The organism is Streptomyces sp. NPDC058145 (assembly GCF_042884245.1).
In the GTDB taxonomy this organism is placed as follows: Bacteria; Actinomycetota; Actinomycetes; order Streptomycetales; family Streptomycetaceae; genus Streptomyces.
The window spans coordinates 1-45083 of record NZ_JBHVUH010000029.1; the positions used below are offsets into that span (position 1 = coordinate 1).

Sequence of the window (45083 nt, forward strand, 5' to 3'; positions counted from 1 at the left end):
ACACCGCGCACGCCGACGTCAATGCGGCCATCAACATCAAACACGCGGGCGGGCAGCCCGTGTCAGCCTGTGGAGACCTCGCCGCCAGGCGGTCTATGAAGCAGGAACCTGTAAGCCGGGCGACCGGCCGAACCCCCTCATAGGGGAATCCCCCTCGTTCACGAGGGGGAGGACGTCAATGCTGCCCGTGTTCTCACCAGGTAGGGATGAATCCTCCGTCGATGATCATGTCGCTGCCGGTGATGTTGCGCGCCTGGTCGCCGACGAGAAACAGCACCAGGTCGGCGACTTCCGCTGGTGTGGAGAAGCGGCCGGTGGTGGTGGAGCCGGCCGCCTGCGCGACCACGTCGTCCGGGGTGATGCCGGTGGCTGCGGAGACCGTGGCTGCGACCCCGTCCTGGGCCAGCCACAAGTCGGTTTGCACCGGTCCGGGGCTGACAGTGTTGACGCGGATGCCCTTGGGCCCGACTTCCTTCGACAGCGCCTTGGAGAAAGCGACGACGGCGGCCTTGCTGGCGCTGTAGTCGATCACCATCGGGTCGGGCAGGGTGGCGTTGACGGAGGCGACCGTGACGATCGAACCCTGCCCGGCCTGGAGCATGAGCGGCAAGGCCGCTCGGGTGACTCGTACGGCGCTGAGCAGGTTCAGATTCAGGATGTGCTGCCAGTCGGCGTCGGTCACCGACAGGAAGCCGCTGGTCCGGGCAGGGGCGGCGCCGACGTTGTTGACCAGGACGTCGACGCGTCCCTTGGCCTCGCGGATGAGCCGCTCGGCGTCCTGGGGATCGCTGAGGTCGACGGGGATCCAGGTGACCGCGCCATCTTTGACAAGTGCCTCCAGTTCGGGTGTGGAGGTTCGGGATCCGGCAATCACCGTCGCCCCGGCCTGCGCCAGGGCCGCGACGATGGCCAGTCCGATGCCTTTACTGGCGCCGCTCACCACGGCGGTGCGGCCGTGTAGTGGGCTGTTCATTGGTGCTCCTGGTTCTCCCGGTGCCGATACGCACCGATGTTCGGTACCGCTTCCGGCGGTTTCACTGCCCTCAGCTTCCGGTGACTACCGTGAACTGCGCATCAGTCGACCGACTGCGAGCTCCGACTGGGCAGGCCGCTCGGGCGGGTGCAGGCGGGGTCATCACTCCTTTGGGCCCGCTTCGGCCATATCGGTGAGGGCGCGACGCAGGGTGGCTCATGATCGCGGAACCGATCGTGCCGGCTGTTCTCCTGCGGGCACGCCGGATGGGCACGGCGAAGGCACGTGTGCGCATGACTTCCGCCCACAGGAAGACAGACCCCAGCGACTCCACTGACCCCCGGAGGCAATCGCACAAGTGGTCGAGACGTGCCCGCCACATCCGCTCACCGTGCGAGCAGGAATCAGCCCCTCCTCATCTTCACGACCAAACGGAAACAGAGGAGCGAATGGCATCGCACTGCGACCTCGGAGAGGCCCAGGCGCGTGTCTTTACCTGATAAAGGTTGGCCTGAAACTTTTCGCAGGACAACAGTTGAGCATTGGACTGTCGAAGATCGGGCAGTCGTACGCCTGGACACCCGCCCCAGCCGGTGGGGTGTCCGCCTCCTGGGTGCGGACCAGTCTGCGGTCAGGGTCAGCTCTTGTGCTCTATTGGGGGGATCGATGCAGAGATTCGGCGCGCGAAGACGTACGAGGGTTCCCGACCCGGCCACCGGCGCCACCCATTCAGAAGGCCGCCCGACCGACGGGCTGCCGGCCTTCGAACTGTCCCTGCCCGAATACCGGACCCTCGTCCGCGTGATCGAACATGCCCAGGCCTGCCTCGTCCTGCGCAGCGGCAGTGACGCCGAGACCATCCGCAACGCCAGCGGTGCCGAGTTGACGCCCCTGCTCCACCAGCGGGCAGCCGACAGCCATGCCCGGGGGGTTGACGGTTTACCGATGCTGGCCTGCGAGATCCGGCACCTGGAGGCGGCGGTCCTGAACCTGGAGTCCTACGGCGGACACGAAACCGTGCTCTGCGAGGGCTACGCCCTGCTCGAACGATGCGAAACCCTCAAAGAGGACGCCCAGACAGCGCGCATGACCGAAGGGGTGCTCAGCCTCGGCCGGCACACGCCCCCGGCGGCCAGTCCCTGATTGATCGCCACCGCTGTGCCGGGACTGCTTTTTCCTCGTCTCGGATCCCGTGGCCCTCGGCACCGCTCCGGCCCTAGGTGACCCGACAAGAATGATCACCCGATTACCACATTAGAGGGCTCGTCGATCAACTTTGATCCTTGTTGAGCAGGCTTCTCCCCCGGTGCGTCGGTGCGCATACGGTGCGTTCACGGGCGGGCCCGGAAACGGAGCCGGCCGCAGCGGTCAATCAAGGGGAGGGCGCCGATGGCGACTGTGGAAGTGGCATTGAAGGAAATGGTGACCGGGATCGAGGGGGCACTGGGGGCGGCTGTCGTCGACTACACCAGTGGCATGGCCCTTGGCACCCTGGGTGGGGGCAAGGACCTGGACCTGACGGTTGCCGCGGCCGGGAATACGGACGTGATCCGCGCCAAGGTGCGCACCATGGAGCTTCTCGGACTCCAGAGCCAGATCGAGGACATCCTGATCACGCTGGGAGGGCAGTACCACCTCATCCGGCTGGTGACTGGCCGGGACGGGAACGGCCTGTTCCTCTACCTCGTGATCGACAGGACCCGCTCGAACCTGGCCATGGCGCGCCATCAGCTCAAGCGGATCGAAGGGCAACTCGAGGTCTAGATCCTCCTCGAGACCGGGCTGACACATGCTCATGAATTGAAGAATTCTTCAAGCCATCACATGGAGAGGACGACAATTCATGAACGGCGGCCGCCCGGAGCGAGAAAGATGATTAGGCAGGACTCATGGCGCGGCTGCGTCCTCGGGGGCGAGCCGCGCCATGAGAGGCCCCTAGACAGGCAGGAAGAACGCTATGCGGGTTCCTCTTTACCAAGCCAAAGCAGAGTTCTTCCGTATGCTCGGGCATCCCACCCGCATCAGGGTCCTGGAACTGCTGCAGCACGGCCCGGTCCCCGTACGGGACTTGCTCGCGGACATCGAGATCGAGCCCTCCAGCCTCTCCCAGCAGCTGGCCATCCTGCGCCGCGCGGGCATCGTCGTGTCCATACGAGAGGGCTCCACCGTCACGTACGCGCTCGCCGGTGGCGATGTGGCCGAACTCCTGCGTGCGGCTCGCCGCATCCTCACCGAGCTTCTGGCCGGACGGAACCAGCTCCTGGCCGAGCTGCAGCAGACCGACACCTCCCCGCCGCGAGCAACAGCGGCAACCAGCACCTCAGTTGAAACCGGCGCCCGCTGAACATGGCTGGGCTTGCTTCCTTGGTGTGGTGGCCGCCCTGCGAGCGTCGTCAGGAGTTCAGAGCGTCGATGAGTGCCTTGGTGACGTCCTCGGTGGAGGCGGTGCCACCGACGTCTCGGGTGAGGATGCCCGCGGCCGTGGTCGCCTCGATCGCCTTGTGGAGGCGGGCCGCCTGGTCGGACAGGCCGAAGTGCTCCAGCATCAGGGCCGCGCTGCCGACCGCGCCGATCGGGTTGGCCAGGCCCTGGCCCGCGATGTCCGGGGCGGAGCCGTGGACAGGCTCGAACATGCTGGGGAAGCGGCGCTCGGGACTGAGGTTCGCGCTGGCGGCCAGGCCCAGGCTGCCGGCGAGCGCGCTGCCGAGGTCGGAGAGGATGTCGGCGTTGAGGTTGGAAGCGACGACGACCGAGAGGTCCTCGGGCTTCAGTACGAACTTCGCGGACATGGCGTCGACCAGGACGCTTTCGGTCCGCACGTCCGGGTAGTCGGCGGCGACCCGCTTGAAGACGTCGTCCCACAGCACCATGCCGTACTGCTGGGCGTTGCTCTTGGTGACGGAGGAGACCTTCTTGTGTGCCCTGGTGCGAGCCAGGTCGAAGGCGAAACGCATGATGCGTTCACAGCCGACCTCGGTGAACAGGGCCGTCTGGAGCGCGACTTCACCGCCCGGTCCGCGACCGCCGAGGTTGCGGCCACCGAGGCCCGCGTACTCGCCCTCGCTGTTCTCCCGGACGACGACCCAGTCCAGCTCGGTGTCATCGGCCTTGCGCAGTGGGCTGGCGACGCCCGGGAGGAAGTGCACGGGGCGGACGTTGGCCCACTGGTCGAAGTTCTGGCAGATCAGAGATCACAGAACGATGGCAGGAGGAGACTGGCGAGCCCTTCCTCCAACAGCACCTCGATGACGCCCGACAACTAGCGGTCGTCCTACGGCTCTGCGCCGAAAAGGACGTCGACCTCCTCTTTCTCTGACGTCCAGCAGCCGGGCACCGGACCTCACTGATGGGGATTCCTGGAAACGACCGGTGTTACTCCTCTTGATCCAGTTCTCAACGGCTGGGGAGACATGGCAGGTAGGACGCCGACGACGAGCCGGTGTCGCCAGGTTGATCAGGTACGGCCTGTAGATCCGGCCCCGCTCAAGGCTGCGTGGCCTTTCCGGGCGACCTTACGCCTCGTCCGCGGGAACGGCCGGCTGTCCGGCGTAGCGGTGGCGCATGGCGTCGCTGGCCGCGGGACCTGCAGTGAAGACGTAGGCAGTGCTGTCGTCGAGTCGGTGTCCGGTCCTGGCGTCGACGACGACGGGCTCGACCTCGTCACCGCTGTCCGCGTCGACGAGGATCATGCTGCGCTCAGCCGGTGCGAGGCGGGAGTTGCCCCACGCGGCCAGGGCGACGATCACCGGGCGCAGGGAACGTCCGAGTTCGGTCAGGACGTACTCATGCCGCACAGGGTTGGTCTGGTAGGGCCTGCGCTCCAGCAGGCCGTCCGCCACGAGGGTCTTCAGCCGGGTGGTGAGCATGCTGGAGGAGATGCCCAGGCTCTCCTGGAACTGGTCGAAGCGGGTGTAGCCGTCGAAGGCGTCGTGGAGGAGCAACAGCGTCCACCACTCGCCGACGTGCTGCACCGTCGTGGACAGCGGGCACTCCCGGTCCTCCAGCCTGATCCGGCTTGCCAAGGTGGCCATCCCCTCAGTTACTGCTAAAGTCGAAGCTACTGGCTTCTATTTTAGCAGTCGAGACGGGAGCGGTGCCTCGCACCCCCGCACCCGGAAACGGAACACACCGTGACCACATCCATCAGCGAATCCCTCGAAGGCCGGCGCGCTCTGGTCACCGGCGGCACCAAGGGCACCGGAGCCGCCATCGCCCGGCGCCTCGCCCAGGCCGGTGCGACCGTGCTGGTCACGGCCCGCAGCCGCCCCCACGACATCGAGGAGAAGACCTTCATCACCGCCGACCTGTCCTCCGCCGAAGGCGCCGCCCACGTGGCCGCCGAAGTGGAAGCCCGCACGGGAGGCGTCGACATCCTGGTCAACACTCTCGGTGGCTCCGAGGCGCCGGCCGGAGGGTTCGCGGCGCTGGGCGAGGACGACTGGGCCAGGGAGCTGAACACGAACCTGCTGGCCGCCGTCCGCCTGGACCGCGCTCTCCTGCCGCACATGATCACCCTGGGCAAGGGCGCGGTCGTGCACGTCACCTCGATCCAGCGCCGCATGCCGCTGTGGAACGGAACCCTGGCCTACGCCGCGGCCAAAGCAGCCCTGACCACCTACAGCAAGGGCCTGGCCAACGAAGTCGCCCCGCACGGCGTCCGCGTCAACACCGTCTCACCCGGCTTCGTCCAGACCACGGCCGCCGACGGCCTCGTCACCCGGATCGCCCACGATGCCGGCATCACCGAGGAAGCGGCGCTGGGCCGGCTCATGGACTCTCTGGGAGGCATCCCGCTCGGCCGCCCCAACCGGCCCGAGGAAGTCGCCGAACTCGTCGCCTTCCTCGTCTCCGACCGCGCCTCGGCCATCGTCGGCGCCGAACACGTCATCGACGGCGGCACCACCCCCACCGTCTGAACCCGCCACCACCCCAAGGAGCGTCATGCACGACAACCAGCCCCGGACCATCACCCCGGACGCCCTGCCCGAGGTGATCACCCGCTACCTCACAGCGCACCACTCCCACGACACCGCCACTGCGATTGCCGTGTTTACCGACGACGCCACAGTGATCGACGACGGCAACACCTACCAGGGCACCGCCGCGATCGAGCGGTGGCTGGACCGGACCGCCACCGAATTCAACTACACCATCCACCTCACCGGCGCCCAGCAGACCGACCCGGCCCACTACATCGCCACACACCACCTAGAAGGCAACTTCCCCGGCGGCACCGTCGATCTGCGCTACCAGTTCACCCTGAACAACGACCTCATCGAACACCTCGCCATCGAACCCTGAACCCGCTCCCACACCACCTGCTGCCGCGCGTACGAGGGAACCCACTCACCCCGGACCACGCCCCGTCCCAACCCTCACGCCCCCCAACCAAGAAACCAGTTCGGGACCCACCCGCAGATCAACCAGTCCACACCTGGGGAATCAAGGCAAGCAAATCCGGGGCCATCCTCAGCACAGGGTGAGGAGAATCAAAGATCCCCATCATCAAACCCCTGCGGTTACGGGACAGCCCTTGGGGCAGAGTCAATTTATCCGCCGGCGCCTTCTCGTCCGCGCACCCGGTGATCCACCGGTCGGCGAGGGTCCGCCCGCACTGTGTGAGCAGTTGTGCGGAAAGGGCGCTGTCGCTCGCGCAGTCCTGGTCGGTCAGGTCGGTCAGGGCCTGCACGGAACGGAAGTGGCGGGCGGCGCGGACAGCGTGCAGCGGCCGGCCACGGCGTGCACCTCCGTGCCGTGTCGGCGGGCCCGCCGGGCGAGTGCGACCGGCAGCTTGCCCGACAGGGACATGAACTTGTCGATGCCGAAGATGAGCATGATGCCCGCGGCCGGGACCGAGCCGGCCGTCGACAGCGTCGCGGTGAGCGCGATGAAGCCCCCGCCCGCGACGCCTGTGCCGGGCGCCGCCTTCCTCGACGATCCGCCCGGCCCGCCCGCGAGCACCCAGCCGGACGCCGAGGGTCAGCCCGGGGGCGTGCTCGTCCGGGCCGGCGCGGGTTCCAGGCGGACCACGATGCTCTTGGACGTCGGCTGGTTGCTGATGTCGGCCACGCTGTCCAGGGGCACGAGGACCTGGGTCTCCGGATAGTAGGCGGCGGCGCAGCCCCGGCTGGTCGGGTACGGGACCACCTCGAAGTCCTGGGCGCGGCGTTCGGCGTCGTCGGTCCACACACCGACCAGGTCGACGTGCTGTCCTTCGGCAAGGCCGAGTTCGCGGAGGTCGGCCGGGTTGACGAGCACCACGCGGCGGCTGCCGTGGATGCCCCGGTAGCGGTCGTTGGGCGTGTAGGGAATGGTGTTCCACTGGTCGTGCGAGCGCAGCGTCTGCAGCAGCAGGTGCCCTTCGGGAAGGCGCGGCATCTCCCAGGCGTTGCGGGTGAACATCGCCTTGCCCGTGGCGGTGGGGAACACGCCCTCGTTGACCGGGTTCGGCAGCTGGATGCCGCCGGGGCGGGCCACTCGCCTGTTGAAGTCGTGGAGCCCCGGCACGATGCGGGAGATCCGGTCGCGGATGGTGCCGTAGTCGGCCTCGAACTGCTCCCAGGGGATGTCGGCCCTGCCGTCGAGGGTGCGGCGGGCCAGTCGGCACAGGATGGCGACTTCGCTGAGCAGCAGCTTGGAGGCCGGCCTCAGCCGCCCGTGGGAGGTGTGTACCTCGCTCATCGAGTTCTCCACGGTGACGAACTGCTCTCCGCCTGCCTGGATGTCCCGTTCGGTGCGGCCGAGGGTGGGCAGGATGAGCGCGGTCCGCCCGCAGACGGTGTGGGACCTGTTGAGTTTGGTGGAGATGTGGGCGGTCAGGCGGCAGTTGCGCATGGCGGCCTCGGTGACCTCGCTGTCGGGTGCGGCCCGGACGAAGTTGCCGGCCAGTGCGAGGAAGAACTTGATACGGCCCTCACGCATCGCCCGGATCGAGTTCACCGAGTCCAGTCCGTGGGCGCGCGGCGGGTCGAAGCCGAACTCCCGCTGCAGCGCGTCCAGGAAGATGTCGGGCATCTGCTCCCAGATTCCCATGGAGCGGTCGCCCTGCACATTGCTGTGTCCGCGCACCGGGCAGGCTCCGGTGCCCGCCCTGCCGAGGTTTCCGCGCAGCATCAGGAAGTTCACGATCTCCCGGATGGTGGGGACACCGTGCTTGTGCTGTGTGACCCCCATGGCCCAGCAGACGACGACTCGTTCGCTGCGCAGGACGTCGTCGTGGACCTTCTCGATCTCCTTCCGGGTCAGCCCTGTCGCGGTGAGCATGTCGTCCCAGGACAGCGCACGCGCGTGCGCGGAGAACTCCTCGAAGCCGCTGGTGCTGGAGCGGATGAAGTCGTGGTGCAGCACCTGCCCGGGCCGGGTGTCCTCCGCCTCCAGCAGCAGGCGGTTCAGCGCCTGGAACAGTGCCAGGTCACCGCCGGCGCGGATGTGCAGGAACCGGTCGGCGATCTGCACACCACGCCCGATCACGCCGCGCGCCTTCTGCGGGTTCTTGAATCTCAGCAGGCCGGCTTCGGGCAGTGTGTTCACCGCGATGACGCGGGCACCGTTCAGCTTGGCCTGTTCCAGCGCGGACAGCTGTCGCGGGTGGTTGGTTCCCGGGTTCTGCCCCACCAGGAAGATCAGGTCGGCGTGGTGGAGGTCGTGCAGACTGACCGTTCCCTTGCCCGTGCCCAGCGTCTCGTGCAGGGCGAATCCGCTGGACTCGTGGCACATGTTGCTGCAGTCGGGCAGGTTGTTGGTGCCCAGCGCCCTGGCGAAGAGCTGCAGTACGAACGCGGCCTCGTTGCCGGCCCGGCCCGAGGTGTAAAAGACGGCCTCGTCCGGTGTGTCCAGGGAGGTCAGCTCGGCGGAGAGCAGTCCGAAGGCGTCGTTCCAGCTGATCGGCTCGTAGTGGTCGGACTCCGGCCGCTTCACCATCGGTTCGGTGAGCCGTCCTTGCTGGTTCAACCACATGTCGGACCGGCGGCTCAGCTCGGAGACGCTGTGCTCGCGGAAGAAGTCAGCGGTGACGCGGCGCGTCGTGGCCTCGTCATTGATGTGCTTGGCACCGTTCTCGCAGTACTCGTTGCGATGGCGGTGGCCCGGAGAGGGGTCCGCCCAGGCGCAGCCGGGACAGTCGATGCCGCCCACCTGGTTCATGGTCAGCAGGTCCACCCCCGTCTTCAGCGGGGACGTCTGCTGCAGGGAGTACTCGAGGGCGTGCACCACCGCGGGCACACCCGCGGCCCATGTCTTGGGCGGTGTCACGGTGAGCTCGTCCTGCGGCTCTTCGCCCGGGGGCTTGTTCATCGGGTCGCCTCTCGCTCGTCGTCGCCCCGCACGCGGTCAGCCGACCGGCCAGCAGGGCACCTGGCTCCTCGGCGGTTCCGGTTCCGCGGGCCGTACGTGTCCGTGGCGGATCGTCCCTCGCCAGGAGCCGCCCGCCTCCCCCAACCCCTCGATGTACTCCTTGAAGTGCCCGAGCTCCGATCGCACGACACGCCTGGTCAGCCCGGGTACGACGGTGAGCGCGCCGGCCACGCCGCGCGGCTCGACCTCCAGCCGTAGCCTGACCGACGTACTTCCTCCCGCGGTGGGCCGGAACGAGACCTCGCCGCGGTGGGAGGGACGCCGTTCCAGGCTCCGCCAGGCCACACGGGTGTCGGGCTCCTGCTCGACGATCTCCGCCTCGAACTCGCGACACACCGGTCCTACGCCGATGACCCACGTGGTGACGTTGGGCTTCACCTGCTCCACCCGCTTCACCACGGTCATGAACCGGGGAAAGCTCTTGAACTGCGTCCACTGGTCGTACGCGGTACGCACCGGCACCGCGATCTCGATCGTTTCGTTGACGGTATTCATGGCTCACCCATCTCCCGCCCCCGCTGTCCCCCAGTCTCGCCGCCCGGCAGACGGGCTGCCACACGGCCGGTGAGCCGTGTGCGCCCTTGAGCAGCCGACCGAGCGGTCCGGGTCGGGTGGGTGCGGGCAGCGGCGACGAGGCAGCTGCCGCGGCGGCACGATCCGAAGACCGCGAGGCGCGGTGCTCTGGGACTCCGCGTGGGTCGACGCCGTACACGACGGAAGCCCGAGGCTCTCGTCCGCGGCCCGGACGCTCCGAGGCGACGGATCACCAGCCCGGCTTGCGCGCCTTCTGCGTAGATCGCAAGTAGGTCTCGTACCCCGCCTCCTTCAGCACCACTTCGACTCTCGTCATGACTTCCGCGGTGCTCTTCCCGGCCGCGAGCAGTTCCCGCATCGCGCTGACGAACATGGTGATGTCCTGCTGCTTCAGAGCGCGTTCGCAGTCGACGCTGCCCTTCTGCGCGCTGAGGCCGAGGGCCTGCCAGGCGGCCTGCGCCCCACGGTCGGGCACACGGAAGTAGGCGCCGTTCACCCAGCCGGCGATTCTGCCGTAGTCGGCGCAGATGGGCTGGAGACGGGCCAGATAGGGCAGCCGGACGTTCTTGGTGTCCACTGCCGAGCGAAGGACGGCGCGCAGGTAGTCGTCGTCGGCCTTGGCGTGTTCCAGCAGATAGCGGCCGCCCAGCCGGTGCCAGGCGTGGACCTGCCGTGCCCGGGTGTCGGCGGACACCGTCACGACCGTGGCGTGGGACCACTGCCGGGCGGTCCGTTGGGTGGTGGCGGCGTCGGGGACCATGGTGTGGAATCTCGCCAGGGAGACCGGCTCCACCACGGCGACCGCCACCGCCGCCACCACCACCATGGCCGTCACCAGGCGCAGGCCGAGACGGCGGCCATCAGCGGCTCCACCGCCGGACCGTGTGAGTTCCTCGCCTGCCGCGTCTGTCGGCCGAGTCTGCCGCGGGCGCACGCGTCGCACGAGTGATACGGCCGCAGCCGCCAGAAGCGCGATGATCGCGGCGAGCGTGAGGACGCCGTTGACCAGGCGCGGCAGCGTCCACGACATGGTGTCCCAGACCGGACGCCAGGAGCAGCTGCTCTCCAGGGTGTTCAGCGGCCCGACGCAGCCGTCCGAGGAGACGAGCAGCATCATCCCCCCGAGTCCCAGCAGGGCGGCCGACTCCGCCGCGATCAGGGCGGCGACCAGCCGGCGTCCTCGGCCCGACCGCGCCGCCGCGACTGCAGCGGCCACCCCTGCCGGCACCACCAGGGCGACGAACAGCGACGCCAGATAGTGCGCTTCGTGGACACCGATCAGCTGCTGCGGACCGGACGGGGGTGCGGGCAGGAGGGCTTGCGCAACCACGACGGCGAGCCAGCATCCTCCCCCGCCCAGCGCCCCGGGCCGCAGAGCCCGGCGCAGGGGCGGTAACGGTTCCCCCGCCGGGGCCTTCTGGCCGCCTCCGCCGGGCAGGGCGTTGGTCACCCAGCGAGGAGCGCCCGGGGCGCGGCCGAGCGCCCAGGCAGCCAGCGGTACCACCCACAGGGCCGCGATGGCGGCGGGAATCAGCGGCGAGGCGACGAATCCACCCAGAATCGGCCAGGCGGCCGCCAAAGCCGATACGACGACCGAACCGTCCGCCGCCGTAGCGTCGGGGGCACCCGCACCGCCGGAACCGGGGAACGCGTTCAGGACGCCCTGCCGCATGCCACTGCTGTTGTACGACGCGCCGGCCGCCCAGCTCGCCCCGTCCATGGTCCACCAGGCGAACCACGCGGACAGCACCAGCATGGCGGAGCCCAGGCCGATCAGCAGTGGCGGACGGAGGGAGCGCCCACGCCAGGTACCGGCCCACAGACGAGCGCACTGGGTGACCCACCAGGCGAACGCGACCCCGGCGCACACGATGAGGAGCGGAACGGCGGGCCGCTGTGGAAGCCACTGGGCACCACTGATCCCATAACCGGTGAACAGCCCGCCGGCACCGAACCCGGCACCGAGCCACAGGCCCGCCCGCGCTCCTGAAGGGATCCGGTCGCCGGTCAGGACCGCGTAGGCAACTGATCGCCACAGGGCGGTGCCGATCACCCCGGCGACCAGGGCGGCCGGGGCCAGCGAGACCAATTGGACCCGCCAAAGGCTGTATTGGTTGTAGGTCGACAGATAGGTCAGCAGATGGATGTTGACCATCGCCGCTGCGGCCCCCGTCAGGAACATCGGCAGCGCGTGGGCCCCGAACAGCGGCGCCGGATCCGCCAGGGCGCCGCGCCGCTCCTCCCAGCGCGGATGCGTGCCCCACAGCTCCCGCAGCGAGCCGAGCGCGCTCCGGAGCCGGCCGTCCGCCGGGGTCCGTGGCGTGACGTCCCACTTATGCGGGTCCGCACCCCAGCGCACCGCTGCCAGATCCGCATAGACCTCCCGGCTGCGCAGCACGTCCGACCGCGCGAGGTAGACGAGCGCGGCCGTGAGAGCGGGCAGCAGCAGGCCACGGGTGAGCGACGGGAGGTCGGTGGGCTCGCCCCACCAGGTGAGGAAGCCATGGACCTGCCTGCTCACCCAGACGAGGTAGGGCAGGAGGACCAGCGCGAGGAACACGCGCCAGACGGCGACCGTGCCATAGGTGACGGTGATGTCCCGATTGGCGATGTGGGCGAACTCGTGCAGAAGCACTGCCCGAAAGCGCTCGGGGTCACTGCGCCGGCAGGCGAGCAGACCGCCGAACAGGCACACGGTCGGCCGGCGGTTGCGGCCGAAGACCACGGCACCGGTCGCGACCGAGGCCCGGTCCACGACCACCCGGGGAAGCCGGGCCAGGCCGGCCGTAGCCGCTATATCGGTCAGCAGCGCCCGGATATCACCGTCCGGATCCACTGACTCCAGCGGAACGGCACGCCTGTGCCGGGCCTTCCAGAAGGGCAGCAGGACGAACAGCAGCGTGGCGGCGACGGACAGCAGGACCGGCCAACCGTAGATCAGCCACTGTGCCGGCGGCGGTGCGTACTTGGCCATACAGCCCCGATAGGCCACGGCCTGACTCAGAGCGTTGATCACCGAAGCCATGTCCCCGCCCCGGTCCGGGTCGATCCCTGTGGCGAGTGTGCAGCCCATGGCATCCGTACGGTGCAAGGACTTGACCACGGGCAGCATCATCGCCCCGCCCGCGGCAAGGAGCAGAACCACCAGCAGGGCGAACCGCACAGTGGTACCCGCGCCCATCGCCCGTTCGTCGATCCGAGGCCGAGGGGCCGTCACGCCCATGGCGCGCTAGTTTTCGGACGTGGAACCGGTGACGGCGGGAGAGGCCGGCCCGCCGTCGTCCGAGCAGGACGGATCGGCCAGGACCAGCCCGGTCACCACCGCGTTCGCGATCTCCGAGGCCTGCGCGGCGGCAAGACCGCGCTGCTCGGCGGTCGCCAGCACCAACCGCTTCACCTCGGCGAGCTGTTGGCGGGTGAGCGGGGGCACCACGACCGGCGGACGGCTTCTGCGCAAGAGCCGGCGCAGCACACCGGCCGACTCCCTCGACGCACGCTCCATGGCGACATCGCCGATGCGCCGGGCCGCCTGGTCCAGAGCCAGCCAGACCACCGGGGTGACCAGCACGGCGATCTCGCCCATGCCGAAGCCCAGCGGTTCCCGGCGCTGCCCGTGGCCGTCCAGACGCCGGACGACGGTGGCGTCATCGAGTTCCAAGAGCCCTTCCAGCAGGGGAAGTTCGTCCGGCGCCGACTCAATGACCACCTCACGGACGACATCGCGGACCGGGCGTCCTTCGGACGGGAGTACCTCCGAAACCATGTGATCCCCCTCCTAAGAGCCTGGTGCTTGCCATGACGGCCGGGTCGGCTGATGACCACTGTGGCACGGAAGCCGGATGCCGGATGCCGGACAGGAAAAATCAGCCGTACGCAGCCGGACCGGCTGCCAGATGGCGCTCCCCCCGAGTGCCGTCCACGGCGTCGTCGTTTCTCGCACGCGGGAGACACGGGCCCGACGGCCGCGGACGTGCTCGACAACGGCCTGTCCCAGCACGCCCTGTACGAGGGCGCCGGGCTGAACGCCATAGGCACCCGCGGAACGAGCCTCGTGAGCCGCTTGCGACCACGCGGCGCCAATTATCCTCACCCGGCGATGCCGGACGACCACCGCGTCCAGGAGGGATGCGTGAACTACACCGTCCCAGGCAACGTAGAGCGAGCACTTGACCCTCACGTGGCGTCATGCCGCATCGTCGGTGGCGTGGAGGAACACCTGACCGTGGGACGCGTGGCCGAGCTGGCCTGCGTGAGCGTCCGCACGCTGCATCACTACGACGAGATCGGCCTCGTGCAGCCATCCGCGCGAACCGCGTCCGGATACCGGGCCTACTCGGCGGGCGACATCGAGCGACTGCGGGAGGTGCTCGTCTACCGGCGGCTGGGCTTCGGACTGCGCGACATCGCGGCTCTGGTAGACGACCCGGACACCGACGCGGTCGCGCACCTGCACCGGCTGCGCGGCCTGCTGCTGGCACAGCGCGACCGCGCTGCCGCCATGGTCACGGCCCTGGACAGGGAACTGGAGGCACGGGCAATGGGGATCAGGACAACGTCGGAGGAACAACTGAAGGTATTCGGCGCGCAGTTGTACGAAGCCATCGGGTCCGCTTACCCCGCGACGCGACGCACCGAGCCGCGAATCGCCGCGAGGATCTGGGATGCGCTCGGGGACGCACGGACGGTGCTGAACGTGGGCGCCGGCACCGGCTCCTACGAACCCCAGGACCGCGACGTGACCGCGGTGGAACCGTCGGCGGTCATGCGGGCGCAGCGTCCCGCGAGCGCGGCGCCGTGCGTGGCCGCCGCCGCGGAGAGCCTCCCGTTCGAGGATCAGTCCTTCGACGCGGCGATGGCCTTCAGTACCGTTCATCACTGGCGGGATCCGATCGCCGGGCTGCGCGAGATGCGGCGAGTGGCCCGGCGCGTGGTGGTGTTCACGCATGACGCAAGTGACACCGGATGGCGTCACCGGTTCTGGCTCACCCGCGACTATCTGCCTGAGGTCACCGAACTCGTCGCCGGCCGGCCCTCGGTGGACCAGCTGGCCCGCGCGATCGGGGCTCGCCTGGAGCCGGTGCTCATTCCATGGGACTGTGCTGACGGCTTCTTCGAGGCCTACTGGCGCCGGCCCGAGGCGTACCTGGACGAACATGTGCGCCGCGCGGTATCGGTATGGACCAGGGTCGGGCCGGAGGCCGAGCAGCGGGCGGTGAACAGGCTCCGCGACGACCTTTCCTCGGGCCAGTGGGCCGAACGCAACCGCGACCTGGTCGATCTCGACGCGGCAGAGCTCGGCCTCCGCCTGCTCGTAGCCTGACCACCACGCGCGAGCACGCCGCAAGTGGGCTGTTCCGTCAGGGTCAGTGGAAATGCTGTGCGCTTGATCCGCTGAGTGGCTTTCAGGAACGGTACTGTCCCGGAGATGTGAGGCAGGGATGCGAGCAGAAGGGTTCGGCCCCCGTGGCTGAGCGTGCCGTCGTGAGAGGGATCAGCCCCGTCATCGTGTCCCTGGTCTCGCTCACTGCGGCGGGACCGGTGTGGGCGCAGCCGGCGCCCGGCGATCAGACCACCTTGCATGCCGAGGTCGCCACGGTGCCTGTCGAAGGTGGTGCCCGGTGGGACGCCGACGGTCCGCTGCCCACCGGCCACCGGACCGAGCAGCCGCAACGGCCCGGGGTCACCTCCACCGTCCACGGCGTCGACCGCCCGCAGCCGGGCACGGCTCTTTCCGTTGGTGTGTCCCAGTCGTCCCCACCGGCCGACTACGCCCCTGTCACCGAAACGGTCAAGGGCAGGGTGGGCGACACCGTCGTGGTCCGGCTCGGTGTGGCGAACGTGGGCCCCGGTTCCCCGGACGGCGGAGCCCGTGGATCTTTCGCGGTGGTGCCGCCCCCCGGGACCACGATCACGTCCATTCCCTGGGAAGGGGACGACGACGATCGGAGGTACTCCTGCCGGCCACCGGAGGACAAGGACAACTACTTCTTCCTGTGCGACCTCTCGGAGCGGCCTGCCCCAGGCCCCGGGTCCTCCAGCACCATCGGTTTCCACATCCGGATCGACAAGCGGATCCCCGGCGCCAAGGGCTCCATCACCGTGTACGGTGCGAACGATCCCGTGCCCGGAAACAACCGTGACGCGATCCCCGTCGAGGCGGCACCCGCACCGCTCTGGCGGTGGCAAAATCCGCTCTGGCGGTGGCAGCACTGGGTGCTGGCGGCGGGGGTGCTGGCCCTTGTGGCCCCGGCGGGCAGACGGTTCGTCAGGAGGCGGCGGCAGGGCACTCCCCAGGGAGCGTCTTGTCGATGATCGGTCGAGGCAGATGAGGTCCCGAACCGCTTCCGCCGCCTCGGGCCGGTCCCGTGGCCGGTGACGGGATCATCGTCAGGTCCTTGAGGGCATCGTGTTCAGGTTCCGCACCGGTCCGCCCTGGGCGGGCGATGCGGTGAACGAGCCGGTGTGGGGGAACTTACCGACGAGTTCGGCGGCCACGCTCCGGGCTTGCGGGTCCGGGTAGGAGGCCAGGTGCTGCGGTGCGGGGGCAAGGACCGGTTCGCGCCAGGTGCGCAGGTGTCGCCCTTGCACCGAGCGCAGGCCAGGGCGGGAAAGCCGAGATCCTGACCCCGGCGTCAGGCGTCGGCCATGGCGATGGGGTCATCCCGTGGCGGCCTCGGCCTCACCCTCGTCCGCGCCAATCACACGCTCACCCTCCCGCAACGGGTGTCAGCCGGTGCCACGGAGCCGGGCTTCCACGGCGCCGTCGGTGATACGCGTGTCGAAGGCGGGTTGCGGGGCCGTGGCCGGTCCTCGCAGGTTCCACCCGTCGGAGAGCCGGAAGACGCTGCCATGCCACGGGCACCGCACACACCCGTCGGCGACGTCGCCTTGCGACAAGGGGCCAGCCAGGTGACTGCACTGGTCGGCCAGGACGTGAACCACATCGTCGCTTTCGCGTACGACCATGACGGGTACATCGTCCACGTGCCGGCGTGCTGCCTGCCCCAGTGTGAATTCAGCGAGTTCTCCCAGGCGGTGCCATCCGGAGGACACCGCGTGGGCGACGTACTCGGCGTGGTTGGCTCCGGATGCCTGTCGATAGGCCATGTGGCCGCCGAGCGCCCCACCGAGTCCCGTGAGACTCAGCCCGGCCATCCCCAGTGCCTTTCCGGCCGCCTCCCGGCCACGGGAACGAGCGACCAGGGAACCGGCGAACAGTGTGACTGCCGCACTGTTGGCCAGAGCGTGGACGACGCCGACGCGCTGCTGCTGACGATGCAACTCGGCCCAGTCCGCCCAGCCTGTCACCGCTGCGGGCACAGCGACCACCAGTCCGGCGAACGTGAGGGCGCGCGGCCCTCGCCGCACCCCAGGCAGCACGTCCAGCAGGGTCGCCGACAGCCATGTGCCGATGGGGACCTGCACGAGAAGTGGATGCACGGGGTGGCCGAGCCAGCGTCCGTGCAGAACGTCCCGGGCTGCTCCGAGCGGTAGCGACCGCACGGTGTGCTGGACGGCCTCGATCACCCGATCGGCGCCAGGCCACCGTTCCAGGCGGTCCAGCATCGCCAGGGCCCGTCCAGGGCCTCGCTGCGTCATGAGGTCCTCCCGGAGCCTTGACTTCGCGCTGAGGGAAAGGGCGGGTAGCCCTGTGGGCTCGACGAAAACCGCCCGGCTGCGCCTGGGACGCCGTCTCCTCGATCCCGGCTGGTTTCCGCATCGGGCAAACGGGCCCGGTGCCGTGCGGGGAGCGCCGCGGCACGCCTTGGGCCAAGGATGCTGGCCAAAGCCGGACTGCGCCACCAGCCGTCCCGCACTTGCCGGACACCGCGGACGAGCAGCAGGTGATACGAGTCGATCACGTGTACCTCCTGTCAGACGGCGCTTTTCAAGAATGCCGCCGATACCCCTGTGCCGCCACGACGACAGGGCCATCCAGCCCGACTGCCCCCTGGAGGAGACCCAGCACTACCTCCACTCCCTGCTCAGCCCACGGACCCAAGATCCCCAGCCACGGCGTCAACGAGGACGCCGCCCGGAGAGGTGCCCACCGCGGCGTCCGTGACCGAGACTTCCACCCGCAGCCGGACCGATTCCCGGTTCGCCCCCCGCACGATCTTGGCCGGCTGCTCACCGGCGAGGAAAGTGCTCATCACGCTCCCGGCCTCGCCTGTCCCGCCGACAGGTTCCGGCCTGCTGATCAGCCGGTTCACCGGCGGAGCGGCGAGCGGTCGCTGCCATCAGGAAAACACGCGCACTGTGGGATCCCCGCACAACGGCAACCCTGATCCGGCCGGGGCGCACTCGCTCTCGGAAAGACGCGTTATCGCTCCTCCTGGCCGCAGGCCGCACCTCATCCCGTCGGCCGGAGGCAATCCCCTCGAGCGCCGATCCCGTACCTACTGCGCCGGAGGCAATCCGTCCCCAGAGGGGGTGTGCCTCCGCATGGAGCCCGACTTTAGGGGTTACGGGCGGGACAATCGAACAGTTTCACCCGTCCACTGGCCGGAGCGCACCGTACCCACCCCGGCGCGAGTGCGGAACGGCCTTTCCCATTTCGCGTATACGTAAGACTCGGCGCCGGTCTGCGCGCTCAGTCAAGCGTCCTTGGCCGGCTACCCGTGGGGCCGAAGCCATGCTTTGGCTTACGGCCGCCGGTGCCCTTCTGGAGCCGCCATGAACTCCATCTCCGCCACCGACATCGCTCTGAGAGGACTGGGAGCGTGCTGTGCGGTCGGCAACACCGTTTTGCACGTTCTTCTCGTCCCGGATCACCTTGAGGAGAAGTTCTACATCGGGGTGCTGTTCGCCGTGGGCGGTGCCGTCATGCTCGTCGTGGCGGCCGCGCTCGTGGCCAGGAGTCGCCCCATGACCGCATGGCTGACGGGAGCGGCCGTCAGCCTCGGCATGATCATCGGATTTGGGCTGTCGCGCACCGTCGGGCTACCCGACGGCTACTACGAGCCCGGCTGGGAACCGCCGTATGGCCCGCTTTCCCTGATCGTCGAGGGCCTGTTCATCCTTGCGTTCCTCACCTGGCTGGGAGCCAGGCCGACGACGGGGGTCGGCTTGGTGCCATCACACAAGGCGGACACCGAGCGGACTGCACCCGCGCGCGTGACAGGGAGGAAGTGAGCGCCGAAACAGTTGCGCCTGCACACGCGGGTTCATGTCGATGCCGCCGGCGGCGCGGCCACCGGCAGGGGTCCATCTTCGGCCGCCCCGGCTCCGGCGAAACCCTGGCCCACACCCGCCCCGGACATCCGGCAGACCCAGGCCGCTCCTCGGCGTCCGGGCGGTCGCCGGTCAGGGCAGGGTCCAGAAGCGAACCGTGACGAAGTAGAAGACGGCAGCCCAGAAGGCCATGGCAACCGCGACGATACCGAGGCCTCGAAGGTTGGCCTTTGTCGCCTGTTCGTCAGGTGACGGCCGCAGCCAGCGCCCGAGCAGGGGGTTCACGTAGTAGGGCATGGTCAGGAAGCTCATGACGAAACTCGAGAGCAGGTTGCCCACGAGCAGGCCGATCCAGAGCGGCATGTGCAGCGGGAACAGAGCGAGCGTCAGCACCACGACGGTCGGGTACAGACCGACCCAGACGGCGAGGGAGGTCCTGGTCTCGGAGGGCGGCGGCGGTGCCTCCTTGCCGTTGCCCTCGAAGGCGAACCAACTGCCGAACGAGTTGTCGATCGTGTGCAGTCTGAAGTCCTTGAACTTCTCGCCCTCGGCCAGGACCTCCTGCCGTTGGGGCGACGTCAGCCAGGCGTCGAGGTGCTCGGCGCTGTCGTAGCGGTACAGCGTGGTCCATTCCTCCTGGAGGCCCTCGATGGGGCGGAAGAGCTCCGTCCCGCGAAACCCCTCGAACTTGCTCTCCTCCCGCACCATGTGGTGCTGCCAGTCGAGGAAGTCGTCGACCTGGTTCGGGGGGACGCGGTGGGTGACCACCACGGTGACCAGCGGATCCAGTGACTGGGTGCCACTGCTGACCACCTGCTGGGTCGCCGGACCGTCGAAGTACTTGGCGCCGACGTCGAGATATGTCTGCCTGGTCGCGCTGTTGATCCACGCCTGCAGATGGGCCACCGAGTCGAACCGGTACACGACGACCCAGTCGGGTTGCAGCGGTGTCGGCGGGGAGATCTCAGCACCTAGAAAGCCGGGGTAGTAGGCGGCCGCGGCGTTGAGGTTCTCCTGCCAGGACTCGTACTCCCGTTCCACCCCTGGCATGATCTTCTGGCCGATGATCGCCGTCGCCGTGGCGGCTACGTTCTTTTCGGTGTTCATGGTGGCTCAACCCGTCGGCACGGACTGCTCCGCGGGGAGCCGGCCGTAGATGCGTTCCGGAGTCAGCGGCAGCGCTCGGTAGCGGACGCCCGTGGCGTCATGCACCGCGTTCGCGAGCGCGGGGGCCACCGGGTTGACGCAGCACTCCGCCATGCCCTTCGCCCGCATGGGCCCCACCGAGTCCGCCGAGCCCACCAGGAGGACCTCGGTGCGGGGGATGTCGGCGTAGGTGGGGATGCGGTAGTTCCGGAGGTTCGGGTTGACCATGACGCCGTTGTCGTCGACGTGATGGTTCTCGGTCAACGCGAAGCCGAGTCCCTGGGCGACACCGCCCTCCACCTGTCCCCGGACCTGCGCCGGGTTGATGATCACCCCGGCGTCCGCCGCGTGCACGCTGTACAGGATGCGTATCTCACCCGTCACGCGGTGCACCGCGACCTGGAAGCCCTGCGTGTTGGAGGTGACGCTCCGGGGCGAGCCGTACGCCTTGCGTGCCGCGGTGAAACGGATTCCACGCGCCCGGGCCAGCGCGACGAGTTCGGCCAGCGACACCCGCCGGTCCCCGCAGACGACACCGTCGTCGTCCATCGTGCACATCACGACATGGACGCCCGTGTGTGCCGCGGCGAATTCCAGGACGCGGTCGCGCACGGCGTTGGCCGCCCGGAGGACCGCGTTGCCCGCCACGAAGAGGCCCGCGCTCGCGAAGGCACCGGTGTCGAATCCGGTGCGGTCGGTGTCGGACTGCACCAGCCGGACGCGCGACGGCGTCGTACCCAGCTGGTTGGCCGCGATCTGGACATGGGCTGTGGAGGTGCCCTCCCCGAACTCGACGGTTCCGACGGCCAGTTCGTAGATGAGATCGTCGCCCAACGTGACCCAGGCCTCGGAGAGGTGTTCCGTCGGGGGCGCGGTCTCGTGCAGCGAACTCGCCACGCCGGTTCCGACGAGCCACTCGGGGCCGGGAGGCGGCCGGTCGGCCGTACGGGCCATGGCGTCGTCCACCAGGTCGACGCACTTGGTGAGTCCGTCCTCGGTGAAGATCACGTCGTCGGGGCCGTCGTCCATGGCGACCAGGGGCTCACCCGGCCGCACGATGTTGCGTCGGCGCAGTTCCAGCGGGTCGATGTGGAGGGCGCGCGCCAACTCGTCCATCGCCGACTCGACGGCGAACGCCGGCTGCGTCATCCCGTAGCCTCGCAGCGCCCCGCTCGGCACGGTGTTCGTGTAGACGGAGTACGCGTCGTACTTCTTGTTGGGGCAGCGGTAGATCATGACGGCGGCTCCGCCCGCGTACGCCGTTTCGCCGCCGTGGTTGCCGTAGGCGCCCGTGTTCGACACGTTGCGTACCTGGAAGGCGGTGAGCGTTCCGTCGGCCTTCGCGCCGAGCTTGACCGTGAGAGTCATCGGATGCCGCGGCGAGGCCGTGGTGAACTCCTCCTCACGGGTGTACTCGAGGCAGGTGGGCCGCCCGGTGTCCAGGGTGGCGAGCGCGACCAGGTCCTCCGCGATCACCTCCTGCTTGCCGCCGAATCCCCCGCCGACGCGCTTGCAGAACACCCTGAGCTGGTCCGGGCGCAGCGCGAACAGGTACTCCAGTTTGACCTTCGCGATGGACGGTGACTGCGAACTGGTGCGGACGTTCAGACGGCCGTCCTCCATCCAGGCGATCGACCCATGGGTCTCCAGATGCGCGTGCTGCACCCGTGGTGAGAAGTACGTGCCTTCGTGGATCACGTCGGCCGCGGCGAATCCCGCGTCGACGTCGCCGATGTGCGAGTGGAGTTCGAGCAGGATGTTGTGGACGGGGTCCCGGACGAACGGATCGTGGGAGCCGTGCAGTTGGGGTGCGTCGTCGGTCATCGCCACCTCAGGGTCGAACACCGCCGGCAGCACCTCGTACTCGACCGCGAGACGCCGGCAGCCCTCCTCGGCCGCCCCGACCGTGTCGGCCAGCACCGCGGCGACGCGCTGGCCGGCGAAGCGGACCGTGTCCTCGAGGATGTAGGTGTCGTCCGGGTCGACCAGGTGGTCGGTGTGGATGGCCGTGGTGAAGCGTCTGCGGGGTACGTCCTGCCAGGTGTAGACCCGGTGCACACCGGGGACCGCGAGAGCCGCCCTCTTGTCGATCGAAAGGATCCGGGCGTGCGCGTGGGGTGAGTGCAGCACCTTGAGGTGCAGCATGCCGTCGATCCGCGTGTCCATGGTGAACTCGGCGTGACCCGTCACGACGTCATGGCCAGCGGGCGCGCCGACACTCGTCCCGACGGCCTTGCCAGGTGCTGCCGTCTCCACCGCGCTGACGCCCTTCACGGCGTCCTCGATCGCCCGGTACCCGGTGCAGCGGCAGAGGTTGCCCTTCAACGCCCGTGGCAGATCCGCCTTCTGCTCCTCGGTGAAGGTCGCCGACGTCATGATCATCCCGGCGGTGCAGAATCCGCACTGGAACCCCGGGGCGTCCTCGAACTGCCGCTGCATCGGGTGCAGGGCGCCGGGCCGTCCGAGGCCTTCGATCGTGGTGACCTCGCGGCCGTCCGCGCGGAACGCGGGGGTGATGCAACTGTGCACCGGTGTGCCGTCCAGCCACACCGTGCAGGCGCCGCAGTCGCCCGCGTCGCACCCCTTCTTGACGCCGAAATGGCCGAGTTCGCGCAAGAAGGTGCGCAGGCACTGGCCGGGGGCCGGTTCCCGGTCGAATTCCATGCCGTTCACGACGTAGCTCATGCGAGGTCCCCAGCCGTGAGTTCGCGGCATATCTCCTCGGCGAAGTGCCGTGCCAGATGGCGACGGTGGTCGGGAGTCCCGTTGGGATCGGCGAACCAGAGGCCGGCCGGCACGGCGTCGATGCTCTGTCGCACGGTTCGGACATCGGGCAGGGAGTCGAAGGCGATGCGGACCGGCCGTGTGGTGCCGGCGGTGACGGTGAGCAACAGGTCGCTCGCTGCCAGCCGTTGGGTGCCGACGAGGAACACCGTCGAACGGCCGAGCCGGGTCAGCGTGAAACGGCGGTGTGCGGTGCGTTTGCGCAGCGCGTGCTCCGGAATGGTGATGCGCCTGAGGATCTCCCCGGGGGCGAGAACGTTGCGGTGGTCGCCCGTGACGAAATCGAGGGCGTCGACGAAGCGCACGGAGCCGTCTGACGCCCATAGTTCGTACCGCGCCTCCAGCGCGACCGTCAGCGTGATCATCGGTCCGGCGGGCAAGGACATGCAGATGTTTCCGCCGACGGTCGCCGTGTTCCAGACCTTGAACGAGGAAAGGAATGCCTCACAGCTCTTCCGGAAGAGAATTCCGGAGGTCCAGCCCACCGGCCACGGAAAGGCGTACAGGTCGCGAATGGTGCATGTGGCGCCGATCTCCAGGCCCTGGTCCGTCCGGACAAGAGGTTCCCAACGCAACGCCGTCAGGTCGACCAGCCGTCGCAGGTCCGGCTGCTCCACGGAGTAGAGCCATGTTCCGCCTGCGAGCCAGGCGTCGCCCTCATGCCAGTCCATCCCTGGCCGCTCGGACGGTCGCCGGACTACTTCGGTGATGGTGTTGAGGTCCATGAGAACCGACCTACAGGAGAACGGACCTACGGGAAGCCAACTGTCCCGTGCCGCCTGCCGGCGTCGACCTCACGCTGACGAGCACACGTGAGCCGCCGTGCCGTACCGTTCGAGGCGGCTGAGCCGCGAGGTGCCGGCGGACGCAGACACAGGAAACAGGCACTTTCGCCACATTTTATCGCAGCATGCGTAGGTGGGCCTGGGGGCAGGGGGGCGTGTGCTGAGGGAGAAGCCCGCCTCGTGCAGGGTCCAGTCCACCGCCTCACCCCGGAACCGGGCCATGGCCCGGGCTGTAAGCACTTCAGTCGAGCGCCTCCGCCCGGAATCGGCCGACCGGCAAGCCATCCAGGGCCTTCATGTTCACCTGAACAGGGTCCGGCTCAATTTCCGTGATCGGTCACTGAGCGTGTCCGCTGCTGGGAAGAAGCAAGCCCCGTAGCACGGCGGCGACTCTGTCGGGGTGGCTGATGAAGGGTGAGTGGCTGGTGTGCCATGTCAATGTGCGGGAACAGCGCCTGCTCATCTCCCTCTGCAGTCCGGGTTGAGCATCTTGCTTCGGTTGCGTCCAGTTCAGGGCAGTGGACGAGGACGGCTTTGCGCCGAAGGCGTTCCGTCTCGGTGAGGATCTCGGGTCTGTGGAGCGTCTTCCTCAGGAAGCCGCATCGGCACGCCTCGCCCGCTCGAACGGTCCATCTCGCACCACTCCGGACGCATTCCGGTCAGGGTCGTGGTGAGGAAGTACGCGGCTCCGGAAGCGAGCAGCACCGGCGAGAGTCCGACCGAGGCCACCGCCGCCCCGGCGATCAGCCCTCCGAGAGGGATACCGGCCCAGGCCAGCGAGTCACCGAGTGCGTTGACCCGGCCCAGTATCCGGCGCGGCACCCGCTCGAAGAGGATGGCCCCCAGCACCGGGTTGAGGAAAGAGTTCTTCGCGAAGAACTCTTTGCGTTTTCTGGCCACCCGCCGAGTCACTGCCCGCCTGTCGGAGGTCACTGCCGCAGACGCAGGACGCGGTGACACGGACCAGCGCGTCGGTGGGCAGCTTGATGACGGAGTCCGGGACCTTCTCTACGCGGACGTCGCCGGCGCTGTACATGAGGGTTGCACGCATCAGGAATTCTCCAAGGTCGCGTAGCTGGTGGATCGGGTAGGAAAAACAGGGGATGTGGCGTGAGACTGCCGCGTCAGGGCGCTGAAGGGCCGTCCAGCGAGAGGAGGATCTCGCCGATCGCCTCGCGTTTGTCCAGCAACCGGTGTGCCTGAGGGGCTTCCGTCAGCGGCAGGGTCTTGAGGATGCATGGGCCCAGCGAGCCGTTCTTGATGCCCTCGATCACGTCCGGGGGCCCGGGAGAGCATCTCCTCGCGGGTTCCCAGGAAGTGCCGGAGACCACCACCGGACAGGGACAGTGAGCGTTCCATCAGCGCGTTGGGGCGAAATCGGGGGCGGGTCCGCCGGCCAGCACCGAAGGTCACGCGGAAGATCTCCAGAATGGTGGGCGCGGTGTCGGGTGCGTCGCCCGTGATTCCGTACAGCACCGAGCGAACGGCGACCTTGTCGCGGTCCACGAGCATGTCCTCGACGGTGACCCGGTTCCCGGGATGGGCCGCGAAGAGCGCGGAGCACCGCGGGCGACGACGGCAAGACCTTTCGTGACGACCACACGGGCTGTACTTCGACGACGAAGCTGTGGGTACTCGGCGCCCGGCGGTATCGCAGCGGAGCGAGGGGTGCCGTAATGGAAATGGTCATGAAACCTGTGCTTCCGCAGGACAGGAAGAACCAGCACGAGACCTTTGCCGTTCCCCATGCCGAGAACGGCGAGACCCGGGCACGGCAGCACGGGCACGACGCGGTGCACACGCGCCGCGTCCCGAAGGGCAGCCGGGCCGTCGCCGGCGCTGCTGCCGCAGCCCGGCAACCTGCTCACTTCGGTCCGCTCCCGCTCGACCCACAGCCCGGCTGAGGCACGACCATGCCTCACTCCCCGGGCGATGAGGGCGTCGTGTTGCACCTGATCGAGGCGAGTCACACCGTCGCACTCGAGCAGTTGCCCGGCCTCATCGCCGATCACGCCGCCCGCCTCGGTATGACGGATGTCGCACTGTTCGCCGTGGACATCCGGGAAACGGTGCTGCGGCAGATCACCGGACATGGACTGGACGCGGCAGGCGGCGGCGACGAGGTCAAAGTCGACGGAACGCTGCCCGGGCGCGCCTATCAGAGGGTCGACCTGCTGGCCGAAGCGGCACGCGACGGACGTGGCCCGCGCCGGTGGTGGGCACCGGTGACCGACGGCGTAGAACGGCTCGGCGTGCTCCGCGCGGACGTCGAAGCCGGCGACGACGACAGCGCGCGGCACCTGTTGCGGCATCTGGCGTCGGTGGCGGCGCTGCTACTGCTGAGCAAGCGCTCCTTCAGCGACTCCTTCGCCCGCCTGGTGCGTACCGACCCGATGAACGTCGCCGCGGAAATGCAGTGGAACCTGATGCCGCCACCCGCCTTCGCCGGCAACGACATCACCATCGGCGGCCTGGTGGAACCCGCCTACGAGGTGGGCGGTGACGCCTTCGACTACGCCATCGCCGGCCATAGCGCGTACATGACCGTCTTCGACGCGATGGGCCATGACATCAGGGCAGGGATCACCGCGAATCTGGCGATGGCCGCCTGCCGCAACGCCCGCCGCCAGGGCGCGTCCCTTACCGAGACCAGCCAAGCCGTCGAGGACATGCTCGCCCGTCACCTGGGCACCAGTCGCTACGTCACCGGCATCCTGGCCGAGCTGGACCTGGACAGCGGGCAGCTGACCTGGGTCAACCGCGGCCACCCGCTGCCTCTGCTGGTCCGCGGCCGACGCCGGGTGATGGAGCTTAAATGCTCACCCGCCGGTCCCATGGGCACCGACCTGGGCCTGCCCATCACCCAATGCAACGACCGGCTCGAGCCCGGCGACCGCCTGCTGCTGTACACCGACGGCATCGTCGAAGCCCGCGACGCCCACGGCCAGGAGTTCGGGCGCGACCGGTTCGTCGACTGGATCATCCGCCACCACTCCGACCAGCAGACCCTGCACGAAACGCTGCGCCGCCTGATGCAAGCCGTGCTCGGCCACCACTCCGGGCGGCTCGACGACGACGCCACCGTTCTGCTCGCCGAATGGCGCGTCGGCCACCAGCACGAACTCACCCCCTGACCTCTGCAGGCGACGGCCATGACACACCACGGCACACCCCACCACACAGACGTGAACCTGCGTGTCAGCCAGGCGGCAGCCGACGCGTACGTCATCGAGGTGGCGGGAAATCTCGACCGCTACACCACGCACCAGCTGGACACCACCATCGACCACGTCCTCGCGGTGGGCGCACTCACCGTTCTGATAGACCTGAAGCTCACCACCTTCCTGGACTCCTCCGGCCTCAACAGCCTCATCTCCGGCTACCACGCCGCCACCCGCGCCCACGCCCGTCTCGCACTGATCGCACCGAGTACGAGCGTGCACCGCATGCTGTCCATCACCGGGATCGGGCGCATCCTGCCGACCTTCCCCACCACCGACACGGCCCTGACCCGACCGGGTGAGCCACCGTCCTGACCGGCGCCTTCGCCGGCCCTTGTCCTCGGGGGGCGGCATCCGGGTGTGTCAGGTCGATGACGTCGACCGTGCAGACGTGTCCGCTCATCCGGCTCGCCGAGAGTCAGGCATGGGCGTGGCGCGGCCCACTCGTCCTCCGTGAAGTGGCGTGGTGGGTGGGGCCGGCCGGGATCGCGGCCTGAAAGCGCTGCAGCCACAGGGTGGTCGCCGCCAGGAGGCCTGCGAAGATGACGAGGAGGAGGGCCGATACCCACATCTGCCGACTCCCGGGAGACTGCCAACCCGTCCAGGCGGTTGATGCAGCCCACAGCAGAGCGCCCACCGCGTAGAAGGCGCGAACCCGGCGCAGTTGCCGCACGGCCCGCACGGACATGAGATCAGTTGTGGATGCCATGCCGGCCCGTGTACCCCGTTGGACGCTGTTCAGCGCTGCGGGATCGTCCCTGCCGCTCGCCTCACCCGTGCTCTTGCTGCTCGGTGTCCCCTTCGAAGTCGCGCCGTGGCGGCGCACCCTGGTCTTCTACCAGCCCCGCGTCGTCAGGGAGGTCCAGAACGGTGCCGCAGTGCTTGCACAGGCTCCCGTCCTCGGTCGGCGTGCCGCACGCCTTGCAGAAACGGTTGCCCTTTTCGTTTTCTGTCTTCTGCGTCATGACTCTCCGGAACAGGGGTGGACAGTGACGGGTGCGGAGTACCCATGACCTCGGCGGAGAACCCCTGGCGTGTCCCCCGCACCGGCCGTTCGCGCACGTATGTCCGTCGTCCGCAACGGTGCCCTTGACGTATCCAGGCGCCATGACCGCGCGCCAGGGAAGCTGCCTGGAGCCCGCTGACAGCCTTGAGGCGCGACGCCTGGATCGGTGGCAGACGGGCCAGTTGGTCACCCGAACTACCTCTGGCCCCCCTTATGGACACCCCATGAGGCGACGTGCTCTCATTCTGGGTGCGTGATTTCCATCGTTGAAAGAGCAGGCGGCTCGTTCTGAAGAGGCCGCATGCCCCTGGTACTTCTGCACCTCGCCCTCCGGGAAACAGACGCACCCTGCTCAGTGCCGTCGGAGCCACGACGTGCGCAGGACGGATGAGCCGCCCGGCCGACAGGAGAACGGAGTTGCGTATGCCAGCCCCATGGACAAGGCGCCGGCCCAGATCAAGGCAGCGGCTGGCGGGAGGCGCCGTTGCCCTCGTCACGACCGCTGCGATGGCACTGACCCACACCAGCGCGGCAGCGGCAGGAGCCGCGCCACGTGCTCACATCCCGAGCGTCTCGTCAGGGGACGCCCGCTTCGAGATTCTCTCGCCGACCCTGATCCGCACCGAGTACGCGGGAGACCAAAGGTTCACCGACGAACCGACGTTCAACGCGATCGGCCGCAGCGGATTCACACCGGCGGCCTACACCACCACCACGTCCGACGGCTGGCTCACCATCAAGACGAGCGCCATGACACTGCGCTACCGGGTCGGCTCCGGACCGTTCGACGCCCAGAACCTCTCCATACAGCTGACAGCAGGCAGCACACCGGTGACCGCCACCCCGTGGCACCGCCTGACCTGCGGACTGGGCGCGTTGTGTGAAGCCGAGAATCTGCAGCTCAGCGGAGTCTCCGTGGCCTCCGACCACAGCGGGCACACCGGAACCGGTTTCGCGGCGGGCTTCGAAGGCACAGGCAGCTCGGCGTCCGCTGACATCGATGTCAGTACTGCCGGGACCTACCAGTTGGGCGTGAAGTACGCCAACTCCCGTGGCGGTGACGGCCAGACCGAGCCCCGCACGCTGACCCTGACCGTGGACGGCGGCGCGCGGCAGACGGTGACCCTGCCGACCACGGCTGACTGGGACACGTGGGGCCTGGTCACCGAGAGCCTCCAACTCGGCGCAGGACACCACACCGTCGCCCTGACCCGGACCGCCTCGGATTCCGGTGACGTCAATCTGGACAGCGTGGCACTCGTACGGCCGGGAGACCCCTATCCGCCACTCTCGGCCACCGCGATCCCGGACTGCCGTTTCGGCGTGAGCTGTGAGGCGGAGGCCGCACGGATCGGCGGCACGGCGGTCAGTGCCACGGACCACGCGGGATACGCGGGCACCGGCTTCGTCGCCGAACTCAACCAGGGAGCAAGCTTGTCGACCCATGTGGTCGGCGTGCCCACCGACGGCGTCTACACCCTCCGGGTGCGGTACGCCAACGGTCCGGGCGGCGACGGCCGGCACGAGGCCCGCACCGCCACCGTCAGCGCGGGCGGCGCCACCGGCACCCTGACGTTCCTGGCGACGAAGGACTGGGACGACTGGCAGACGGCCTCGGTACCCGTGACCCTCAAAGCGGGCGCGGATGACATCACCCTCGGCTGCCCGGACACGGCCAGTTGCCACGTCAACGCGGACACCGTCTCCGTGGCCGGCCCGGAGGCGGCCCCACCCCCGCCGCATGTCGCGCTCGGCGGGTACCGCCGGGGCCTGGACGGAGTGAGTGGCAATACGCCTATCGTGACCACGCCCGGCCTGCTCAACAAGGACGGGTGGTATCTCCTGGACGACACGTCATCGGCCCTGTACGACACCGCGGCGCGGAAGGTCACACAGCGGGCCGGCCACGGCGGCACTCCCTACCAGGACGGCTATGCCTTCGGCTTCGGACACGACTACAAACAGGCGCTGACAGACCTGGCCGCCTTGACCGGGCCGCCCGCCCTGCTGCCTCAATGGGCCTACGGTGTCTGGTACTCCGAGTACGTCGACCGCACCGCGGCCGACTACAAGGACAAGATCCTGCCGGCGTTCCGAGCCGAGGGCGTTCCGCTGGACGTCCTGGTCACCGACACGGACTTCAAGGCCGTGAACAACTGGAGCGGCTGGGAAATGGATCCCGCCAAGTTCCCCAATCCCAAGGGCTTCTTCGACTGGTCGGCCTCCCAGGGACTGCACAACACGCTCAACGTGCATCCCAGCATCCTCGCCTCCGATCCCCAGTTCGCCCAGGCGCAGGCCACGGCCAAGGGCAAGCTGGCGAAGGGAGGTTGCGCCTCGGGCGCCGGCGTCCAGGACAACTGCTACACCTTCGACCTCGGCGACCCCGACCAGCTCAAGGCGTACATGGACCTGCATCGCACCATGGATCAGCAGGGCAACGACTTCTGGTGGCTCGACTGGTGCTGCGACGCGTCGCAGTCCTCGTTGCCGGGCGTGACCCCGGACGCCTGGATCAACCAGCAGTACGCCGCCGCCGGCCCCGACGACCGGGGCTTCGTCCTTTCCCGGGCCTACGGCTCACTGCAGGCCGGCGGATACAGCGGCCAACAGGCCCTGCCGACCGGGCCGTGGGCGGACAAGCGCACGACCGTCCACTTCACCGGCGACACGTCTTCCACATGGGGCGTGCTGAGGCAGGAGGTCGGCTACACGCCGGGCGAGTCCGCCGCGACGGGGATGGCAGCCATCACGCACGACATCGGCGGCCACAACGACACGACGGGACTGACCGGTTCGGAGACATACACGGACGGCGGCAAGCTCCGCACCACGTACAAGCTGCCCGACGACCTGTACGCACGCTGGGTCCAGTTCGGCGTGTTCCAGCCGATCGACCGCCTGCACAGCAATCACAGCGACAGGCTGCCCTGGCAGTACGGGACGGCGGCACGGCAGTCGGCCGACAAGTTCCTCAACCTCCGTGAAAACCTGGTGCCTTACACCTATTCACTCGCCGAGGAGGCGCATCGCACCGGCGTGCCGATCGTCCGCCCCATCTATCTCGAGTACCCGGACGAGCCGCAGGCGTACGCCGTCGCGAACAGCGAGTACCTCTACGGCTCCGACGTACTGGTCGCCCCGGTGACCACGCCGGGTGACTCCGCCACCACGTCGGTGTGGTTCCCGCCCGGCCAGTGGACCGACTACTTCACCGGGAAGACCTATACGGGCGGAACCACCCATGACATCACCACCGCCCTGAACTCGATGCCGGTGTTCGTCAAGGCCGGCGGCATCCTGCCCACGCGCACGCGCAACGTCGCGCACAACGACCGCAACGCCTTGACCGACGTCACGCTGACCATCTCCACCGGCGCCTCGGGCTCGTACAGCCTCTACGAGGACAACGGGGCCACCGCGGCGAAGAGCGCCACGACGAGGATCCGTTACAGGCAGACCGGATCGCGTCACACCGTGTCGATCAGCCCGGTGAAGGGCGCGTATCCGGGACAGGTCGACAAGCGCCGGTGGACACTGACGTTCCTGGGGAGCGAGGCACCCGCCAAGGTGTCCGCCGACGGGGCGAAGCTCTCCCCCGACGCGTACCACTGGGACGGCGACACCGGGATGCTGACCATCACCCTCCCGCGGCACAGCGTGCACACCCCCATCACCGTCACCTACCGGTAGGACGGCAGGGACAGCCGCGGCTGCGGCCGCCCGCGGACCGGCGCGAACCTGCGCTCCCGGGCGGCCGCATCACGTCCGGTCCCTGGGCCCAAGCGCCCCACCCCGCCCTGAATGGGGTCAGCTCTGGGCGGTGGGCCGGACCACTATCTCGTTCACGTCCACGGTCGCAGGCTGCTCGATGGCGAACGCGATGGCTTGGGCGATCGCCTCGGGCGGGATCGCGATCCGGTCCCGCATCTTCGTGATCTCTGCTCGGACCTGCGGATTCGTAGACGCCTCAGCGAAGTCGGTCTCTACTGCGCCGGGCGAGACGGTGGTCACCCGCAGAGAATCGCCCGACTCCTGGCGCAGGCCTTCGCTGATGGCACGGACCGCGAACTTCGTGCCGGCGTAGACCGCCATGCTCGGAACGATCCGAAATGCGGCCGTGGACGCGAGGGTGATGAAGTGGCCCGTGCCCTGGGCCCGGAAGACGGGCAGCGCGGCTCCGATTCCGTGCAGCACGCCCTTGATGTTGACGTCGACCATCTGGTCCCACTCGTCGACCCGTAGATCGTCCAGAGGCGAAATCGTGCCGGACCCCGCGTTGCTGACCAGCACGTCGAGTCGACCGAATCGCTCGCCGGCCAGTGCGACCAGGGCGTGCAAGTCCTCCCGTCGGGTCACGTCCGTGCGGGTCTGCACGGCCGTGCCACCCGACTTCTCGATCCGCGCCACCAGTTCCGCGAGGCGCTCGGACCGGCGCGCGCCAAGGACGAGCCGCGCGCCCCGCTCCGCAAGCAGCAGTGCGGTCGCCTCGCCGATGCCACTGCTGGCTCCCGTGATCGCCACGACCTTGCCGTCGATTCCCGACACCATCTCCGCCTCTTCCTTCTGCCCTACCGGTAGCCGGTGACCTACTGGCCATCGGTGAGAGCCGCACCTAATACTCGGATCCAGTCTGTGCCGTCCTTAACCTGGTATCCAGAAGCTGCCTATTCTGGAACCAGAGGTGCCATCCACCATGCAGAGTCAGCCGAATCAGCGCCGTGAGCTGGGCGCTTTCCTTCGCAGCCGCAGAGAGCGGATCACCCCGGACGAGGTCGGACTGCCACACAGCGGCCGACGACGGACCCCGGGCCTGCGCCGGAAAGAGCTCGCGCTGCTCGCCGGGATCAGCGCCACCTGGTACACGTACCTCGGGGCAGTCGCTCGACGCAGCCGAGGCCGCCGGCGACTTCACCTACAAGACGGTTGAGCAGGGCGCCGCGACCAGCATCGTCGCGGCCGTCTCCCCGGCCTTCGCCCACTCCGGCGGCCATTACCTTGATGCCACACAAGAGGCTTACACCGTGCCGAACGACGCCGACCTCGCGCACCATCCCCACGGTGTCAAGGAATGGGCGCTCGATCCCGCCCTCGCCGAGCGCCTCTGGGCAGTCTCGACGAATCTACTGCGCGCCCAGCGCGAATGACTTCCCACCATGATCCACTATCCATCACCGTCGGCCGACCGACCCCGGATGATGTGCACTCCGCGCAAACGTCAACTCGGCCACTTCAGACAGCGCTTCCGATCAAGCCGCATCCGGTTCCCCATGTGTGTGCGAAGCAGAAATGGCGGAAGCAGCAGCAATCAGCAACGATGAGGGAACCCCATGATCAGCTGGGTGGTGCGACCGGACGGTGGCCGTCCGGAGGGTCGCAGCTGCGCGCATGTGTTGGATGCAGCCTCGGCACCGGTGCCCCAGAGCGGCGTGTGCCAGGAGTGCGTAGCCCGAGGGCACGGCGGAGGGCGCCTGCGGCTCTGTCTGACCTGCGGGCACATGGGATGCTGCGACAGTTCGCCGGGCGCCCATGCCACCGCTCATTACGAATCGACTGGGCACCCTCTCATACGCTCCACGGAATCAGGGGAAGTATGGGCCTGGTGCTACGTCGACGAGGTTTACCTGCAACCCGCAGGGTCCGCATGACCAGCATCCAGGTCTGGGCGGAGTGAGGACGCCCGCTCGGTGCGCCTCGTAGAGGGGTGCGGGGAGCACGGACGGGAGCCGGCGGGTCACATGCGGGGCGGGGGCCGTTGCGCGACGGTCATTCGGGTACCGGTCTGCCCCATACGTCGGCGACTACGGCCGACCGCGCAGCCCAGGATCCGACCTCCGTCCGCGTCAGAAGAGTGTCGCTCCAGCCGCCGGCGGGCCGTCGTCGTAGACGAGGAGGCCGTCGTCCCGAAGGCGCACGCCCTGCGTCGGGGTGTGCGCGGTGAGGCGACCGTCGTGCATCAGATGGAGGACGCTCGCGCCCCGGGCCAGCACGGCGAAGTCGGCGATCAAGCGCCGGTGACAGCGCCACCACACCGCCTCGCTGCACATCACCGCGGTCCGTGTCTCGCCTGCCTGCTGCATCAGCGCATCCATCGCGGTGACGAACTCGGGGCTGCGGGTGTGAGCGGCGTAGCCGCGGAACGAATCATTGCGCCAGATGGTGTCGGGCGAGTCGGGTGCCGGCTTGCGCCAGCCGCCCAGACGTTGCTCCCACCGGTAGGCGATGTTCGCCTCGGGCATCCACTGCGCCAGGCGCTGCCGTGACAGCTCCGGATTCCGGCGGCTGCCGGGGGCGGTTCTGACGTCCACCACGGCGGTGACACCCCTTGCTGGAGCAGGCCGGTCAGCGTGGTCCGGTCCGCTGTGCTGTGACCGAACGTGACCAGCTCTGGCCCGGGCTTCGGAGGCCCGCTGCCGGGGTCCGCCTTGTCGTTACGCATCACTCATGCCATTCGCCGGCTCCGGCACGCTCCGGATGTGGTCATGCAAACGAGCGCGGCTCACGTCCGTCGAGTACCCAGGACTGGGCCGATGGCCGCCTCTGCCTCACCCCGTCCGGCACTCGTAGAGGCCGCCGGTCTCGTTGTTCATGTTGGCGGCGCTCACGTATCCCGTCTCCTGGAACGGGATGCCGGTCGGAATCTTGTAGTACTCCTGGTGGTCGGCGCCGTAGGTCCAGCAGAGCAACCGCAGTCGGGTGGCCCGGTGGCAGGTGAACAGGATGTCGTCCAGGGCGTAGTCGGGGCGGCTGCGGACCGGGGTGTCGTTCTTGCAGTTGGCGTAGACGTCGTCGTCGGCTTTGACGGCGGGGGCGGCGGCGGTCGCGGGTGTGGCCCACGCGCAGGCGGCCAGAGCGGTGCCGGTGACGGCGGTCGCGGCAACGGGTGAACGCAGGAGGCGAAGCAGGGTCATAGGGAGGTCCTTCCTGAGTGCTTGCTGCGTTGGGGGCTTCTTCGGAGTGGGGCGTGGCCGCTCGCCTCGGCGGTGTGACACGCCATCGGCAGCCGCTGGGAGGTAGGTGAGGGGCACGCAGGTCGACGGGTTCGGATGTTCAGAAGGGGCGGCGGATGCTGATGGCGATCTTCTCCGTGGTCATCCGAGGGCGTTCCAGAAGGTGCAGTGGTGGCGGGACCGCACCGTGCGGGTGGGGACGATGTGGTCCGGTGCCAGGGACAGCACCGTCTGCCGGGGCCAGGGCGGTGACGACGGGCCGTTCGGGTCGGCGGTGCGGGCGAAGCGGGTCCAGTAGTCGATCATGATGTCGGCCAGCCGGTGCTGTGCCGGGGTCAGGTCTCGGGGGCGGCCGCCCAGGTCGAACAGGTAGGGCAGTTCGCTCGCGTGCGGAGCGCCCAGCGGGAACGGCGGCGTGCCCGGGGTGAGCGGCGGAGCGTGCTCGTCGGCGAACTCGTAGCCCCAGACGGGAACATGGGCGGCGAGGAGGCTCTCGGTGCGCGCGGTCGGGCAGGCGAAGTTGGCATCGCCGATGACCGCGCCGAACACCGGACCGCCGTCGGTGCGGTGCACCGGATACTCGTGGACGATCGCCTTCGCCTGCCCCGGGCCGGGGAAGAAGGCGGCCACGATGTCGGGCCAGGTGTAGGGAGTGACGGGATTGCCTGCCTGGATGATCCCGGCGGCCCAGCCGTTGCCCTCGTCATGGTTGTTGCCGATCAGCACGGGGACCGTGTGGAAGCGGCCGCCGGCGATCGCCGCAGCGGGGTCGCTGGGCAGCAACGGGGTGGTGTGAGCCGGTTGTTGGTCGGTGTCCTGGGCTGCGAGGAGACGGGAGACGTCGAGGCGCCGCAGGCAGGCCATCACGTCGCGGGCGGAGCCGCAGCCGGCCTTGGCCGCGAAGTCCGCGCCCGTAGCGCGCGCTGTGGACAGGGGGACGGAGGAGGGTGCGAAGGGCCGGTCCGGGCGGCCGGCGCAGGGGCCGCTGCCGATGATCGCCCGGTCGAAGAGGCCCGCGGCGGCGGGTGAGGCGAGCTGGGCGCAGACGCTGTATCCGCCCGCCGACTCGCCGGCCAGTGTCACGTTGTGCGCGTCGCCGCCGAAGGCGCCGATCTCGGCACGGACCCAGCGCAGCGCCGCCTGCTGGTCGGCCAGGCCGAAGGTGCCGGAGCCCGGCAGCCCGCCGTGTGCGAGGAACCCGAGGGCCCCGAGGCGGTAGTTGACTGTGACGACCACGACGTCGCCGCGGGTGGGCATGCGGTGGGCGTCGTAGGAGCTGCCCGCTCCGGTGGTGAAACCGCCGCCGTGCAGCCACACGATCACCGGCCGGGGGCGCGCCGGTCCGGCGCCGTCCGGCGTGGTGACGTTCAGGTGGAGACAGTCCTCGTCGGTGCTGCCGCCGGGCACCTCACCGGCCGGCTGTGGACAGGCGCTCGCGGGCCGGGTCGCGTCCCTTACCCCGGGCCAGTGAGCCGCGCGATGGGGCGGTGCCCAGCGCAGCCTGCCGACCGGGGGCGCCACGTAGGGAATGCCTTCGAAGGTGCGGTAGCCGTCGTGGACGGCGCCCCGCACCAGACCGTCGTGGGTGCGAACCGTCATGGCGACGGCGGGCCTGGAGGTGACGGCGGTCCGGGCGGGCTGCGTCGGTGGTGCTACGGAAGACCAGGCCGTCGCGAGGACGGCGGTCAGGGCGCAGCTCAGGGTGGTCAGGACGCGGTGCATGGTCATCGTCTCCCCATCCGGGCAGGTCAGCTCCCGCCCATGCCGCCCTGTGCGGCGATCATGGTGGTCGGCAGTGCGCGTACCGCTCTCTCGAGGCCGGGCGCGAGAGCGGCGAGGGTCCCCGTGCAGGCGTCGATACGGGTCCGGTAGGTCTTGTGGTCCTGCCGGGAGACGACCGAGCGGACACCGCCCGCCGCGGCGAGCGCCAGCAGCGCGGCATCGGCGGCGGGGATCTCCCGTACGGGTCCGTCCCCGTGCAGCGCCGCGGATACGCGGGCGTGCAGCGCGGCGGGCACGGCGCGGTCCGTCACGGTCAGCCGTCGGGTGCCGAACGGGGTGCGGGGCTCCTTGACGGTCAGGAGACCCGCCGCGGCGAGCCGGTCCTCCACTTGCGTCAGGGTCCGCTTGCGGTCGCTGCGCATGAGGTGCCTCCAGCCGTGCGCGGCGGCGGCCTCGCGCAGCACGCCGTCCAGGACGGGGTCGCCGGTCGGCTTGGTCCCGGACACGGTGACCGTGCCGTCCTCCTCCCCCAGCCGGCCGCGCAACACGAGGTCTGTCAGGGCTGCGGCACGGACCAGCAGCTGTGTCCGGGGTCGGTCGTAGGGGCCTTCGGCCGCATCGTCGTGGGCGAGCAGATACATCAGGCAGGGCAGGTCGTCGATCACACCTCGACGCTACGGCCGGCCACACCGCCCGCGGATCGGCCATGGGAGCGGTCTGGCACTGGGACCGCGGGAGGATCGGGGCCCGGTCTCCTCCCTGAGGAGGAGAGCCTCGTGCGGAGAGGAGCGTCGTGAGGAGGAGACCGTCGTAAGAGGTGAACAGGGGGGCAGCGGCTGTCAGGGGCGGCGGGGTCGCACGAGACCGTGGTCATAGGCGGCGACAACGGCCTGGACGCGGTCGCGCAGGCCCAGTTTGCGCAGCACCGCGGTGACATGGTTCTTGACGGTCGCCTCCGACAGCCGCAGCCGCGCGGCGATCTCCGCGTTCGACAGCGCCTGCCCGATCAGGGTGAGCACCTCCCGCTCGCGGCCGGACAGATCCCGCAGGGAGGGCGGCGGCGCCGGGTCGGGTGTGGTGCGCAGGAACCGGTCCAGGACACGACTCAGCACGGCCGGCGCCAGCAGCGCGTCCCCGCGCGCGGTCAGGCGGATCGCGTCGACGAGCTCGGCGGGACGCATGTCCTTCAGCAGGAAGCCGCTCGCCCCGGCCCGCAGTGCGGCGACCACGTGCGCGTCCACGTCCCAGGTCGTCAGCACCAGCACCCGGGCCCGACTGCCGCACTCCACGATCTGCCGGGTCGCCTCGATGCCGTCCACGACGGGCATGCGTACGTCCATGAGCACGACGTCGGGTGCCAGTTCCCGCGCGAGCCGCACCGCCTCCTGCCCGTCGGAGGCCTCACCGGCCACCTCGAGGTCGTCCCGGGCGTCGATGATCATGCGGAATCCGGTTCGGACCAGGGCCTGGTCGTCGGCCACCACCACGCGCACCGTCATGACACGTCCCCCACCGGCAGCCGCGCCGCCACCTCGAACCCGCCCTCGGGCAACGGACCGGCACGCAACGTACCGCCCACGAGCCGCGCCCGCTCCTCCATCCCCACCAGACCGCGTCCGCCCGCAGCCGAAGGTGAAGCCGAACTGCTCTGCCTTGTACGGCCGTTGTCGGCCACCGTGACCTCCACACACTCCCCCGCGGCCGTCACGCGTACGCTCACCTCGTCGGCGCCGGCCGCGTGGCGCAGCGTGTTGGTCATGGCCTCCTGGACGATCCGGTAAGCCGCCAGGTCCACCGCGGCCGGCAGTCCGTCAATGGCGCCCTCGCGGTACACCTCCACGGTCATCCCGGTGGCACGCACGGTGTCGGCCAGCTCGTCCAGGCGTGCGAGCGAGGGCTGCTGTTCCCGCTGCGTCCCGTAGTCGTCCTCCCCCGCTTCGGGCCGGAAAGCGCGCAGCAGCAGGCGCAGTTCACCGAGCGCCGAGCGGGCACCCGTCTCGATGGCCCGTAGCGCCTGACGGGCCTGGTCGGGCCGTTCGGTGAACACGTCGGCGGCGGCCCCCGCCTGAATGACCATCACCGAAAGGGTATGTGCCACGACGTCGTGCACCTCCCGCGCGATCCGGGCGCGCTCCTCCACCACGGCCCGGCGCGTCTCCGCCCTCACCCGAGCCTGCTGTGCCCTGCGCCACTGCCCCGTCATCCACGCCAGGACCACCGTCAGCAGATAGACGGCCAAACCGGTAGGTCCACCCGCCCAGAACGCCAGCGGCGCGGGCACGCACATCGCCGCCAGCGCCCCCACCGACACCCGCCGCGACCTGGTGGCCGACAGCACGCACAACGTCATCTGCGCCGCCAGCAGCGCCCCCGTCAAGGACACCGCGGGCAGCAGCGCCCACACCGCGAGCCCGGACACCGCGTTCGCGGCCAGCACCCAGGCCGGAGCGCGCACCTGCCACCTCAGGGCACCGACCTGCACGAGGACCAGGGCCGAAGCCACGGCCAGTCGCCGGCCGTGCCCCGCACCGGCTACGAGGACCGACGTACCGACGACGGCCAGCACCAGAGCGGCCGGCCCCCACCACAGCGCCCGGGCCACCCGGTACGACAACTCGCCCCGCGCCTCCCCCGCGACCGCCTCGTCCGGCTGCCTGATCCCGCTGTCCACATCCTGACGATATCCAGCCGCGCGGGCCGGACCGCGAATCCGGCGCCATGCCGTGTCCAGGTCGGCGTCGTGAAGAAAGCGGCCGTGGATCTCGGGGGTAAGCGACCGCTTGCGGGGATATCCCCTGGCTGGGAGCGCTCGTCTAGGCGCTTCGCGGCCGTCGGGAAGCCGTCTTCTTCGTGGTCGCCTTCTTCGCCGCAGCCTTCTTCGCCGCAGTCTTCTTGGCCGGCTGCTTCTCGGCCGGCTGCTTCTTGGCGGCCGGCGTCTTCTTCGGCTTCGGCAGCCTGTGCACCTCCGCTGGACCGGCGTCCTCGCCGCGCGAGGCCTTCGCCTTCTGCACCGACTCGCTCAGCGCCGCCATGAGGTCGAGCACCTGGGCAGGTGCTTCCGGCTCCGGCGCCTCGGGCAGCGGCTTCTCCTCCCGTTTCGCCTCGATGATCTGCGCCATGGCCTCGGTGTAGCGATCCTGGAACTCCTCCCCCTCGAGGTCCTCGCGGGTCATGGTCTCCATCAGCGCGAGCGCACCCTCGATCTCCTCGTCCGACACCTCCACCGGCGGCGGCAGCAGCTCCTTCGGGGAGCGGATCTCGTCGGGCCAGCGCATGGCATGGAGTACCAGGACGTCGCCCTTCACCCGGAGCAGGCCGAGCCGCTCACGGCCGGACCACGCGTACTTCGCGACCGCCACCTTCGACGAGCGGCCGAGCGCCTGGACGAGCAGCTTGTACGGCTTGGCCGCGACCTTCCCCGCCGGTTGAAGGTAGTAGCCCTCGCCGATCCGGATCGGGTCGATGGAGGCGAGCGGCACGAAGGCGTCGATCTCGATCGCCCTGGCCGTCGGCAGCGGGAGATTGCGCAGATCCTCCTCCGTGATGGGGATGACCTGCGTCTTGGTCAGCTCGTAGCCCTTGCCGATCTCGTCCTGGGAGACCTCCCGGTCCTCGAGCTCGCAGATCTTGCGGTAGCGGACCCGCCCCATGTCCGTGGTGTGGAACTGGTGGAACCGGATCGAGTGGTCCTCCGTCGCGCTGACCACGTTGATCGGCACGGTGACCAGACCGAACGAGATGGCACCGGACCAGATGGTTCGGGGCATGCCCACACCTCCGCGCAGTAGCCCCCGAGCACCACCAGCCTAAGGACGCCGCATGCGGCCCGCACCCCTCCGGGGCTGGGCCGGCGGGGTTCCGACCGGGTGTGTGGGCGGGCGATGACGCCTTCGAGGGGCGAAGCTGAGAGCGTGAGCATCAAAAGCGAGCGTCCGGTGAGTGCTGAACAGATCAATGCGGCGTTGAGCGCTCTGGGAGCCGAACCAACGGCGGATCCGGAAGCGCGGCGCGAGGAACCGCAGGAACCCGATCGTCTGCGCCTGCTGGGCCATCTGCTGGCCAAGGCGGAGTGGGAGATCACCGCCGCGACGCGTCTGTCCGAGGAGGGGGAGATCGAGGATGTCCTCGACACGATGCTCGGCTGGGCGGAGCAGCTGGACCATGATCCCGGCCTGGCGGTCAACATCCTGACGAACAGACTGCAGCGCACCGCCATTCAGGTCTCGGAATCCGAAGCGGAGGAACCACCTCCGGGCCGGGAGGCGTCCTTCGCGGCCGCCATGACGGCGTTGTACACCCTCAGTGCCCAGCTGCACGCCGATCGAGGTGACGTCGCGGGAACCAGGCGGGCTCTGAGCGGGGCGGAGGAAGCCCTCATCGACACCATGCAGGGCATGCACGATCTGCGGGTTGCCCTTGGGGACACGGCTGGAGAGGGCGAGGAATCAGAGGGCTGATGGCGGGATCGGCGGCTTAGGGACCCTGTGGCGGCTCTCACGGCCCCCGACCGGGGAGAGCGGTCGGTGAACGCTGCGCCGAGGCTTGGCGGCCCGGGCGAGCGTGCACTTCACGAGGCACCGTGGGCCGTCCCGGCACATAACATGAGCCACTACCGGGGAGTAACTTCTCTTGCGCAGAAAGAGGTACCGCAGTGGCCCGCATATTCACGGTAAGCGAGAGCATCCTCGTCAGGGTCCCGCCCGAGGTCGCCTGCCAGGCCGTGAGCCGCCCCTCCGACATGGGCCGCTGGAGCCCCGAGAACCTGGGTACGACCGGGGCCCCCGAGGACGGGCCGGCGGTATTGGGCTCGACGTTCGTCGGCCGCAACCGGCGTGGAAGGTTCCGCTGGGTCACACGGTGCACGGTCACCGCCGCCGACCCCGGCCGTCGCTTCGCGTTCCGAGTCCACGCCATCGGCATCGGGCAACCGCGTCTGCGCGGCCCGATCGCCAGCTGGGAGTACCGCTTCGAGCCGATCAGCGAAGGCACGCGCGTCACCGAGACCTGGACCGACGACCGGCGTGCCTGGCCCGCGTTTGCGGCCAACGCCTTCGATCGGGTCGTCACAGCGGGCAGCACCTTCGCCACCTTCCAGGCCCGCAACATCCACATGACGCTGCGGAACCTCAGGCGGGAGCTGGAAGCGGCCACAGAGTAGGGCCGCAGTGCCATGCCCAGGGCCTGCCCGTGAAATCGCCGGCCGGGGCGCTACGGCGCCCAGACGCTCCCGCCGTCACAACGCAACGTAAGCGCGGGCGACTTGACCGTGATGCCAGGCCCGGCGTGAATGTGCCTCAGGCGTCGGTGGCGGTGAGTTCCAGGATGCGACGCGGCTGGTCCTGCAGACCGGACAGTTCCAGTGTCCCGCCTTCCGCTTCGGTGTACCGGTGCAGGCTCTGCAGCAGACTCAGGCCGCTGGCGTCCATGAACGACACACCCGCCAGGTCCAGGCAGAGGGTGCGGTTGCGGATGCTCACCGTGTCGGTGAGCTGGGTGATGCGCGGGCAGGTGTCGAAGTCGAGTTCGCCCGCCACAGTGATCATGACGCGGTTGTGATGATTGCTGACGTGCACATCGAAAGACGGCATGGTGGAACCACCGTTCGGGATCAAAGCCCATCACGGTCGGCTCCCACTGCCCCGGAAGTAGGCCGTCAAGCGCGCGGCATGGGCCGCTCACAGCCGAGCAAGACCACCCGCACCATCCATCGGCCACTCATGTTCGGTCGCCACGAGGCGGCGCGGGGTCTCCCACCAGACCAGGCTGGCTCTCCCTGAAGAGTGTCACATCCACGCCCGCTTCGGGAGCACCCCGGCACCCTCGGGCTCCGACCACGGAGCGGATGGCCTCTATTCGTCTTCGTCCGTACGGGGTTGCGGTGCCGAGCCGGCCGCCCGGCCTCCCCGCTGTCCCGGGTCGCCCTCCCCGCCACGCCCGAAGGCGCCGGTGATCGGCCGCGCCCCATGCGATGACCCCGCCGCAATCAGGGACGTTTGTTCGGGCGCAGACGGAACACACGATGAACTAACAAGTTCTTTATGAGACGAAGCGGAGACGTACATGGGCATCATCGCGTGGATCATCATCGGGCTGCTCGCCGGCGCTATCGCCAAGGCGCTGATGCCGGGCAAGGACCCCGGCGGCATCATCGTCACCATGCTCATCGGCGTTGTCGGCGGTCTGCTCGGCGGCTGGCTCGGCAAGGTCATCTTCGGGGTCGACTCCATCGACGGATTCTTCGACCTCTCCACCTGGATCGCGGCGATCGTCGGCTCCCTCATCCTGCTGGTTCTGTACCGCCTCGTCACCGGCAACCGGCGCTCGCACCGTCACGCGTGACACCGCACAGCCGGACACACCGGATCGGCGCCCTCCCAGAACGGGAGGGCGCCGATCGCCTTTTGGTGTCGTGCCGAAGAGAGGGGATGGAGTGATGTCGGCCGCCGGCGGGCAAGGGCCTTCACCCGCGCCGCGTCACAGGGTCGCGGTCGTCCCCTCGCCGGACGCGCTGGCCGCGAGCCACTGGTCCCAACCCAGGTTGAAGTCGGCGTAGCCGTTGTCGGCCGGGGCCTTGGCACGGGCCGAGCCCGTGATGGTGACTGGGTCGCCCTGCTTCACCTGGCCGTAGAACCACTTGGCGTCCGACATCGACAGGTGGACGCAGCCGTGCGAGCCGCGCGCGCTGCCGCTGCCCGGATTGGGGTCGCCGGTCGAGTAGTGCACGTACGTGCCCGACTGGGTGAGGTGAACGTCCCAGGGCAGCGTCAGGTCGTAGTAGTTGGCGCTGCCCTTGTCACAGCTGATGCCGACGCTGCAGGAGGTCATGTGGACCTTCTCCTGCTTGTCGATGACGGCCATCGTGCCGTTCCACGTCGGATACTGGGCACTGCCCGCATTGATCGACAGCGTGCGCACCAGCCTGCCGTTCTTGGACACCTTCATGGTGTGACCGGTCACCGAGACATCCGCGCGTACGTCGTCGCCGACCGTGAAGCTGTGCGTGTAGCCGTGTACGCCATAGCGGCCGTTGCCGTTGCTGACGCCCTGCATGTCGGCCTCGATCTTCACCTTCGTGCCGGACGGCCAGTACGTCTTCGGTCGCCAGTCGGCGCGCTTGTCGCCGAACCAGTGCCAGGCGCCGGCCACCGGCTGAGAGGCGCTCACCTTCATGTGCTTCTCCACCGCGGCCCGTGCCTTCTGGGCCACCGGATTCGTGAAGACCACCGAGATCGGCATGGCCACGCCGACCGTGGACCCCGTCTGCGGAGTGATCGTCTCCAGCAGCATCGGCGGCCCCTTGGGCTTCGTCGGTGACGGAGAAGCGCTCGCACTCTGCTTGCCGGGTGCCTTCGCGTCGTCCCCGCCGGCCTTGTCACTGCCGATTCCGCCGCAGGCGCTCACGCCCACCAGCATCGCGCCCGTAACGACTGCGATACCTATGCCGCCCTTGCCCCGTCCCACGACCTGCCCCACTCTCTCGTCATTCGGCCCTGACAGGCCCAACGCCCTGTCAGACAGCGAGGACGCAGGCCACAGTTGCGTGTATCGCGTAAAGCGTGTCTCAAAACTCGGAGCACAACACCTTCGAGATGCGGGGCGAGTTCTTCGCGATGGCCACGTCTCCCGCGCTGCCCTGTGCCCAGTTCGTGCGGGGAGGGTGTCATCGACAGGGCGTGCCAGGCGTAGTGCATACAGTGATCCTTCGGGGGCAGACGAGACCCTGGGAAAGGATCTGCTTCCTTTCAGTCGCGGCGCCACCTGGCGGGTGTGCGCATACGGATGTCACGGGCCCCGGGTGACGGCCCGTCTGTCGAGAGAGGTTGTCGCTGTGCTGTTGCCTGCGGAGAAGGAACTGCGTGCGGTGCTGGCTCGCTTCGCCGACGCACGCTTCCGCCACGACCTGCAGCCCACCGGCCACTCGAGCCGAGAACTGGAAGACACTTCCGGCACGCTCTGCGGCATCACCGGCACCCGGTCGGTGGACGAGGCCCTCATCGTTGCCGACGCTCTCCTCGAACAGTTGCGAGCGGACCGCTGTGCGGACAGGAAGACGACCCAGTCCCTGGCTGCCTGACCTGCCCGTCCGTCGGAGGGCACCGGAAGCGCGCATCATGGAGGTCATGCGAACGCGACCAGTGCTGGTCTACGACGGTGACTGCGGCTTCTGCACGGCCTCCGTGGCCCTCGCACAGAGATGGATCGGACCATGCTGCGACATCACGGCACGCCAGTGGGCCGACCTGGAGGCGCTGGGCCTCACCTCGGAGCGGGCCGCGTACGAGGCCCTGTGGTTGACGTCCTCCCCCTCGTGAACGAGGGAGATTCCCCTATGAGGGGGTTCGGCCGGTCGCCCGGCTTTCAGGTTCCTGCTTCACGGACCGCCTGGCGGCGAGGTCTCCACAGGCTGACACGGGCTGCCCGCCCGCGTGTTTGATG

General features: G+C 69.0%; 42 protein-coding genes and 4 pseudogenes. 20 read left to right on the forward strand and 26 right to left on the reverse strand.

Annotated features, from left to right (window positions below):
- Positions 1–193: 193 nt before the first annotated feature.
- The gene (locus ACFVVO_RS36975) at positions 194–973 is read right to left on the reverse strand and encodes an SDR family NAD(P)-dependent oxidoreductase (protein ID WP_390061079.1); all 780 of its coding nucleotides are present in this window, start codon (positions 971–973) and stop codon (positions 194–196) included.
- Positions 974–1639: 666 nt separating this feature from the next.
- Here ACFVVO_RS36975 and ACFVVO_RS36980 point away from each other — a divergent pair.
- The 3 genes from ACFVVO_RS36980 to ACFVVO_RS36990 all read left to right on the forward strand — a co-directional run bounded on the left by ACFVVO_RS36980 (position 1640) and on the right by ACFVVO_RS36990 (position 3317).
- Positions 1640–2116 (forward strand): hypothetical protein, encoded by a 477-nt coding sequence (locus tag ACFVVO_RS36980; RefSeq protein ID WP_390061080.1) that lies wholly within the window; start codon positions 1640–1642, stop codon positions 2114–2116.
- Between the two features lie 246 nt (positions 2117–2362).
- The gene (locus ACFVVO_RS36985; RefSeq protein ID WP_390061082.1) at positions 2363–2737 is read left to right on the forward strand and encodes a hypothetical protein; all 375 of its coding nucleotides are present in this window, start codon (positions 2363–2365) and stop codon (positions 2735–2737) included.
- 193 nt (positions 2738–2930) lie between these two features.
- Entirely contained in the window at positions 2931–3317 is a 387-nt protein-coding gene (locus ACFVVO_RS36990) for an ArsR/SmtB family transcription factor (protein ID WP_390061084.1), read from the forward strand.
- 49 nt (positions 3318–3366) lie between these two features.
- On the opposite strand, the gene ACFVVO_RS36995 is transcribed toward ACFVVO_RS36990, so the two are convergent.
- Positions 3367–4161: an isocitrate/isopropylmalate dehydrogenase family protein gene (locus ACFVVO_RS36995; protein WP_390061135.1), complete on the reverse strand. Its 795-nt coding sequence runs from the start codon at positions 4159–4161 to the stop codon at positions 3367–3369.
- Positions 4162–4485: 324 nt separating this feature from the next.
- On the reverse strand, positions 4486–5004 hold the full coding sequence (locus tag ACFVVO_RS37000) for a winged helix-turn-helix transcriptional regulator (protein ID WP_390061086.1): 519 nt from the start codon (positions 5002–5004) through the stop codon (positions 4486–4488).
- 99 nt (positions 5005–5103) lie between these two features.
- Between ACFVVO_RS37000 and ACFVVO_RS37005 the strand changes: the two genes are divergently transcribed.
- On the forward strand, positions 5104–5889 hold the full coding sequence (locus ACFVVO_RS37005) for an SDR family oxidoreductase (protein WP_390061087.1): 786 nt from the start codon (positions 5104–5106) through the stop codon (positions 5887–5889).
- A gap of 25 nt (positions 5890–5914) precedes the next feature.
- A complete protein-coding gene (locus ACFVVO_RS37010; protein WP_390061089.1) occupies positions 5915–6274 on the forward strand; it encodes a nuclear transport factor 2 family protein in 360 nt (119 codons plus the stop codon).
- A gap of 375 nt (positions 6275–6649) precedes the next feature.
- Here ACFVVO_RS37010 and ACFVVO_RS37015 read toward each other — a convergent pair whose 3' ends face one another.
- The 5 genes from ACFVVO_RS37015 to ACFVVO_RS37035 all read right to left on the reverse strand — a co-directional run bounded on the left by ACFVVO_RS37015 (position 6650) and on the right by ACFVVO_RS37035 (position 13622).
- Entirely contained in the window at positions 6650–6934 is a 285-nt protein-coding gene (locus ACFVVO_RS37015) for a hypothetical protein (protein ID WP_390061139.1), read from the reverse strand.
- Between the two features lie 18 nt (positions 6935–6952).
- Complete coding sequence (locus ACFVVO_RS37020) at positions 6953–9265, reverse strand: FdhF/YdeP family oxidoreductase (protein ID WP_390061091.1); 2313 nt, start codon at positions 9263–9265, stop codon at positions 6953–6955.
- A gap of 36 nt (positions 9266–9301) precedes the next feature.
- Positions 9302–9820 (reverse strand): SRPBCC family protein, encoded by a 519-nt coding sequence (locus ACFVVO_RS37025; RefSeq protein WP_390061093.1) that lies wholly within the window; start codon positions 9818–9820, stop codon positions 9302–9304.
- A gap of 268 nt (positions 9821–10088) precedes the next feature.
- Positions 10089–13040 carry a M48 family metallopeptidase gene (locus ACFVVO_RS37030; RefSeq protein WP_390061094.1) on the reverse strand — a complete coding sequence of 984 codons (2952 nt, stop codon included), beginning with the start codon at positions 13038–13040 and terminating at the stop codon, positions 10089–10091.
- A gap of 48 nt (positions 13041–13088) precedes the next feature.
- Entirely contained in the window at positions 13089–13622 is a 534-nt protein-coding gene (locus tag ACFVVO_RS37035; RefSeq protein WP_390061096.1) for a hypothetical protein, read from the reverse strand.
- 468 nt (positions 13623–14090) lie between these two features.
- Between ACFVVO_RS37035 and ACFVVO_RS37040 the strand changes: the two genes are divergently transcribed.
- Together ACFVVO_RS37040 and ACFVVO_RS37045 are read left to right on the forward strand one after the other, a co-directional pair.
- The gene (locus ACFVVO_RS37040; RefSeq protein WP_390061136.1) at positions 14091–15179 is read left to right on the forward strand and encodes a methyltransferase domain-containing protein; all 1089 of its coding nucleotides are present in this window, start codon (positions 14091–14093) and stop codon (positions 15177–15179) included.
- A 161-nt stretch (positions 15180–15340) separates the two neighbouring features.
- Positions 15341–16171 (forward strand): hypothetical protein, encoded by an 831-nt coding sequence (locus ACFVVO_RS37045; protein ID WP_390061098.1) that lies wholly within the window; start codon positions 15341–15343, stop codon positions 16169–16171.
- Between the two features lie 414 nt (positions 16172–16585).
- Here ACFVVO_RS37045 and ACFVVO_RS37050 read toward each other — a convergent pair whose 3' ends face one another.
- Positions 16586–17458 (reverse strand): Rieske 2Fe-2S domain-containing protein, encoded by an 873-nt coding sequence (locus ACFVVO_RS37050; protein WP_390061099.1) that lies wholly within the window; start codon positions 17456–17458, stop codon positions 16586–16588.
- Positions 17459–17844: 386 nt separating this feature from the next.
- Positions 17845–18012 (reverse strand): hypothetical protein, encoded by a 168-nt coding sequence (locus tag ACFVVO_RS37055; RefSeq protein ID WP_390061101.1) that lies wholly within the window; start codon positions 18010–18012, stop codon positions 17845–17847.
- A 523-nt stretch (positions 18013–18535) separates the two neighbouring features.
- Between ACFVVO_RS37055 and ACFVVO_RS37060 the strand changes: the two genes are divergently transcribed.
- Entirely contained in the window at positions 18536–18994 is a 459-nt protein-coding gene (locus ACFVVO_RS37060) for a hypothetical protein (protein ID WP_390061103.1), read from the forward strand.
- Positions 18995–19165: 171 nt separating this feature from the next.
- Here ACFVVO_RS37060 and ACFVVO_RS37065 read toward each other — a convergent pair whose 3' ends face one another.
- The 5 genes and pseudogenes from ACFVVO_RS37065 to ACFVVO_RS37085 form a co-directional block, all read right to left on the reverse strand.
- Positions 19166–20140, reverse strand: a complete 975-nt coding sequence (locus ACFVVO_RS37065; protein ID WP_390061104.1) for an antibiotic biosynthesis monooxygenase — start codon at positions 20138–20140, stop codon at positions 19166–19168.
- Positions 20141–20146: 6 nt separating this feature from the next.
- A complete protein-coding gene (locus ACFVVO_RS37070) occupies positions 20147–22864 on the reverse strand; it encodes a molybdopterin-dependent oxidoreductase (protein ID WP_390061105.1) in 2718 nt (905 codons plus the stop codon).
- Positions 22861–23688 carry an FAD binding domain-containing protein gene (locus ACFVVO_RS37075; RefSeq protein ID WP_390061106.1) on the reverse strand — a complete coding sequence of 276 codons (828 nt, stop codon included), beginning with the start codon at positions 23686–23688 and terminating at the stop codon, positions 22861–22863. The genes ACFVVO_RS37070 and ACFVVO_RS37075 overlap by 4 nt, the downstream gene beginning before the upstream one ends.
- 570 nt (positions 23689–24258) lie before the next feature.
- Positions 24259–24609, reverse strand: a pseudogene (locus ACFVVO_RS37080) (hypothetical protein); the annotation flags it as partial.
- A gap of 263 nt (positions 24610–24872) precedes the next feature.
- A complete protein-coding gene (locus ACFVVO_RS37085; protein ID WP_390061107.1) occupies positions 24873–25022 on the reverse strand; it encodes a hypothetical protein in 150 nt (49 codons plus the stop codon).
- Between the two features lie 414 nt (positions 25023–25436).
- On the opposite strand from ACFVVO_RS37085, the gene ACFVVO_RS37090 reads away from it, so the two are divergent.
- The 3 genes from ACFVVO_RS37090 to ACFVVO_RS37100 are packed head-to-tail and all read left to right on the forward strand — an operon-like array spanning position 25437 to position 27284.
- The gene (locus ACFVVO_RS37090; RefSeq protein ID WP_390061109.1) at positions 25437–25652 is read left to right on the forward strand and encodes a hypothetical protein; all 216 of its coding nucleotides are present in this window, start codon (positions 25437–25439) and stop codon (positions 25650–25652) included.
- 39 nt (positions 25653–25691) lie between these two features.
- Complete coding sequence (locus ACFVVO_RS37095; RefSeq protein ID WP_390061111.1) at positions 25692–26882, forward strand: PP2C family protein-serine/threonine phosphatase; 1191 nt, start codon at positions 25692–25694, stop codon at positions 26880–26882.
- Positions 26883–26933: 51 nt separating this feature from the next.
- The gene (locus tag ACFVVO_RS37100) at positions 26934–27284 is read left to right on the forward strand and encodes an STAS domain-containing protein (protein WP_390061112.1); all 351 of its coding nucleotides are present in this window, start codon (positions 26934–26936) and stop codon (positions 27282–27284) included.
- Between the two features lie 455 nt (positions 27285–27739).
- On the opposite strand, the gene ACFVVO_RS37105 is transcribed toward ACFVVO_RS37100, so the two are convergent.
- Positions 27740–27934 carry a zinc ribbon domain-containing protein gene (locus tag ACFVVO_RS37105; RefSeq protein ID WP_390061114.1) on the reverse strand — a complete coding sequence of 65 codons (195 nt, stop codon included), beginning with the start codon at positions 27932–27934 and terminating at the stop codon, positions 27740–27742.
- Positions 27935–28482: 548 nt separating this feature from the next.
- On the opposite strand from ACFVVO_RS37105, the gene ACFVVO_RS37110 reads away from it, so the two are divergent.
- The gene (locus ACFVVO_RS37110; RefSeq protein ID WP_390061115.1) at positions 28483–31668 is read left to right on the forward strand and encodes a TIM-barrel domain-containing protein; all 3186 of its coding nucleotides are present in this window, start codon (positions 28483–28485) and stop codon (positions 31666–31668) included.
- Between the two features lie 117 nt (positions 31669–31785).
- Here the strand turns inward: ACFVVO_RS37110 and ACFVVO_RS37115 are convergent, their stop codons facing one another.
- A complete protein-coding gene (locus tag ACFVVO_RS37115; RefSeq protein WP_390061138.1) occupies positions 31786–32523 on the reverse strand; it encodes an SDR family oxidoreductase in 738 nt (245 codons plus the stop codon).
- A gap of 148 nt (positions 32524–32671) precedes the next feature.
- Between ACFVVO_RS37115 and ACFVVO_RS37120 the strand changes: the two are divergent.
- The 3 genes and pseudogenes from ACFVVO_RS37120 to ACFVVO_RS37130 form a co-directional block, all read left to right on the forward strand.
- A pseudogene (locus tag ACFVVO_RS37120) lies at positions 32672–32848 on the forward strand (transcriptional regulator); the annotation flags it as partial.
- Positions 32849–32852: 4 nt separating this feature from the next.
- A pseudogene (locus ACFVVO_RS37125) lies at positions 32853–33122 on the forward strand (oxidoreductase); the annotation flags it as partial.
- 183 nt (positions 33123–33305) lie between these two features.
- A complete protein-coding gene (locus tag ACFVVO_RS37130) occupies positions 33306–33623 on the forward strand; it encodes a UBP-type zinc finger domain-containing protein (RefSeq protein ID WP_390061117.1) in 318 nt (105 codons plus the stop codon).
- 195 nt (positions 33624–33818) lie between these two features.
- Here ACFVVO_RS37130 and ACFVVO_RS37135 read toward each other — a convergent pair.
- From ACFVVO_RS37135 to ACFVVO_RS37165, 7 genes and pseudogenes are all read right to left on the reverse strand, one after another.
- Positions 33819–34414: pseudogene (locus tag ACFVVO_RS37135) on the reverse strand (DUF488 family protein).
- A gap of 106 nt (positions 34415–34520) precedes the next feature.
- Positions 34521–34886, reverse strand: a complete 366-nt coding sequence (locus ACFVVO_RS37140; RefSeq protein ID WP_390061119.1) for a hypothetical protein — start codon at positions 34884–34886, stop codon at positions 34521–34523.
- 180 nt (positions 34887–35066) lie between these two features.
- Complete coding sequence (locus ACFVVO_RS37145; protein ID WP_390061121.1) at positions 35067–36653, reverse strand: carboxylesterase/lipase family protein; 1587 nt, start codon at positions 36651–36653, stop codon at positions 35067–35069.
- Positions 36654–36673: 20 nt separating this feature from the next.
- On the reverse strand, positions 36674–37312 hold the full coding sequence (locus tag ACFVVO_RS37150; protein ID WP_390061122.1) for a GPP34 family phosphoprotein: 639 nt from the start codon (positions 37310–37312) through the stop codon (positions 36674–36676).
- Between the two features lie 174 nt (positions 37313–37486).
- Positions 37487–38146: a response regulator gene (locus ACFVVO_RS37155; RefSeq protein WP_390061123.1), complete on the reverse strand. Its 660-nt coding sequence runs from the start codon at positions 38144–38146 to the stop codon at positions 37487–37489.
- Complete coding sequence (locus tag ACFVVO_RS37160; protein WP_390061124.1) at positions 38143–39318, reverse strand: sensor histidine kinase; 1176 nt, start codon at positions 39316–39318, stop codon at positions 38143–38145. The genes ACFVVO_RS37155 and ACFVVO_RS37160 overlap by 4 nt, the downstream gene beginning before the upstream one ends.
- 142 nt (positions 39319–39460) lie before the next feature.
- Positions 39461–40414: a Ku protein gene (locus ACFVVO_RS37165; RefSeq protein WP_390061125.1), complete on the reverse strand. Its 954-nt coding sequence runs from the start codon at positions 40412–40414 to the stop codon at positions 39461–39463.
- 144 nt (positions 40415–40558) lie between these two features.
- On the opposite strand from ACFVVO_RS37165, the gene ACFVVO_RS37170 reads away from it, so the two are divergent.
- On the forward strand, positions 40559–41104 hold the full coding sequence (locus ACFVVO_RS37170; RefSeq protein ID WP_390061126.1) for a hypothetical protein: 546 nt from the start codon (positions 40559–40561) through the stop codon (positions 41102–41104).
- Between the two features lie 194 nt (positions 41105–41298).
- A complete protein-coding gene (locus ACFVVO_RS37175) occupies positions 41299–41805 on the forward strand; it encodes an SRPBCC family protein (RefSeq protein WP_390061127.1) in 507 nt (168 codons plus the stop codon).
- Positions 41806–41941: 136 nt separating this feature from the next.
- Here ACFVVO_RS37175 and ACFVVO_RS37180 read toward each other — a convergent pair whose 3' ends face one another.
- Positions 41942–42235 carry an STAS domain-containing protein gene (locus tag ACFVVO_RS37180; RefSeq protein ID WP_390061128.1) on the reverse strand — a complete coding sequence of 98 codons (294 nt, stop codon included), beginning with the start codon at positions 42233–42235 and terminating at the stop codon, positions 41942–41944.
- A 472-nt stretch (positions 42236–42707) separates the two neighbouring features.
- Here ACFVVO_RS37180 and ACFVVO_RS37185 point away from each other — a divergent pair, with 472 nt between their 5' ends.
- The gene (locus ACFVVO_RS37185; RefSeq protein ID WP_390061129.1) at positions 42708–42986 is read left to right on the forward strand and encodes a GlsB/YeaQ/YmgE family stress response membrane protein; all 279 of its coding nucleotides are present in this window, start codon (positions 42708–42710) and stop codon (positions 42984–42986) included.
- Positions 42987–43121: 135 nt separating this feature from the next.
- Here ACFVVO_RS37185 and ACFVVO_RS37190 read toward each other — a convergent pair whose 3' ends face one another.
- The gene (locus ACFVVO_RS37190; protein WP_390061130.1) at positions 43122–44120 is read right to left on the reverse strand and encodes an Ig-like domain-containing protein; all 999 of its coding nucleotides are present in this window, start codon (positions 44118–44120) and stop codon (positions 43122–43124) included.
- 355 nt (positions 44121–44475) lie between these two features.
- On the opposite strand from ACFVVO_RS37190, the gene ACFVVO_RS37195 reads away from it, so the two are divergent.
- On the forward strand, positions 44476–44721 hold the full coding sequence (locus ACFVVO_RS37195) for a DUF5133 domain-containing protein (protein WP_390061131.1): 246 nt from the start codon (positions 44476–44478) through the stop codon (positions 44719–44721).
- A gap of 46 nt (positions 44722–44767) precedes the next feature.
- Positions 44768–44959, forward strand: a complete 192-nt coding sequence (locus ACFVVO_RS37200) for a hypothetical protein (protein WP_390061133.1) — start codon at positions 44768–44770, stop codon at positions 44957–44959.
- Positions 44960–45083: the final 124 nt, after the last annotated feature.

Bases quoted from the DNA above. Each gene is read 5' to 3' on its own strand.
- ACFVVO_RS36975 (WP_390061079.1), bottom strand. From the start codon at position 973: ATGAACAGCCCACTACACGGCCGCACCGCCGTGGTGAGCGGCGCCAGT.
- ACFVVO_RS36980 (WP_390061080.1), top strand. From the start codon at position 1,640: ATGCAGAGATTCGGCGCGCGAAGACGTACGAGGGTTCCCGACCCGGCC.
- ACFVVO_RS36985 (WP_390061082.1), top strand. From the start codon at position 2,363: ATGGCGACTGTGGAAGTGGCATTGAAGGAAATGGTGACCGGGATCGAG.
- ACFVVO_RS36990 (WP_390061084.1), top strand. From the start codon at position 2,931: ATGCGGGTTCCTCTTTACCAAGCCAAAGCAGAGTTCTTCCGTATGCTC.
- ACFVVO_RS37000 (WP_390061086.1), bottom strand. From the start codon at position 5,004: ATGGCCACCTTGGCAAGCCGGATCAGGCTGGAGGACCGGGAGTGCCCG.
- ACFVVO_RS37010 (WP_390061089.1), top strand. From the start codon at position 5,915: ATGCACGACAACCAGCCCCGGACCATCACCCCGGACGCCCTGCCCGAG.
- ACFVVO_RS37020 (WP_390061091.1), bottom strand. From the start codon at position 9,265: ATGAACAAGCCCCCGGGCGAAGAGCCGCAGGACGAGCTCACCGTGACA.
- ACFVVO_RS37025 (WP_390061093.1), bottom strand. From the start codon at position 9,820: ATGAATACCGTCAACGAAACGATCGAGATCGCGGTGCCGGTGCGTACC.
- ACFVVO_RS37030 (WP_390061094.1), bottom strand. From the start codon at position 13,040: ATGGGCGCGGGTACCACTGTGCGGTTCGCCCTGCTGGTGGTTCTGCTC.
- ACFVVO_RS37035 (WP_390061096.1), bottom strand. From the start codon at position 13,622: ATGGTTTCGGAGGTACTCCCGTCCGAAGGACGCCCGGTCCGCGATGTC.
- ACFVVO_RS37050 (WP_390061099.1), bottom strand. From the start codon at position 17,458: ATGACGCAGCGAGGCCCTGGACGGGCCCTGGCGATGCTGGACCGCCTG.
- ACFVVO_RS37055 (WP_390061101.1), bottom strand. From the start codon at position 18,012: ATGAGCACTTTCCTCGCCGGTGAGCAGCCGGCCAAGATCGTGCGGGGG.
- ACFVVO_RS37060 (WP_390061103.1), top strand. From the start codon at position 18,536: ATGAACTCCATCTCCGCCACCGACATCGCTCTGAGAGGACTGGGAGCG.
- ACFVVO_RS37065 (WP_390061104.1), bottom strand. From the start codon at position 20,140: ATGAACACCGAAAAGAACGTAGCCGCCACGGCGACGGCGATCATCGGC.
- ACFVVO_RS37070 (WP_390061105.1), bottom strand. From the start codon at position 22,864: ATGAGCTACGTCGTGAACGGCATGGAATTCGACCGGGAACCGGCCCCC.
- ACFVVO_RS37075 (WP_390061106.1), bottom strand. From the start codon at position 23,688: ATGGACCTCAACACCATCACCGAAGTAGTCCGGCGACCGTCCGAGCGG.
- ACFVVO_RS37090 (WP_390061109.1), top strand. From the start codon at position 25,437: ATGAAACCTGTGCTTCCGCAGGACAGGAAGAACCAGCACGAGACCTTT.
- ACFVVO_RS37105 (WP_390061114.1), bottom strand. From the start codon at position 27,934: ATGACGCAGAAGACAGAAAACGAAAAGGGCAACCGTTTCTGCAAGGCG.
- ACFVVO_RS37110 (WP_390061115.1), top strand. From the start codon at position 28,483: ATGGCACTGACCCACACCAGCGCGGCAGCGGCAGGAGCCGCGCCACGT.
- ACFVVO_RS37130 (WP_390061117.1), top strand. From the start codon at position 33,306: ATGATCAGCTGGGTGGTGCGACCGGACGGTGGCCGTCCGGAGGGTCGC.
- ACFVVO_RS37140 (WP_390061119.1), bottom strand. From the start codon at position 34,886: ATGACCCTGCTTCGCCTCCTGCGTTCACCCGTTGCCGCGACCGCCGTC.
- ACFVVO_RS37145 (WP_390061121.1), bottom strand. From the start codon at position 36,653: ATGACCATGCACCGCGTCCTGACCACCCTGAGCTGCGCCCTGACCGCC.
- ACFVVO_RS37155 (WP_390061123.1), bottom strand. From the start codon at position 38,146: ATGACGGTGCGCGTGGTGGTGGCCGACGACCAGGCCCTGGTCCGAACC.
- ACFVVO_RS37165 (WP_390061125.1), bottom strand. From the start codon at position 40,414: ATGCCCCGAACCATCTGGTCCGGTGCCATCTCGTTCGGTCTGGTCACC.
- ACFVVO_RS37180 (WP_390061128.1), bottom strand. From the start codon at position 42,235: ATGCCGTCTTTCGATGTGCACGTCAGCAATCATCACAACCGCGTCATG.
- ACFVVO_RS37185 (WP_390061129.1), top strand. From the start codon at position 42,708: ATGGGCATCATCGCGTGGATCATCATCGGGCTGCTCGCCGGCGCTATC.
- ACFVVO_RS37200 (WP_390061133.1), top strand. From the start codon at position 44,768: ATGCGAACGCGACCAGTGCTGGTCTACGACGGTGACTGCGGCTTCTGC.